This window comes from Phaeobacter gallaeciensis DSM 26640 (assembly GCF_000511385.1).
Classification (GTDB): Bacteria; Pseudomonadota; Alphaproteobacteria; order Rhodobacterales; family Rhodobacteraceae; genus Phaeobacter; species Phaeobacter gallaeciensis.
On sequence record NC_023141.1, the window covers coordinates 1 to 55,620 of the forward strand.

The 55,620-nt window shown below is 55.4% G+C and carries 60 protein-coding genes (1 of these 60 only partly in view); 37 read left to right on the top strand and 23 right to left on the bottom strand.

Going from position 1 to position 55,620, the window contains the following annotated elements:
- Positions 1 to 500: 500 nt before the first annotated feature.
- Together repC and GAL_RS20950 are read left to right on the top strand one after the other, a co-directional pair.
- Entirely contained in the window at positions 501 to 1,706 is a 1,206-nt protein-coding gene (repC, locus tag GAL_RS20945; RefSeq protein WP_024099595.1) for a replication initiation protein RepC, read from the top strand.
- A 148-nt stretch (positions 1,707 to 1,854) separates the two neighbouring features.
- Positions 1,855 to 2,739, top strand: coding sequence for a DUF3800 domain-containing protein (locus tag GAL_RS20950; RefSeq protein ID WP_024099596.1), 885 nt, complete (start codon positions 1,855 to 1,857; stop codon positions 2,737 to 2,739).
- A gap of 98 nt (positions 2,740 to 2,837) precedes the next feature.
- On the opposite strand, the gene GAL_RS20955 is transcribed toward GAL_RS20950, so the two are convergent.
- The 6 genes from GAL_RS20955 to GAL_RS20980 form a co-directional block, all read right to left on the bottom strand.
- Positions 2,838 to 3,203: a hypothetical protein gene (locus tag GAL_RS20955; RefSeq protein WP_024099597.1), complete on the bottom strand. Its 366-nt coding sequence runs from the start codon at positions 3,201 to 3,203 to the stop codon at positions 2,838 to 2,840.
- The gene (locus GAL_RS20960) at positions 3,200 to 3,469 is read right to left on the bottom strand and encodes a DUF6429 family protein (protein ID WP_024099598.1); all 270 of its coding nucleotides are present in this window, start codon (positions 3,467 to 3,469) and stop codon (positions 3,200 to 3,202) included. Before GAL_RS20960 ends, GAL_RS20955 begins: the two co-directional genes overlap by 4 nt.
- Before the next feature lie 3 nt (positions 3,470 to 3,472).
- Entirely contained in the window at positions 3,473 to 3,769 is a 297-nt protein-coding gene (locus GAL_RS20965) for a hypothetical protein (protein ID WP_024099599.1), read from the bottom strand.
- A gap of 29 nt (positions 3,770 to 3,798) precedes the next feature.
- Positions 3,799 to 4,299, bottom strand: a complete 501-nt coding sequence (locus tag GAL_RS20970) for a hypothetical protein (RefSeq protein ID WP_024099600.1) — start codon at positions 4,297 to 4,299, stop codon at positions 3,799 to 3,801.
- 61 nt (positions 4,300 to 4,360) lie between these two features.
- A complete protein-coding gene (locus tag GAL_RS20975) occupies positions 4,361 to 6,103 on the bottom strand; it encodes a DUF262 domain-containing protein (RefSeq protein WP_024099601.1) in 1,743 nt (580 codons plus the stop codon).
- A gap of 680 nt (positions 6,104 to 6,783) precedes the next feature.
- The gene (locus GAL_RS20980) at positions 6,784 to 7,158 is read right to left on the bottom strand and encodes a helix-turn-helix domain-containing protein (protein ID WP_024099602.1); all 375 of its coding nucleotides are present in this window, start codon (positions 7,156 to 7,158) and stop codon (positions 6,784 to 6,786) included.
- 682 nt (positions 7,159 to 7,840) lie between these two features.
- Between GAL_RS20980 and GAL_RS20985 the strand changes: the two genes are divergently transcribed.
- The 10 genes from GAL_RS20985 (at position 7,841) to GAL_RS21030 (ending at position 13,364) form a co-directional block, all read left to right on the top strand.
- On the top strand, positions 7,841 to 8,227 hold the full coding sequence (locus GAL_RS20985) for a DUF3768 domain-containing protein (RefSeq protein ID WP_024099603.1): 387 nt from the start codon (positions 7,841 to 7,843) through the stop codon (positions 8,225 to 8,227).
- Between the two features lie 306 nt (positions 8,228 to 8,533).
- A complete protein-coding gene (locus GAL_RS20990; protein WP_024099605.1) occupies positions 8,534 to 10,387 on the top strand; it encodes a ParB/RepB/Spo0J family partition protein in 1,854 nt (617 codons plus the stop codon).
- A gap of 54 nt (positions 10,388 to 10,441) precedes the next feature.
- The gene (locus GAL_RS20995) at positions 10,442 to 10,717 is read left to right on the top strand and encodes a hypothetical protein (RefSeq protein WP_024099606.1); all 276 of its coding nucleotides are present in this window, start codon (positions 10,442 to 10,444) and stop codon (positions 10,715 to 10,717) included.
- A complete protein-coding gene (locus GAL_RS21000; protein ID WP_024099607.1) occupies positions 10,705 to 11,031 on the top strand; it encodes a hypothetical protein in 327 nt (108 codons plus the stop codon). The genes GAL_RS20995 and GAL_RS21000 overlap by 13 nt, the downstream gene beginning before the upstream one ends.
- The gene (locus GAL_RS21005; RefSeq protein ID WP_024099608.1) at positions 11,028 to 11,447 is read left to right on the top strand and encodes a hypothetical protein; all 420 of its coding nucleotides are present in this window, start codon (positions 11,028 to 11,030) and stop codon (positions 11,445 to 11,447) included. Before GAL_RS21000 ends, GAL_RS21005 begins: the two co-directional genes overlap by 4 nt.
- Before the next feature lie 151 nt (positions 11,448 to 11,598).
- Positions 11,599 to 11,844: a type II toxin-antitoxin system VapB family antitoxin gene (locus GAL_RS21010; RefSeq protein ID WP_024099609.1), complete on the top strand. Its 246-nt coding sequence runs from the start codon at positions 11,599 to 11,601 to the stop codon at positions 11,842 to 11,844.
- On the top strand, positions 11,844 to 12,263 hold the full coding sequence (locus GAL_RS21015) for a type II toxin-antitoxin system VapC family toxin (RefSeq protein WP_024099610.1): 420 nt from the start codon (positions 11,844 to 11,846) through the stop codon (positions 12,261 to 12,263). Before GAL_RS21010 ends, GAL_RS21015 begins: the two co-directional genes overlap by 1 nt.
- A 36-nt stretch (positions 12,264 to 12,299) precedes the next feature.
- On the top strand, positions 12,300 to 12,725 hold the full coding sequence (locus tag GAL_RS22585) for a GIY-YIG nuclease family protein (RefSeq protein WP_123619016.1): 426 nt from the start codon (positions 12,300 to 12,302) through the stop codon (positions 12,723 to 12,725).
- 31 nt (positions 12,726 to 12,756) lie between these two features.
- Positions 12,757 to 13,092, top strand: coding sequence for a hypothetical protein (locus tag GAL_RS21025; protein ID WP_024099611.1), 336 nt, complete (start codon positions 12,757 to 12,759; stop codon positions 13,090 to 13,092).
- A gap of 23 nt (positions 13,093 to 13,115) precedes the next feature.
- Complete coding sequence (locus tag GAL_RS21030; RefSeq protein ID WP_040104470.1) at positions 13,116 to 13,364, top strand: hypothetical protein; 249 nt, start codon at positions 13,116 to 13,118, stop codon at positions 13,362 to 13,364.
- A 71-nt stretch (positions 13,365 to 13,435) separates the two neighbouring features.
- On the opposite strand, the gene GAL_RS22365 is transcribed toward GAL_RS21030, so the two are convergent.
- Positions 13,436 to 13,801, bottom strand: coding sequence for a thermonuclease family protein (locus GAL_RS22365; RefSeq protein WP_096740437.1), 366 nt, complete (start codon positions 13,799 to 13,801; stop codon positions 13,436 to 13,438).
- On the opposite strand from GAL_RS22365, the gene GAL_RS22030 reads away from it, so the two are divergent.
- Positions 13,800 to 14,327 carry a DUF192 domain-containing protein gene (locus tag GAL_RS22030; RefSeq protein WP_024099612.1) on the top strand — a complete coding sequence of 176 codons (528 nt, stop codon included), beginning with the start codon at positions 13,800 to 13,802 and terminating at the stop codon, positions 14,325 to 14,327. The two genes, GAL_RS22365 and GAL_RS22030, sit on opposite strands and share 2 nt — an antisense overlap.
- Before the next feature lie 111 nt (positions 14,328 to 14,438).
- Here GAL_RS22030 and GAL_RS22035 read toward each other — a convergent pair whose 3' ends face one another.
- From GAL_RS22035 to GAL_RS21100, 12 genes are all read right to left on the bottom strand, one after another.
- Complete coding sequence (locus GAL_RS22035; protein ID WP_024099613.1) at positions 14,439 to 15,563, bottom strand: hypothetical protein; 1,125 nt, start codon at positions 15,561 to 15,563, stop codon at positions 14,439 to 14,441.
- 23 nt (positions 15,564 to 15,586) lie between these two features.
- Entirely contained in the window at positions 15,587 to 17,575 is a 1,989-nt protein-coding gene (locus GAL_RS21050; RefSeq protein WP_024099614.1) for an ATP-binding protein, read from the bottom strand.
- Positions 17,572 to 22,500, bottom strand: coding sequence for a DEAD/DEAH box helicase (locus GAL_RS21055; protein WP_024099615.1), 4,929 nt, complete (start codon positions 22,498 to 22,500; stop codon positions 17,572 to 17,574). The genes GAL_RS21050 and GAL_RS21055 overlap by 4 nt, the downstream gene beginning before the upstream one ends.
- Positions 22,501 to 22,648: 148 nt before the next feature.
- A complete protein-coding gene (locus GAL_RS21060; protein ID WP_024099616.1) occupies positions 22,649 to 22,978 on the bottom strand; it encodes a helix-turn-helix domain-containing transcriptional regulator in 330 nt (109 codons plus the stop codon).
- A gap of 1 nt (position 22,979) precedes the next feature.
- A complete protein-coding gene (locus tag GAL_RS21065) occupies positions 22,980 to 23,309 on the bottom strand; it encodes a type II toxin-antitoxin system RelE/ParE family toxin (protein ID WP_024099617.1) in 330 nt (109 codons plus the stop codon).
- Between the two features lie 790 nt (positions 23,310 to 24,099).
- On the bottom strand, positions 24,100 to 24,804 hold the full coding sequence (locus GAL_RS21070) for a ThuA domain-containing protein (RefSeq protein WP_024099618.1): 705 nt from the start codon (positions 24,802 to 24,804) through the stop codon (positions 24,100 to 24,102).
- Positions 24,801 to 25,667, bottom strand: a complete 867-nt coding sequence (locus GAL_RS21075) for an NAD(P)-dependent oxidoreductase (protein WP_024099619.1) — start codon at positions 25,665 to 25,667, stop codon at positions 24,801 to 24,803. Before GAL_RS21075 ends, GAL_RS21070 begins: the two co-directional genes overlap by 4 nt.
- The gene (locus GAL_RS21080) at positions 25,667 to 27,196 is read right to left on the bottom strand and encodes a sugar ABC transporter ATP-binding protein (RefSeq protein ID WP_024099620.1); all 1,530 of its coding nucleotides are present in this window, start codon (positions 27,194 to 27,196) and stop codon (positions 25,667 to 25,669) included. The genes GAL_RS21075 and GAL_RS21080 overlap by 1 nt, the downstream gene beginning before the upstream one ends.
- On the bottom strand, positions 27,193 to 28,194 hold the full coding sequence (locus tag GAL_RS21085) for an ABC transporter permease (protein WP_024099621.1): 1,002 nt from the start codon (positions 28,192 to 28,194) through the stop codon (positions 27,193 to 27,195). Before GAL_RS21085 ends, GAL_RS21080 begins: the two co-directional genes overlap by 4 nt.
- Before the next feature lie 12 nt (positions 28,195 to 28,206).
- Complete coding sequence (locus tag GAL_RS21090) at positions 28,207 to 29,181, bottom strand: ABC transporter permease (RefSeq protein WP_024099622.1); 975 nt, start codon at positions 29,179 to 29,181, stop codon at positions 28,207 to 28,209.
- Between the two features lie 75 nt (positions 29,182 to 29,256).
- Entirely contained in the window at positions 29,257 to 30,048 is a 792-nt protein-coding gene (locus tag GAL_RS21095) for an SDR family oxidoreductase (protein WP_024099623.1), read from the bottom strand.
- A gap of 86 nt (positions 30,049 to 30,134) precedes the next feature.
- Positions 30,135 to 31,091, bottom strand: a complete 957-nt coding sequence (locus GAL_RS21100) for a sugar ABC transporter substrate-binding protein (protein ID WP_024099624.1) — start codon at positions 31,089 to 31,091, stop codon at positions 30,135 to 30,137.
- A gap of 368 nt (positions 31,092 to 31,459) precedes the next feature.
- Here GAL_RS21100 and GAL_RS21105 point away from each other — a divergent pair, with 368 nt between their 5' ends.
- The 15 genes from GAL_RS21105 to GAL_RS21175 all read left to right on the top strand — a co-directional run bounded on the left by GAL_RS21105 (position 31,460) and on the right by GAL_RS21175 (position 46,116).
- A complete protein-coding gene (locus GAL_RS21105) occupies positions 31,460 to 33,151 on the top strand; it encodes an extracellular solute-binding protein (RefSeq protein WP_244462826.1) in 1,692 nt (563 codons plus the stop codon).
- Between the two features lie 18 nt (positions 33,152 to 33,169).
- A complete protein-coding gene (locus tag GAL_RS21110; protein ID WP_024099626.1) occupies positions 33,170 to 33,979 on the top strand; it encodes an SDR family NAD(P)-dependent oxidoreductase in 810 nt (269 codons plus the stop codon).
- Positions 33,980 to 34,044: 65 nt separating this feature from the next.
- Positions 34,045 to 35,343 (top strand): M24 family metallopeptidase, encoded by a 1,299-nt coding sequence (locus GAL_RS21115; protein WP_024099627.1) that lies wholly within the window; start codon positions 34,045 to 34,047, stop codon positions 35,341 to 35,343.
- A gap of 73 nt (positions 35,344 to 35,416) precedes the next feature.
- Complete coding sequence (locus GAL_RS21120) at positions 35,417 to 36,412, top strand: thiamine pyrophosphate-dependent dehydrogenase E1 component subunit alpha (RefSeq protein ID WP_024099628.1); 996 nt, start codon at positions 35,417 to 35,419, stop codon at positions 36,410 to 36,412.
- Positions 36,413 to 36,422: 10 nt separating this feature from the next.
- Positions 36,423 to 37,418, top strand: a complete 996-nt coding sequence (locus GAL_RS21125) for an alpha-ketoacid dehydrogenase subunit beta (RefSeq protein WP_024099629.1) — start codon at positions 36,423 to 36,425, stop codon at positions 37,416 to 37,418.
- Complete coding sequence (locus GAL_RS21130) at positions 37,408 to 38,703, top strand: biotin/lipoyl-containing protein (protein WP_024099630.1); 1,296 nt, start codon at positions 37,408 to 37,410, stop codon at positions 38,701 to 38,703. Before GAL_RS21125 ends, GAL_RS21130 begins: the two co-directional genes overlap by 11 nt.
- A gap of 15 nt (positions 38,704 to 38,718) precedes the next feature.
- A complete protein-coding gene (locus GAL_RS21135) occupies positions 38,719 to 40,149 on the top strand; it encodes an NAD-dependent succinate-semialdehyde dehydrogenase (protein WP_024099631.1) in 1,431 nt (476 codons plus the stop codon).
- A 10-nt stretch (positions 40,150 to 40,159) separates the two neighbouring features.
- A complete protein-coding gene (locus GAL_RS21140; protein WP_024099632.1) occupies positions 40,160 to 41,038 on the top strand; it encodes a 2-oxo acid dehydrogenase subunit E2 in 879 nt (292 codons plus the stop codon).
- Between the two features lie 10 nt (positions 41,039 to 41,048).
- Positions 41,049 to 42,428 carry a dihydrolipoyl dehydrogenase gene (lpdA, locus tag GAL_RS21145; RefSeq protein ID WP_024099633.1) on the top strand — a complete coding sequence of 460 codons (1,380 nt, stop codon included), beginning with the start codon at positions 41,049 to 41,051 and terminating at the stop codon, positions 42,426 to 42,428.
- A 742-nt stretch (positions 42,429 to 43,170) separates the two neighbouring features.
- A complete protein-coding gene (locus tag GAL_RS21150) occupies positions 43,171 to 43,932 on the top strand; it encodes a hypothetical protein (protein ID WP_024099634.1) in 762 nt (253 codons plus the stop codon).
- Positions 43,932 to 44,345 (top strand): hypothetical protein, encoded by a 414-nt coding sequence (locus GAL_RS21155; protein WP_024099635.1) that lies wholly within the window; start codon positions 43,932 to 43,934, stop codon positions 44,343 to 44,345. The genes GAL_RS21150 and GAL_RS21155 overlap by 1 nt, the downstream gene beginning before the upstream one ends.
- On the top strand, positions 44,342 to 44,548 hold the full coding sequence (locus GAL_RS21160) for a hypothetical protein (RefSeq protein ID WP_024099636.1): 207 nt from the start codon (positions 44,342 to 44,344) through the stop codon (positions 44,546 to 44,548). Before GAL_RS21155 ends, GAL_RS21160 begins: the two co-directional genes overlap by 4 nt.
- Positions 44,545 to 44,751 carry a hypothetical protein gene (locus GAL_RS21165; RefSeq protein ID WP_024099637.1) on the top strand — a complete coding sequence of 69 codons (207 nt, stop codon included), beginning with the start codon at positions 44,545 to 44,547 and terminating at the stop codon, positions 44,749 to 44,751. The genes GAL_RS21160 and GAL_RS21165 overlap by 4 nt, the downstream gene beginning before the upstream one ends.
- Positions 44,748 to 45,557, top strand: a complete 810-nt coding sequence (locus GAL_RS21170) for an N-6 DNA methylase (RefSeq protein ID WP_024099638.1) — start codon at positions 44,748 to 44,750, stop codon at positions 45,555 to 45,557. The genes GAL_RS21165 and GAL_RS21170 overlap by 4 nt, the downstream gene beginning before the upstream one ends.
- Positions 45,558 to 45,936: 379 nt before the next feature.
- Entirely contained in the window at positions 45,937 to 46,116 is a 180-nt protein-coding gene (locus GAL_RS21175; RefSeq protein ID WP_024099639.1) for a hypothetical protein, read from the top strand.
- Between the two features lie 311 nt (positions 46,117 to 46,427).
- Here GAL_RS21175 and GAL_RS21180 read toward each other — a convergent pair whose 3' ends face one another.
- Positions 46,428 to 46,787: a hypothetical protein gene (locus GAL_RS21180; RefSeq protein WP_123619015.1), complete on the bottom strand. Its 360-nt coding sequence runs from the start codon at positions 46,785 to 46,787 to the stop codon at positions 46,428 to 46,430.
- 211 nt (positions 46,788 to 46,998) lie between these two features.
- On the opposite strand from GAL_RS21180, the gene GAL_RS22590 reads away from it, so the two are divergent.
- Positions 46,999 to 47,160: a hypothetical protein gene (locus tag GAL_RS22590; protein WP_024099642.1), complete on the top strand. Its 162-nt coding sequence runs from the start codon at positions 46,999 to 47,001 to the stop codon at positions 47,158 to 47,160.
- A gap of 44 nt (positions 47,161 to 47,204) precedes the next feature.
- On the opposite strand, the gene GAL_RS21185 is transcribed toward GAL_RS22590, so the two are convergent.
- On the bottom strand, positions 47,205 to 47,414 hold the full coding sequence (locus tag GAL_RS21185) for a hypothetical protein (protein ID WP_024099643.1): 210 nt from the start codon (positions 47,412 to 47,414) through the stop codon (positions 47,205 to 47,207).
- Between the two features lie 880 nt (positions 47,415 to 48,294).
- Here GAL_RS21185 and GAL_RS21190 point away from each other — a divergent pair.
- The 7 genes from GAL_RS21190 to GAL_RS21230 all read left to right on the top strand — a co-directional run bounded on the left by GAL_RS21190 (position 48,295) and on the right by GAL_RS21230 (position 53,181).
- Positions 48,295 to 48,489 carry a hypothetical protein gene (locus tag GAL_RS21190; protein ID WP_024099644.1) on the top strand — a complete coding sequence of 65 codons (195 nt, stop codon included), beginning with the start codon at positions 48,295 to 48,297 and terminating at the stop codon, positions 48,487 to 48,489.
- 394 nt (positions 48,490 to 48,883) lie between these two features.
- Positions 48,884 to 49,306 (top strand): hypothetical protein, encoded by a 423-nt coding sequence (locus GAL_RS22595; RefSeq protein ID WP_024099645.1) that lies wholly within the window; start codon positions 48,884 to 48,886, stop codon positions 49,304 to 49,306.
- A complete protein-coding gene (locus tag GAL_RS21200; protein ID WP_024099646.1) occupies positions 49,303 to 49,638 on the top strand; it encodes a hypothetical protein in 336 nt (111 codons plus the stop codon). Before GAL_RS22595 ends, GAL_RS21200 begins: the two co-directional genes overlap by 4 nt.
- Positions 49,635 to 49,922, top strand: coding sequence for a hypothetical protein (locus GAL_RS21205; RefSeq protein ID WP_024099647.1), 288 nt, complete (start codon positions 49,635 to 49,637; stop codon positions 49,920 to 49,922). Before GAL_RS21200 ends, GAL_RS21205 begins: the two co-directional genes overlap by 4 nt.
- A gap of 610 nt (positions 49,923 to 50,532) precedes the next feature.
- Positions 50,533 to 51,414, top strand: coding sequence for an ArdC family protein (locus GAL_RS21215; protein ID WP_024099648.1), 882 nt, complete (start codon positions 50,533 to 50,535; stop codon positions 51,412 to 51,414).
- 86 nt (positions 51,415 to 51,500) lie between these two features.
- The gene (locus GAL_RS22040) at positions 51,501 to 52,001 is read left to right on the top strand and encodes a DUF6927 domain-containing protein (protein WP_244462827.1); all 501 of its coding nucleotides are present in this window, start codon (positions 51,501 to 51,503) and stop codon (positions 51,999 to 52,001) included.
- 751 nt (positions 52,002 to 52,752) lie between these two features.
- Positions 52,753 to 53,181 (top strand): hypothetical protein, encoded by a 429-nt coding sequence (locus GAL_RS21230; RefSeq protein ID WP_145957946.1) that lies wholly within the window; start codon positions 52,753 to 52,755, stop codon positions 53,179 to 53,181.
- 23 nt (positions 53,182 to 53,204) lie between these two features.
- On the opposite strand, the gene GAL_RS21235 is transcribed toward GAL_RS21230, so the two are convergent.
- A complete protein-coding gene (locus GAL_RS21235; RefSeq protein ID WP_024099653.1) occupies positions 53,205 to 53,870 on the bottom strand; it encodes a hypothetical protein in 666 nt (221 codons plus the stop codon).
- A complete protein-coding gene (locus tag GAL_RS21240; RefSeq protein ID WP_024099654.1) occupies positions 53,867 to 54,631 on the bottom strand; it encodes a ParA family protein in 765 nt (254 codons plus the stop codon). Before GAL_RS21240 ends, GAL_RS21235 begins: the two co-directional genes overlap by 4 nt.
- A 641-nt stretch (positions 54,632 to 55,272) precedes the next feature.
- On the opposite strand from GAL_RS21240, the gene GAL_RS21245 reads away from it, so the two are divergent.
- Positions 55,273 to 55,620, top strand: partial view of a helix-turn-helix domain-containing protein gene (locus GAL_RS21245; protein WP_024099655.1) — the 5' portion only. The gene runs 198 nt beyond the window's last position; the window shows 348 of its 546 coding nt (coding positions 1-348); its start codon is at positions 55,273 to 55,275; the stop codon falls past the right edge of the window.

Below are 55,620 nucleotides of genomic sequence, written 5' to 3' on the forward strand. Positions count from 1 at the left end.
GAGCAGTTCCCAGAAATAGAAACCCCCGCAAGGCGGCAACCTAACGGGGGGTTTTCTGATAAAGCCTAGCGACGGCAATCGCGAAGAAGCTCTCTAACTCAGCTCCGGTTTTATCACCCCAGACATGGATACGGCAAGCAAAAAACGCATTTGTGCGACCGCTCAAATTGTGCCTTGGCCTAACTCTTGGGTAAACCACAAGAATTAGCCCCAGACGCAATACTTGGCATCACTACGGCCCCGACACGCGAGGTCTTGTGTGCTACGGTGAAGAGAATCGAAAGGAGGATACGGAACCCCAATAAACGAAACCCCCGCAAGGCGGCGACCTTACGAGGGGGGCTTAAGACCAGGAAGCGCCAACTTCCCAGACAGTCACAATTCGTTCGACTACGGTTTTATCACCCCCCCTACATGTCAGGCAAGCAAAAAACGCATTTATGCGAACAGAGAAGATTTGCCTGCAAGGCCGCCTCGCTTCAACACATCGAGGACAGCAGATGAACCAAACATATTTTCCAGTTCTTCCCCAAGGGTGGGAGCGCAGCCAGGTCGAACAACTCTTGATCGAGATCGCCCCGGCCATAGGCTTGCGCGCAAGACGCCTGAGCGCCCTTCTCTACATGATGGGTTATACCAAACCTTCGGCATGGACTTCTTCAGAGGCCGAGCCGGTTTACTTTGCGCCGCAAACTGACACAGCTCTTGCCCTGGGCAAAACCGAACGGGCGCTTCGCAACGACGAACACGCCCTCGAAGCGGTCCACGGTCTCATTGAGAAGCGTGTAAAGGCGAATGGCTCGCGGTCATTCTACGGCAAGTGCGGTATCGTGTTTTCCCGGCTGATTGATCTTGTGCCGGATCTGATCGAGCTTCGGGACCGCATTCGTGCCGATCGCGCCCGTGTCCGCGAGCTGGTACAGCTTCGCAGTTCCCACCTGCGCTCCATCAAACGTCGGATCGAAGCCGCTTCCCCCCAGCTGGCCCAAACAACGGATTTCTGGGCCGCAACCCAAGCATTTGAGCAATGGCCCCACAGTTCAAAGCTTCGCGCAATGCCGCTCGATGCGCTGGAAGCGCATGTTCTGGACTGTGAAGCCCTTTGTGGACGGTTCGATGAGTTGCTTCAAATGTGTCCTGATTCTTCCTGTCGAGCGGAAGAAAACTTCCGCTCCTTTATACAAGAGGACACTTATGAATCAAAATCTGTAAACTGTAATGCAAGCAACCCTACACGGACCTCGGCTAACGCCTCGGACACTGATTTTATAAGTGACGGGCCTGACGGCCCATCACATTGCAATGAAAATAAGGATGAGGCGGCAGACGTAGCTTTCAAGCTTAGATTTCAGCAATCGTTGAACCCGAAGCGCTTTTTTGACCTTGCTGGACCCGACATGCAAATCCACATCGAAGCCCGATGTGCTGACCCAACCAGTATTTCCATGCACCACATTGTTGACGCAGCTGAAATGCTCAAACCACATCTCGGGATCAACCATGATGCGTGGGTTCAAGCTTGCCGCGCCATGGGCCCCGAGGGCGCGGCCATCTGTGTTCTTGTGATCGACGCCAACCGTGATCATCCGACCAGTCCTGTCAAAAACCCCGGCGGCGCATTGCGTGCCTGGACAAGACGCTATGAAACTGGCGATTTGAATCTCGTCGGGAGCCTCATTGGCCTCGCGCGCCGCCGCGGTTTGTGATGCTCGCACCGCACCATCACTTTCCGCGTCACCGTTTCCCACCCGATTCCGGGTCTAAAATCGCGCCTCTCGTTGATCTCGTGAAGGATTGCACGCATGTTGGCCCACGAGAACGACAAGAAAAGCACCTTGTTCCGTCAGGGTTCGCGTGGACTTTCGCAAAATTGGAGACCTGACGTTGAGTTGGACGCTATTTATTGATGAATCTGGTCAGGACATGCGCCAGTCACCCTACGAAGTATTGGCCGGTGTGGCAGTTGAAGATCGAAATCTATGGCGCCTGATTCAGCGTCTTTCCGATCTTCAGGATGAGATTTTTGGGATGCGGCTTTTTGCTGTCTACCAGAATGAGGCCAAAGCTCAAAAGCTGCTGAAAACAAAAGTCTTCAAACACGCCGCGCAGATGGACCCGATCGAACCGGCCCGCCGCCGCGAACTTGCGCGCGAGATCCTTGAGGATGGCACGAACGTGTCACGCGAGCGTCTGACCGCTCTTGCTCAAGCTAAAATTGCCTACTGCGAAGCAGCTCTCGCAACCTGCCTTGAATTTGACGTCGAAGCTTTCGCCTCGATCGTTCCCAAATCCGCACCGCGGCCGCGCGGTACTCTTTTGCGCAAGGATTACGCCTACCTGTTTGAACGGTTTTTCTACTTTCTTAACAGCAAGCCAGACGACCCGATGGGCTATATTGTGTTTGATGAACTGGACAAGAGCGCCAGCCACATCCTTTTGACCCAGGTTGCCGAGTATTTCCTGAAAACCAGCAAAGGTCGAACGCGCTCCCGCTTGATCATCCCGGAGCCATTTTTCGTCCACAGCGATCTTACGACAATGGTTCAGGTGGTTGACCTTGTGGCCTATATAATCAGCTGGGGTGTTCGGCTGCGCTATATGGACGAGCCGGCCCGAGAAGAACTGTCCGATCTTGCCGGTGCCGTTATGCGGCTGCGCTTCATACAACGTCTTCCATCTGGGCACGCCAATTACGGCTTCAAAGTGATCCCGGATCTCCGCCCGCAGGTCGAGAAATGAAAAAAGGCAATGCGGTCACCCGCAAAGCCTCCACCGAACAATATAGGTTCAGAAGCTCCGTTTGTCCAGATGGTTGTTACTTTCCGTTGCCCATCTGACTACAACCCGTCCTCTTCCATCCGCTCCAGAACAGCATCGCTGAACAGCTCCTTCAAAGGCTCGATGCGTCTTTGAATATCTTCGCCAAGTTCGATCAGATCAAAAGCCGCGCTGTCAACGATCTCCGCCTGCTGGTGAATGTCCTCGCCAGATCCGTTCATTGGAATATGGGTGTTTCCCCGAATTATTCTGGTCGCCATGCTATGCAAACCCATCAGCTCGGAATGGAGCTGGCCCAGCTCGCCGCGTAGTTTCTCAACCTTTTCGACACATTCCAGCACGGCCATCGTGTCAAACTCATCCTGCAACGCGGCTAAGGAATCATCCTCGACATAGCCAAATTCTGTTTTCACGAGCTTGTTCATTGCTGCCCCCTTCCCTTTTGACCATCGGACCCATCGTCGCCTGGCTTGCAAAACAACTCTTTGAACAGTCGCTCGGAGCGTTCAAGCCCTTCTGCTGTCAGCACAACCGATTTGGCCTTGTTGCGCGGGTCCAGGATCAGACCTTTCTCATAGAGACTGTTCATGGCGTCCCATTCATGCCCCTTCCAGGCCCGACGCTCATGGTGAAGGGTCAGCCAGAGCAAGCCCAATACGGCGTCGTCAACCTTGTCCTGATCTATATCCATCAGTCACCGTCTTTTAAGCGCCTGCGGCCATTGATCCGAGGTTGGTTTTGCATCGAACAATATCACACGTCCATCTCCTGCATCCGGATCGCTCACCAGCACGAACGGAATAGCCTCGTGGGCGACTTCAAACAGGCACCGGTATTTCTGCTTTCCGCTGATCGGATCTTTCACCTGGTCATATCGGCAGTTGTATTTTGTCCCGTCTTCAATCCACCCCTCAACCCCAGCTGGGGTCACCAGCGCCAAAGGGTTTCCATCGAGCAGAATTGTTTCACCTACGTTGTAGATCTCTTTCATCGGTTCTTCTCCTTGTTGACCCAGTAGCGTCATGTCGAAAGTGGAAGGTCGGTCCACCTAACCTTCAAATATCTTCCTGACCGCTTTGGGAGATCTTTCCTTTCAATCATGCGGGCAGAGACTTGGAATTGTTCGTTGATCTTGACAACGAGCAGCTTGTTAAAGTTGCCCGCTGTGTCAACGACTACTACGTCTTTGCTTTTGAACGGTGTGATTGTCTTTATCTCGACATGATCATTTCCGAGCCTGCCGTCTGATCCTTGGGCGTAGGTTTTGTTCAGTCTGATGCCATACGTGATTGCCCCAAAAAGTTCGCCGATATCGCCGTACACGGAAAGATGCAGGCCAGTTTCGCAATGATAACTCTCGGCAAGTGCGATCAGGTCTTCAAAGTAGGGGATCATAGAGCGTATGGCATTTGGGTATTTGGCACCCCATTCTTTATAGCGAAGTTGCTCGTCGATCTCCGTCCACGTGACCCATTCGCCATCGTCGTAGAAGGCGCGATCATCCCAATCTATTTCTTCCAAAACGTCCGATCCCGATTATCTGTGTTCTCTCAATACTGAGAGCGAATGCGTTGACCAATTATCACTTCAACTGAGCTTCTAACCGTTTGAACAGGTTTTCATACCGCGCTTTTGCAAAGGTGAGGAAACCGCCGAGGTCCTCTGGAACATCCCCAAGGTCATGAAGGTCGCCATAGTTAACTCTGGCTTTTTCATTACCAAAATTATCCCGCAACCAATCGCTCGGCAAAGCCGCGTTTTTCTCCTTGTTGAGCTGGCCCTCCAATAGTTGAAGGTTTGCAATGGTGTTCGCCCACTCACGCATCTCCGTTTGCGTCTCTTCCGAGAACCCAGCTTTACCGAGTTTGCTTGATGTAAATCTGGAAATTGGAAACACATGATCAACATGGAATTGGTTGTTCAAATCGACATGGGGGAACAACATCGAGAGTAGCAGAAAAGTCCGCTTGTCGCCGTAGCCCATGTCCAACAGCTCGTAGAGTTCGTCTTCACTGAACGAAAGCTGTTTCCCCCGCTTCGACATGACGCCAGCGAGTTCGTTGGCCGGGAACACCCCTTCATCCGCTTTCCGCAACACGTCACGCAACGCTGTAAGAAGCGTATCCAGGCCGCTGCCCCAAATCCCCGAAGGTTTAAGTAGAGACCGAAACAGCCAATCTCGGATTGCTGCACGTTGATCTTTGTACTTGCCTTTTATCTCAAAGCCATCAGGGCTTGAGTTCTTGAACATATAGTAAGCTATCGGCAGTAACGAGCTTTCTGCGCGTAGATTTGCACCAGATAGACCTAAGCTTGACGCCAATTGAACGGTTCTTGTTAAAGCTGACCGGATCGCAGGCCAGTTGTCTTGCAATAGAGCCATGTTCTTTTTCGAGAAGTTATCCACTTTGAACCCGACACTAGCGATGTCAGATAGCATCAGCCCGGCCTTAAGTACAAAATCGTGACTGAAATTGAACCCGGAGCCAATGTCATTAAGAGTGTCTACCAATGAGTGTATTTCCTCGCGGGCGTCCAGCTCTGTCCATTGTGCAACAGCAATGGAAAGAAGCAGGTCGGAGTAGCTTAGAATCGTCCCGCCAGAATTGAGGCGAATGAAAATATTGAGAACACGGTTGAGCTCTTGCGATCCCTCTTCATAGTAGGCGACGGTCGGGTTAGACCGGATAACCTCGAACAGCCTGTTGAGCGTCTTTCGTGCTGCTTTGCGTTGCTCTTTATCGAAATCGTACTCTTCTTCAACTAGATCCGGGATTGCGGCCATGCTGGAAAAATCGAGAATTTTCCCGACACGGAACCAGCATTTGTCGCCATCATCGTTGGCCGTTTTTGGTTCCAAGAACTTGAACTCGTAGAAAATTCCGTTTTCCGTTTCTGTGCCATCATGCAGTAGGTTGATGTAGAGATAACGAATTGGATAGGCTTCGGGGTTCTTCTTATGCTTGCCTTTCAGCTTGAGTCGCATTGACCCTCGCAACCCAATATTCAATGCGGTCAATCGTTGTTGACCGTCCAGAACTGCGGTTACGCCCAATCCCTTTTGTACCTCGATTTTTGGGCTATGGATGCCTTTGAACTCATTGTAGTCGCGGACGAAATCGTAAAACTGAAATTCAGTCGCGGTTTCGGGCAAGACTTTCCAAAACAAGAAGGCACCGAACGGATACCCCTGCATCAAGCTGTCAAAGAGTCGTTCGATCTGCTCTGGACGCCAAACAAATTCCCGCTGGATAGCTGGGAGTACGTAGCTGTTCTTCGCAATTTCGCCGACCGCTTTTTCAATTGTTCCGCCTGGGTGATACATTACTTTATGCCTTTGATTTTATTCTCACTTGATTACTAAAGCTCTTTAGCACAGGCTTTTCCACCTGCGCCATTCAGTGCTGTTCTTGCACATTGGAACTCAAGTGGTGCCACAAGCAATAAGGAAATAGCTTTACGCAAGTAAAGCGCGGTGCGCTACCAAACTTCTCTGTCGTTCTACATATCGGCCTGTGAAAAAGCCGACGCCATCAGGCACCGGCTCAAGGTTATCACCTTTCACGGCCATCGGGTTCCCACCCTGTACCGCCTCTCCATAATATGGTTGTTAGCTAGTTTTGCAAGCACCAGCGCGCTAGTGTCATCATCTTTCCCTAAATATCCTCGGGGGAGCCGCCGCGTTGCGGCGGCGGGGGCTGATGCCCCTCTCTTGGTCGATCGTGTTCGTGATAGGCGCGTTCAACATGCCAAGTACAGGTTTTTCCGCCGCACCCGCGACAGGTGAAAAAATCCACTATGTCTCTTACATGTGTATGCGCTCTGAATTTGGCATACAGCCGGTGCGGCGGAACTCGCCAAACTCGGTCGCAGATATAGCATTTTGTGACAAGTGCATCCGTTGCGGCGAGGTCGTTGAGCCTGAGCGCCCAGGCCGGAGCAAGGGTGATTTTCTCGAATGGCATGAGCGCGAACATAAAGCGAACATGCGCGTTTCAGCAACAGTCAGTTCTTTTTCCCTTTTGCCATCGCACGAGCCAGGCCGAAAATCTGTTCGCGTAAGCTTTCGGGCGTTTGATAGTACATCCGTATCAGCTCTACCGCTTCCCGATCTTGCAGAAAATTAGCATGAATGATGGGGGTTCGGTCGTCGGCCAAGTTGACCTGAAGCCCTTCAAAAAAATGGGTAATGGGAACACCAAATTCGTCGGCAAGCTCGAATAGCTTTGACGCGCTCACTCGGTTGCCCGCCGTTTCGTATTTTTGAAGTTGCTGGAAACTGATCTTGAGACTGTCCGCTACTTCTTTTTGGGTTTTTCCAGCGCTCCATCGCGCATGACGGATGCGGCGTCCTACATGAACATCAACGGGATGCTTCAACAGTTTTTTCCTCTTTACTCAGCGTATCTCGCCCAAGGCGAGCCTAATTTTGACTGTTCAACTTTTGGCATAAACTAGCTGTTGCTGCAATAGATGGTTGTTGACGACTTTGGCGCGAATGGCACCAAACCGCGCTCTAGGCTTCAGCCGGCAGGCGGCTTTCGCCCCGAACCACCCTGCCCTGTCTCCCTGCGGCCTGGTGTGCCGGCTACTGTCTCACATGAGCCAGCACCCGACATGGCCAGCATGGTCGCCCAGGACAGCGCGGATCGGCCCATACGGGTAGCGATCGACTGTCGCAGTAATTCTTTCGAGATCCGCGCGAGGCGCGCAGATCGCATATCCCTAAGGTCTGACCCGATTCCGCTTGCGCTCTATCGGATCAGGCAGTTTTCCATTTAGTTTTTGTCCGCCCAACAGACCTGCCCTGGCCGGTCAATTGGCAAGCGCCCGCTACGCGGTCGTCGCGTGTCAGGGCCGTGTCCTCACCTTCGGTTGCGGGCCGCACCACCCCTGCCCCGCGACCATTGACAGTCCCGGTCAGGCCCGTGGGTCGGGCTGCGCCCTCTCCCACTCTGTTCCGCCGGAAACATGCGTTTCCGGTCACAGATTGGCCGAGGCGTAGCCCATCGGCGGAAAGAAGGCACCAAGCCCGAAACGTCGCACCACAAAGGACAAATCTATGACTTCTATCAAGATCGACAAAATGACTGTTGAACAGTTTGGCGAAGCGCTGCGTCGTGAGGCGATTGCCAAGCAAAACGATGCTTTTCGCAAGATGATCCTGCTGGACGAGAGTGTAGGACGTTGGGTCGTGACCCGTGCCGTTTATGCAGAAGGCCCCGCTTTTGTTGCGGCCTGCATTCTGGCCGTGCGCAAGTTCGAGGACTTCACCGAAGAAATGGACCCCTATGGCGAGCGTTCAATGGGGCGGCTTGAGATTGAGGGTGAAACGGTCTGGTTCAAGATCGACCTTTATGACGTGGACTATGAAGGCGGTTCGGATGATCCGTCAGAAGTCACCAAGACACGCCGCGTTCTGACCATCCTTTTCCCAAGCGATTACTGAGTTCGGTTGGCGGGGTTCTCTCCCGATCCCGCGCCGAGGCTGGCCTGCCCCGCAGGTCCACGGGAGGGGCGGCAAGCGCCCTTCCCATCCATCACCACAAGCAGAAAGGAAGGTGAAACACATGAGCAATGAAACGAAGAAGCGCCGCATTGCCGAGGCTTGGGCGCTTCTCAGGAAGGGCGATCAGTTTGGTATCGGACGCCGCTTCCTGATCCAGCACGGGGCTTTGTAAGCTCACTCGCCTCAGCCCGTCAGGGCTGGGGCATCCATAACACAAAATCTCACCACGAAACAAGGATGAACCAAATGACGAAACAATCCAAAATTATCGCAACCGAGGCCCGCATTCCGCTGGCTATGCTGACACTTTCCCCGTTGAACCCGCGCCAGCATGTTCCCGAGCATGAAGTGGCCGAACTGGCACAAAGCATCTGGGCCGCTGGTCTGATCCAACCAATCGCGGGTCTTGGCGATGATGTGGGCGGAGCCGACATTGTTGCAGGCGGTCGCCGCTTGCGGGCCTTGCAGTATCTCGCAGAGCAGCACCCGAACATGGCAGATACGCGCCCCGAACTGGCGAACCCAATGGTTATGCTGGCACCGGACGTAGAAACCGCCGAACAATGGGCTTACGCCGAGAACGTGGCACGGCGCGATCTGTCACCCGCCGATGAAATCCGTGCCTATGGCAAGATGGAAGCCGCAGGATCGACGCCAGCCGCTATCGCTCGCTCTTTCGCAGTCACGGAAAAGCACGTCTATCGCCGCCTTGCGCTGGCGAACCTGCCAAGTCAGGTAATCGACGCACTGGCCGAGGGAGAAATCAATCTCAGCATGGCCGCATGTTTCACGATCAGCGATGATGAAAAGCACAGCCTTGAAGTCTTGGAGCGGGTTCGCGGCGAGAACTGGAATGACTACCGGTTGAAGAACATGCTCAAGCCCGACAGCGTGGAAGGCACCGACCGCCGCGCGATCTTTGTTGGCGAGGATGCCTATAAGGACGCTGGCGGCAAAATGGGCGGTGATCTGTTTGCCGAAGTCACCCTGTTCGACAACCCCGATATTCTGGAAACCCTGTTTCTCGAAAAGCTGGAAGCCGAGGCCAAGCGCATCCGTGAGGATGAAGGCTGGAATTGGGTCGAAGTCACCGAGCGCGATTACGTGTGCAGCTACAACATGGGGCTGGAAAAATATGGTCGTGTTTATGCCGAAGAAGGAGCGTTGAACGAGGAAGAAACAGAGCGTTACTACGAGTTGGCCGAACTGGCCGAAGGCGAGGTTCTGGACGAAGAAGGCCAAGCCGAACTGGAAACCTTGCAGGCGATCCTTGACGGGGAGTTCACCGAAGAACAGAAGGTGTTCGCAGGGGCATATGTCTATGTTGGCCGTGATGGTCAGGTGCAGGTATCAGGCGGGTTCATCAAGCCAGAAGCCAAGAAGGCAGCAATTGAGGCGGGTGTGTTGCGCGGATCGGCACATAGCACTGGCGGCAGTGATGTGAAGAAGTCGCCTATCTCTCAAAAGCTGGCCGACGATCTTTCTCGCATCGCCCAAGGGGCGCAGCAACACGCGATCTTGCGCGATCCTGACTTGCTGATCGACCTTCTGGCCTACCAGTTGAGCCACAATCTTTTCTGGAAAACGCCCTACGGGATTTCCCTGAATACTGTACCGAACTGGCCGACCACCGAAGGCAATGGCTATGAACTGGACGAACGCCTGTCCAGCACCCCGCCGCGCGATATGTATGATGCCAAAGACCTTGGTGCATCTTTCCGCGCATTCCGCAAGAAAGGTGCTGACCACATCAAAGGCGAACTGACCCGTTTTCTGGCCGCGCAGTATCAGGGTGGTGACGCCAAGCTGGCGGCGATGGTGGCGAAGGAAACCAAGCCCAATATCCGCGAGGTCTGGACGCCGACCGCTGAAAACTTCTTTGGTCGCGTGGGTGGTCCTTACATGGTCGAGATTTGGCGCGATCTTCTGGACCTGTCCGAAGATCACCCGACCGCAACGACTTTTGCCAAGCTGAAAAAGGGCGAGAAGGCCGAGAAGTTGGAGAAGCTGTTTTCGGATGCCGACATGCGCAAGGCGCACAACGTCACCGACGAGCAGGCGGCAAAGATCGACGCATGGTTGCCCGAGGGCATGGGCTGAAACCAGAGGCAGGGCGCTTGCGCCCTGCCCCATCCACCGATGGAGGATTGATCTATGACCAGCTTCAAATGGATACCCACCGCGCCCGGCCCCGATGGCCGACCCCGTGAATATCAGATCGAGGGTCATATCGGGAAAATCGGGGTGAAGCGTTACACCGGAAACCGCCCGTTGCGTCCTTACTATCTGGCTGGGCCGAATGTGCCGGAGGAATTTGGTGGCTATTACCGGCTTCTGGCAGATGCGAAAAAAGATGCTGAGGCTATCTTGCGCGACATTTTGAACGAGACCGGAACCGTTGATGAGGATGAGCAACCATGCCTTTTGTGAACCCGACGAACGAAGGCCGTGTGCTGAAAATGGTCGAGACGTTGCAGCTAATTTTGAAGTCAGCACAGTCCAATAGTGCCGAGGATACGGATATTCAAGACATGCTGCGACCATTGACCGACGAGTTGGCCGGTCTAGGTGCCGCCGCCGCGCCGACCGTGGCGCAGGACGTTCGCCAGGAACAACGAGGATCATGGACCGGCAAGGCTCCGCAATGGGCCAGTGTTCACGACATGGCCGAGCAAGCCGATCTGAAAGACCTGACGGTCGCCATGGCCGTTTATCTGAACCGGATTGACGAGGCACTGTCATGAGGTTCAAACGTCAGATGCGCCACCCGTTCACAGATACCGAGCGCAAACGCGCCGCCTTGCGCCGGAAGCAGCGCAAAGAGCGTGAGGCGTTGCCGCTGTTGGCCCCGCTGGTAGCCGCTGCACAACCCGGCGAAGACGATGTTATGCGCGCCCGCGCCGAGGCTTGGGCAAAACAGGAGGCAAAAGATCGGGCTGACCGCGCACGGGCATGGCGCAAGGCGCGGCGCAGACTTGCTGATCTGCCGCGCCGTGAGCGGACCATCCTACGAAAAGCGTGGAATGGTGCGCCATATCCGGCCACCCCTGTCTACCTGCTCGAATTTCTGCACAGATACCTTGTCGGTGTCTTTTCGCTCGATGATCTGCCCTTTGATCCGTCGATTCCGACCGATGCGCATGGTCGCCGTATTACCTGAAGGACGAAACGCCCCGTCCACCTGATAGAAATTCCTTGTGGTGAGGATCAACTGGCCCCGCTTCGGCGGGGCTTCTTTTTGCTGAATATTCATTATTGCATTGCTTGAATATTCGTTTTGGGATATACATATGAGTGACAGGAGAACCGCTATGCCCCTCTATATTCGAGACGATCAAGTTGATGATCTTGCCGTTCGCTTCATGAAGCTGACCGGCGCAAAATCCAAAACGGATGCAGTTCGTAAGGCACTTATGGCCCAGCTTGAAGCCGTTTCCAATCAGAAACCGCTTTTAGAGCGCCTTGAGCCGATCCTGAAACGCGCCGACGATCTGGGTCCGGCTGATCCTGATTTCGACATGAAGAAATTCACTGACGAAATGTGGGAAGACGCCTAATGTTCATTGACGCATCTGCGATTTTCGCAGTCCTCAATCGCGAGGCTGGCTATGAAGACCTGGCCCGCCGCATCGACGATGTGACAGACCAGCTCTACACGTCGCCTTTGTCTCGCTTTGAAGCTTCGGTCAGTCTGGCGCGGCAGCGCTCAGGCAAAGACAAGAAGCCTTCCCCCGAGTTGGTTCAGGAATGCGCCTCGCTGGTTTCAGATTTTGTGAAAGAGGTTAAGGCGAAGGATATTCATATCACCAGCAGCATTGGCGACGGTGCCATCTGCGCCGCCGCTGAATATGGCAAGACCGTCGGTCATGCCGCCGATTTGAACTTCGGAGATTGCTTCACCTACGCTTGCGCGAAGGCGTACAGGTTGAAGCTGATTTACAAAGGCAATGACTTTTCCGAAACGGATTTGGCGTAGCGCCGTTTCAAGGATTTCCAACAAAGGTGTAGATCATTGAGTGAACACAATGGTGAGCAGGTAATTGAAGCAGAGCTAAACCTGCGCCCTCAGGACCGCTTCAGTAATCCAAATAACTATGCAATCGCACCTGAACATGACACAAGCTATTGTTCGTTCAAAATCGACGCGCCTAAGCGTTCTGGGGTCTATTGGATTAGTTTGGACGGCATCGTTGTTTATGTCGGTCGCGCCAAATGTCTCCACAATCGGCTCAGTATTCAATATGGCACTGTGTCGCCTCGCCACCCATTCAAGGGTGGACAACTGCAAAAATGTCGAACGAATGCCAAGATCAATGCAGCGCTCCATGCCGGGTCTTCTGTCGCCTTTAGGTGGGAAGCTTGTGAAGATTACGTAGAGCGCGAAAAGCGCATACTTGAAGATCCTATCCGTCGTCCGCCATGGAACCTAAGATCATGAAGAATGGAAATTACAACAAAGGTGCAAGGGAATGAGCGGATATGACCTTCGAACAGTGAAAGCGATGCAAGACGCAGGGCTTGTCGCAGAGGTTCGGTTCGGTGGGGGCTTCTGTTCTCAAACGAGAGTTCAGCTCACACCGGATCAGGTTATCGGGTATCTTGATCAGGGATTGGATTACGTGCTTCGCCTTCAAGGTATTGAGCCGGATGAATTTGAGGAATGGCAGCAAGCGGATGGACGGGCGCTGTGCATGGAAACGCTCAAGAATGGTAAGCTATGTGGCAACCAAGTAGCGTCACAATGTTCCCTCGATGACTGGAAACGGCTTCACAGAAATGAATACTGTCGCACCCATGGTGGGTGAGACTTCCACGAAAGGTGTTCCTGATGAATGACACCGTTCTCCATCGTGTTTATCTCTGTGCTTATGGTGGCTGGGAAGCGCCGCGCTGGATGCGCCGATGTTTGGCGCGTTCAAACCTTCACCGGGCTTGGCTTTGTGGTTTTCACGGCTGGTTTGAAGAGGCGGGCGTGAAATATGGCCCAGCCAACCCCTATCCACCAGCTGATCAAGAAGCAGAAGATTTGGAAGATTGGTCGGAGACCTTAACCCGATACGGTTTGCCGCCGGGTTGATGGCTGTTTTTGCCCATTTTGGGAGGGCCAATGCCCCCCCCGAAATGGGTTCGTGCTATTCGCACGGAACTTCAGCACCAGCTCTGTCGTCTACCGCCCTGGTAAGGACGCGCCAGACCTTCAGCAATCAATCGACTGCCGAGATCTTCGCCTTGTATCAGAAGTCGTGCCAACCCGCGTCCGTATTTGTCTCGCCCTGGCAACACGATCAGATCTACAATCCCAGCATCTTCCACGAGTTGTCTTGCGCGGCGTGTCGCTTCGTTTCCCAAAGCCAGCTCATAGCTGCATTTTGCGTGGCGCGTTTCCGGCGTGTCAAACCCGACCAGCCGAAACCGCTGGTCTGAAATCGCTATCGTGTCGCCATCAATCATGTAGATTTTTCGAGCTGAGAGAACTTCCCCGACAGCTGCCGTTGATTGTATCATCAGCAGCATGGCAGCCAAAAAGAAAACACTCGATTTTACCCAAGGCAAACCGCGCCAAACCTGGCTGGGATATGTGCTTGCTGGCGCTGTTTTTTCCATAGCCCTACTGTCCATCTTCGCAGCCCTGTCCGCTTCCTCGGCGCGGTCACTCTGCCGTTATATCTCTGTCTCGATGCTATCGCCTGAGTTGGTGTTGACTGCCGAGCTGGCGGCAACATCGAGGGCAAAGCTTGCGGGGATGCAAAATCGCTCTACCTTCGCCCCGGCTGATGCCATGCTGTTCACATATGACGATCCTAAGCTTGTGTCTTTCTGGATGAAAGACACGCCTATTCCCCTCGACATTATTTTTCTTGATGCAGCGGGTGTGGTCTCTCAGATCGAGCCTTCGGCGCCGCCGGAATCGATAGTGCCGATTGAAAGCGCGCGGCCCATTATGGCCGCTCTCGAAGTTCCTTCCGGCACCGCTTCCAGCAGGGGGATCGAGATCGGTTCAAGGATGGTATTTGATCCAGAGCGTTGTATTGACCCGTAGCCGATCACATTCATTTAGCAATTATGTCCGCGAGTTTTGCAATCGCTGAGCGATTGATATCATTGGATCAAGAAAGGCGTGCATAAGTCTTGATTTATGCACGCTCTGCCATCAAAGCGGAAAACCAAGAACCAATGCGAGCCAAGTAAACGCCTTATAAATAAGGGTTCCGATTCCGCCAACAATGGCACCTGCAAGGGCTTTGCTACCCAGAGATTTAACTTGGTCCTTCGTCATACGGAAAAAGTCGGAAACTTCTTCTCCCACCTTTTGTAAAGCACTCGTCGCTTCGGCCACTGCCTCAACATCGGGAGTATCTGATGAAACTTCGGTTTGAATGGCATTAATGTTGACGCTGATGGAAACCCCGATGTGCTGTGGAAGGGCCATTTCCGGCGGCGGTTGGTTGTGCCCCATACCACCATGAGCTGGGGTCTCAGTGGCTCGTGCAACTAACGGTGCAAAGTCTTGAATAAGCGAGAGCAATTCTTGCCGCGCTTCCAGTTCTTCAGGGGTGCCCAACTGAAGCCTGGGTGTTTCCCTGATTTGTTGGCGCACTTCGCCGAGGGAAGGGAGCTGGTCGGCTTGTTCAACATGTTCCGCCATCGCCTCTTCCGCACGGCGGCGCATATTTGGGTGGGCATCACTCGGAGCCCATTCGTAGATACCATCTTGATCTTGAACGATTTCCACAGCTTTCTCGATAGCTTCTTCGGAGGCGATGCCCGAGAATTGATCAGACAACTCTTCTGAAGCATCATACGGCCCACCCCAGATATATTCGTAGTTATAGGGGCTATTCTTGTCTGCCGCATATGGCGTTTGGTTCTGAGGATCTTCGAACATGCGATTGAACCAGGAAACCATTTGTTCAATTTGTTCACTTTCCGTCAAGTCGGCCCACTCTTCTTTTGAGGCGACTTCGGAGGGATCAAAAAGATCTTCCAGATCACGGTCATCGTCGTGGTCGAGGCTGTATTCGAAATCCTGAATTATGCGCGCCTGTCCTACCTCTGTCGTATTATAGTTTTGAATACCCAATGGGTACTCCCAGAGATTCCATGCCAAAGCACCCAAGACATTATGCTCAATGGTAGCCTGGTAATGGTACTCCAGCCCCATTGGCCGATCTTGAGCATCAACCACCGCCCAATCCAACTCGTCATGCTCGATACTAAATCGCTGCCCAGACAAATTGTCTTCAAGTATTGCCGTACCAGTACATTCAACAATCATTGCTTTTTCTTATTCATGCTGCACTATGCGTCCGCATCGTCTCCCTCGACGATTACACCCTCCAAGAGCTCGCGATGTCGCTCCTGAAGATATGCTAGTGCCTGTCCATCATCGACGCGGTGTTCGAGCGCTTCTTTGATAAACTGAAGGCGAGCCATGTTTTCTTCAATGATCTCCGACCACGTTTTCACACCTATTGACACACGCTTGCGCTTTGAAATTAGTCGCCTTTGGGGGTCTGGACCTCCCTCAATACGAGCCGCCACCTCTTCGTTATACTCGTCCGAGACTAACCAGAAATGCCACTGCAAACCGTCAATGCCGTTGAAGCGGGCATCCTTTTCAACTGCAAGCGCATAGCCTTCGATCTGCATCATATCCTTAGCGCTCAAGACAACCTTCGGAGCCTTTAGTTCGATAATCAGGTGTTCGATGTCGTTCGCCCGATGCCGTCTTTGCGAGCGCGACAACATCAGGTCAACGATCCCTCGACTCTTGCCCACAATTTTAACAGGGTCGTCGATTATAATTTCGGGGTCTAACTTTTCCTTATGGACTCGAAGAACATTCGTTAGCTCCTTGTCACTCGCCCACAAGTGATATTCCTCACCGAAAACCCATGTGTTCCGCTCCAATATCTTGTGGAGCTGGGATCGCTCCTTCAGCTTCTTTCGCGCCTCATATTCGAACAGAATGAACCGCAGCGCATCGATGAATTTCAAACGATCGGCAACCAGCTTAGCTGCGCTGATAACGCCGGAAAGATCAGTTTCGTCCAGAAGCTCTGCCAGCTCCTTTTGCTTCTTCTTAGGAAGTTTCAACACTTCATCGAGGATACGCTGCAATTCGTTCGGACTCTTCTCTATGGCGTTTCGTAATAGGCGTAGGTGCAAAGCTGTCTGTTTTTGCGTGGCCTCGCCGAAATCTGGTGAAGCGTCTTGCACGGTCACCGCAACGATATCGAAGATACTGCGCTTTGCCTCTTCCAAATGCGTTTCTGGCTCACCTTCAAAGGGATAAAGCTTCTTTTCCTTCCAATCTTCGACTACGACCCGCGCGCGCGCCGCCGCTCGTTCCCGAAACAGCTGTTTGATCTGTTGTTTGGCCTCATCAATCGCGGCCTGAAGGCTCTGATGCATTTCGGCAAGATCAAGTTGGCCATTCTGGTGAAGCTCTTCAATCGCCTTGGATTTCAGGTACGCGGAGAAGTGGAAATCCCCAACATGGAAGCGCGAATCCACTTGGGAGAGCGGGAACCCCTGGGCGTTGCACAGATACAGGGCGCGCCTGGTCGATCGACGCCATTCAATGACCTCAAGAAAAACCGGATGTTCAACGCCGTCTTCATCGGTGATCGGGGACAGGTCAATCTTCCACTCTTGCCGGATGGCAATAGCGGGATCAATCTTTTCTCCGCTGTAGATTATCGACACATCCCGATAGTCTTTGAGATAGATGGCGAATATTTCGGCTAAATCTTGGACGGCATTTTCTGGCTTCAGTGAACTGAATTGCCGCTTCAGCTCCGAAACCGTAACGATAACACCAGTGTTCGCACCTCGCAGCGGCTTTTCTTCCGACACTCGCACGCGAGAAATCTCGCTTTCCAGGATCGTGATGTCATATTGCTGGGGCTTCTTCTCGTCGTCCTCGTAGACTACCTTCCAATCAACGGTTGCCCCCAACGCAAACGCCTTGAAACGTCCTCGCCCTTCCTGACCATGCAACATACGCTTACGGGACTTGGTGTGCATACTGCGCCGCTTCCATGATCCACCAAGATTGCGGAAAAGATCAGGAGCGTCAGATCGGGGTATGCCAAGCCCATTGTCGTTGACGTGGATTTTCCCAAGCCCGCCTAAGCCATCATCTTCTAGCTCGATATTGATCTCTGTCGCATCAGCATCGAGAGCGTTCCAGATCAGCTCCGAAAGCGCCTGTATAGGTGGTGCTTTTGCCTGCCGTTCAATGAAATCGTCTTTGACTTCGACACTGTATTCCTGAACGGTCATGTGTCGATCTCCAACTTCGGTAGGCCGCGCACGATCTTCATCGTCTCAAGGCTCACGGTGATCACCCTCTGGAATAGCTCAAGAGGATAGGCGGGGTTTTTCATAGTCTCAACTGCGTAACTGTTGGCATCGTTGACGATATCACTGCCCTTCTTGGTTTTGGGGTTGTAGTTGTCTTTCAATACCCCCTGCCGCTCCCTGACCCATTCCAAAGCGGGTTTGCCGTTTACGACATACTCATAAGCTTCCAACGGAATATCCTGCATGGTGATGTTGGCGTTGTAGACCACCGACGATTTGTCGAGGTTTGGACGTTTGCCCGCGTATTGCATCTTGGTCACACGAAAGAACGCCTCTGCATCATCATAGACCCAAGTCCGTCGATCACCCTGCTTGAAGGTGACGGGATAAGGCTCAACGTTTTCATAACCCACATGCAGCTCTGCAAGGTCACGGCCAGCTTGTGCGAATGCTCGAAAGTCTCCAGCCTTCTTTACACAAGGGATACGGGGCAGTTCTTTGGTTAGGTTATCCCCGTACAGGTTCCGATAATCTTCAGAGTGCAAGAGGCCATATGTGTAGTAAAAAATATCTTCCTTGGTGACCGCTTCACTTGGATATGCGGCCTGAAAATGACTAAGGCCTTCATTGGTGATGCCATCGCGCCGAGCTATTGGTGTATTGTCAGCAAACAAGTCATCCGACTCCGCGTCAGCCTCGTCATAGATATGAAGGGGAAAACATTGCGTGCCGCCTTTCATCGCAGAAACACAGAGCTCGACGATGCTGTCAGTCATGATGGCCGTGAACCCCGCTGCATGACCAGGAGCGGAAACACAAATTGCGCGATTTTCGGTGTCACCGTCTGGAAAGACGACCGACATCTTGTAGATCATCTCATTAAGTCTACGACTGAAGAACAGCCACTCTTTTGAGAATGGGCGGTAGATGGCAGGTACAAACTTACCCTCATCGAGATCGAGTTTTTTCCCACGTTCAAAATCCTTTAGCAGCGCACGTGTCCAATTCGTTTGCTTTGGGTCGGTGAGTAAATCTGGGACAGGCTGTGAAGCCTCTTGTGCCGCACGACGCCTTTCAAGTTCACCGTTATAGGTATCAATGAGGGAAGATACATTGCGCTCTAGCCCAGACCGAGATCGGTTAAAGCACCACGTATCGCGTTGGGTTTTAACTCCAGAAGAATAGACATCAAACAATGTCTCCGCTGTCTTATCCTTCTTATCCCCGATCTTGATGAACTGATCAAAAGACCCTTCGCGCTGATTGATCCAATCCCCGTGTTCGTCGGGCTCTATCTCAGTCCATCCATCGACGTGGGCAATTCCATCGATTGAGCCAAAATCACGAATAATCGATAGCTTTTCCTTCTCTTCCAAATAGTCCCCAATATCCCGATAGTGGATGCGGCCGCGATGCGCAGACTCGGGGTTGCGGACAAGTACTGAAATAGTGATCGGCGTACGCGTACCTGCCCCAAAAACGTTGCCTTTTTCCCTGCGACGACGTTCGCCAGTTAAGGATGCATCCCCGCGAAGATTGAAAACATAAAGATCGGTGAATTCTGTCGCGAAGGATTTACGAACACCTGCGGCTGTATTCCCGCTCAACCAGCCACCATTGGTTATGAAAGCCACAACCCCACCATCATCGCCGATCCGGTCGCTTGCCCAACGAAAAGCGCGCAAATAGCTGTTATAAAGCCCGTTCTTATTCTGCGCTTCGGTCAATGCCGCATAGGTGTCTCGAATGCGGCCATCCAGTCCAGGGTACTCAACATTTGCATTGTCATCGTTGGCGCTCTCTTGCCCCTTTGAGTAAGGCGGATTGCCAAGTATGACGCGAATATCTGTCGCCTTTTGGCGCTTTCGGCGTTCTGAATTGTCTGGCATGTAGTGCGAAATCAGATCGTCGCTTTCATACATTCTGAAGGTATCAGTAAGGCAAATTCCTTCGAATGGAACATAATCCCCACCCTGTTGACCGTGGAACACTGCCTCGATGTTGATCGCAGCGATATAGTAAGCCAAAAGCACAATTTCATTGGCGTGGATTTCCTTACGGAACTTGTGCTCCATCTCTTCTGGTGCGATTAAGCCTGATTGCAAAAGCCGCGTGATGAACGTACCGGTGCCAGTGAAGGGATCGATAATGTGGACGCCTTCAGAACCCAATGTCTGATCGAACTCCCTCTGCAAAACAGCATTCACAGAATGAATAACAAAATCCACGATCTCAACGGGCGTGTAGACAATCCCAAATTTATCAGTCGTACGAGGGAATGCCCTTTTGAAGAATTTTTCATAAAGCTCTTTGACCAAATTTTGCTTCGCAGAAGGGTCGGAAATCCCTTCAGCACGTAGCTTTACGCTCGCATAAAACTTTTCGAGGTCTTTGGATTCCTTATCCAGGTTGGCCTCGTTGAGCACATCCAGTACGCGCTGCATGGCACGCGAAACGGGGTTTTCACTGGTGAACTGGTGGCCTTCGAAGAGCACCTGGAAGACGGGGCGCGTGATGATGTGCTGCGCCAGCATCTCGATCGCGTCGGCCTCAGTGATCGTCTCGTTCAGATCGTCGCGTAGCTCTTCGAGGAAATCGTCAAAGGCTTTGCGCGCGGGTGTGTCAGGGTCTTTCAAGATGCCCGTCAGGCGCGTGATGTGGTTCTTGGCAATATCGGCAATGTTGGTTGCCCAATCTTCCCAATAGTCCCGCGTCCCGCATTTCTTGACGATCTTGGCCATAATAGCGCGGGAAAATTCATCGACTGAGAAGGCCATTTCCGTCTGTTCGGGGCCGGTCGCAACAGGGTCACGCCCTGGCGTGCCGATATTCGATCGGGCGGCGACAGCCTTGGTTGGCAGGTCTTCGACCACGGCTGTCACAGCCTTCAGCTCGTCACTGTCGATCTCTGGTGTGCCGGTGATGCCGATGATCTCGATCTGGCCGCTCACGTCTTGGCCAAGGGATGCCTTGTTGATCGTCGCATCAAAGCGATCGTCATGGGCACGAAGGGCATTCAGGATTTGCCAAACAACACGGAACTTCTCGTTGTCAGCAAGCGCCTGCTCGGGCGGTACGCCTGCGGGCACGCCCACGGGCAGGATCACATAGCCCATTTTCTTGGTGTCAGTCTTGCGCATGACGCGGCCAACCGATTGCACCACGTCGATCTGGCTCTTGCGCGGGTGCAAGAACATGATCGCATCAAGAGCGGGCACGTCCACGCCTTCAGAGAGGCAACGGGCATTGGTGAGAATACGGCATGTGTGATCGCTTGCGTCGGCCTTTAGCCAATCAAGGAGCCTGCCGCGCTCCTTGGCGTTGAATGTGCCGTCTACATGCTCGATCTCGCAACGGAGCTGGTCATCGTCTTCCTCGATATCATCGAGGATCGGATCATCGCCAAGGAATTCATCGACCACGGCCGAGAATTCATCGCGGATCAGCTTAGAGCTGCGAATATCTTTGCAGAATGCCAGGGCGCGACGCATCGGGTGTGGATCGGCGGCAACATCTGCTTTCATATCGGTCTTGGTCAGCGCTTTGTAACACCCGACGATCTTGGTGGCGTCATCGAGGACAAGCTCGCTTGCGCTATCAGCAAGGCGCTTTTGAACGCCGGTGCTGATGAGCCCCTCGTCCATAGCCAGGACGATCACCTTGTAGTCGGTGAGCAAGTTGTTCTGCACCGCCCAGGAGAAACCACGATAAAAGAGGGTTTTGCCAAAGAGGTCTTCATCGTCCATCGAGGCGAGCACAGCGTCGGCCTCGTCGGCCTTGGCTTTGACGTTATCGCCAAATATGCGCGGCGTAGCGGTCATGTAGAGCCGCTTATTACCCTGGATCACGTCATTGTCGTGAACCTTCACGAAGTTGGATTCATCCTCGCCTGCGAGGGTTGCGCCGGTCGTGCGGTGTGCCTCATCACAGATGATCAGATCGAATTCAGGAAAGTCGTGCTGCTTTTGGGCATCGGCAATCACCTGAATGGATTGATAGGTCGCAAACACCACGGTCATCTTATCAGTCGCCTGATGATTGACGCCTTCCGCAATCTTTGCCGCGTCAGTGCTGGCCGGAAAGGCCAGATCAAGAATGTCGATCTCGGCGATGTCGTTGTTGCTGGCGCGGCGTTTTCCGACCTGCGTATCGGAGCAAACAGCAAAGGATCGTAGCGGTGTCGCGGTGTCGCCTGTCCACTCGCGCACGGTTTGCGCCATGAGCGCAAGGGAAGGCACAAGAAACAAGACAAGCTTGCCCTGCCCTGCAAGGTCTTCGGCAATCTTCAAACTGGTGAACGTCTTGCCTGTACCGCAAGCCATGATCATCTTGCCGCGATCGGCCTCGGTCAAACCCGCGCGCACGTCACGCAAGGCTTCCTTCTGGTGCGTCCTGAGCGTTTTCTTACCCGCAAGGACGACCTCACCATCGTCGGAAAAGGTCTCCCAAAGGATAGGGCTTTCTTGAAGATCGTTGAGTCCGATGCGAATTGTCGGGATCGCCTGCCCACGGATCATCGTTTCGGCGTTTTCGCTCCATGTGCGCTCGGTGGTGTCAATGATCACACGGCGTTTGAAGGGCTCTTTTCCTGAAGCGGATATAAAACTGTCGATATCCTCTTTGCGGATGCGATAGGCGGCATCATAGAATTTGCACTGAATGGCGGCGTAGCCGTCTTCGTCCTTGAGCTTGGCTACAAGGTCGATGCCTGTGTCTCGGCCGTCCCAGCCTTGCTCAATTGCCCATGCGGCATAGGGCTTCACATCTTCATATTGTTCGACCTGCACGGGATCGTTGGTCAGGTAGGCAATGGAAAGGCGCTCAAAATACGTGCCCTTGTCGCGTTCGGTGCGCGCGGCTTCTCGATATGAATTCAAAAGGTCTTGGAGAGAATTAGTCGTCATTTAAGGCTGTCCGTCCCGTCGATTATCTGCGCGTGAAAGCGCTTTATTTCTTTTCGCACAGCTTCCAGTTGCCAGGAAGGAATTTCCCTAAACAATCCAGAGGCTTTTAATACTGCATGCTTGCATCCAATGCGCCTTGAATGATTGGTTAGGCGTGGAGCCCGTTGTTCGGTGTCAACGAAAAAGATACGCCCTCGCGCTGCTTCAGGCGGGCAACCATAGCCAGCAGATTATCGGCGCGCGGGTTTCCCTTGGCGCTGAGCATGCGCATCAGGCTCTTGGGGTCTTTGTCCATATCCTCGGCAAGGGTCTCGAACCCTACGGTGGCATTCACGTAATCGCGCAGCAGCACTTTGCCCGTTTCGAGATCGTCGCTGAGCATCGCTTCGATCGCTTCACGGAACAGGCCAACACGAAACTCAGGATCACGCTCGGCACGCGCCTTGATGGTTTCTTTGAAATCTTTGGTCAGTGGCATGTCAGTCTCCTTTCTGTTTTCGGCTCTTGTAGTCACCCCAAGATACCTTCGCTTTCTCGATGTCCTTGGACTGGCGCTTCTTCGTGCCGCCGCAGAGCAATATCACCAGCTTGTCACCGTCCTGGCCGAAATAGACGCGATAGCCTGGGCCAAAAATGATGCGCCGCTCAGATACCCCCTGCCCTACAGGCTTCACATCGCCCAGATTGCCGGTCTCGATCCGCGCAAGCGCGGTTCTGACCTTCAGGGCAGCGGCAGTGTCGAGTTTGTTGAACCAATCCTCGAACGGCACTTTTCCCTCTTCAGTGACATAGAGAACAAGTTCGATCATAGAAAGCTTCGGTTACACATATGTTACCATTTGTCAAACTCAAATTTCAAGGAAAGGGCGCTATCACCTGTATTTTCCCTATATTCCTTTGGCGCAAAAATGCTCTTTTCGGATTGGCGCGCTGTCCTACTGTCGCACAAGAGCCAGCACCTCACACGGCCAGCATGGTCGCCCAGGACAGCGCGGATCGGCCCATACGGGTAACGATCGACTGTCGCAGTCAGTCTTTCGAGATCCGCGCGAGGCGCGCAGAACGCATATCCCAAAGGTCTGATCCGATTCCGCTTGCGCTCTATCGGATTAGGCAGTTTTCCATTTGGTTTTTGTCCGCCCAACAGACCTGCCCTGGCCGGTCAATTGGCAAGCGCCCGCTACGCGGTCGTCGCGGGGCAGGGCCGTGTCCTCACCTTCGGTTGCGGGCCGCACCACCCCTGCCCCACGACCATTGACAGTCCCGGTGTGGAACGTCACCAATCTTTGACTCAACACGGCTATTTTTATGAATCCTTTCAATGGGCCGCGTCATGCAATACTGACCCAAACGTCAAGCATTTCCGACCCAAAACCAAAGCGGCCCTTCGTTGAAGCTGCGGCGAAGGTGCCAAAAGAGCCCAATCTGTAAGTTCTTTTCTCTCGCTGCAAGCGCACGCAGCGCGGATATTGCTGCAACAGCAAAATTACATTGCCGCGGTGCAGGGACAAGACCGGCCATTAATGTGACCTACAGCGATAACGAAGTGCTCAAGCTTCAGGCCGCGCGGCAAAGTGTAAGTTCGCTGTGAATTGGCCCTTATGTCTTGCTCGCAGCCCAAATCGCTCCGCGGCGGATCATCTCGGTCACTTCTGGAACCTTGAGATCATCCAGTTCATGCCCGATCGAGCAGTAGAACACACGCCCCTTGTCCCAGCGACGCGTCCAGGTCACGGGGATCACGGTCCCCTCAATCCACCAGAGGTGGTCACCTGAAAACGTCGTCGTGGCGAGCACGTTGTTCGACGGGTCCGTGAGCATGTAATATTGCTCAGATGTAATGCGGAAACTGCGGATGCCGTTGACAAGTGGGTGATCCGGCTGGCAGATCGTCACGTCATAATCAATGTAGTCTTCTTTGGGCTGGAGGTTGTCGGGCCAGCCGGGGGGGTGGGCGACGAATTGGCCGCCGATCAGGAAGTGATAGGTCGGACGGTCGCGAAATGCATCGCCCATATGGCCGTGCCAGCCGGCAAGTCCACAGCCATCGCCGATGAGCTTGAGCAGGCCATCCTCTTGTGGCTTGGTCATATTGCCAAACTCTTCTTTGTGCCCAGAGCGTGCGGACGACCAGATCGGGGTGATCAGATCGACGTCCGCCATTTCCTCGGGATGTTCCAGTGGCTCCAGCGTGTCATGGATGACAACCTCAAACCCGTTCTCCTGAAGCAGATCGCGATACCAATCCGCGAAATCCATAGGAGCATGGCCTTCCCACCCTCCCACAAAAAGTACAGCTTTCATGTATTATATCCTCTCATAAAGTTCAGGATCGAGGCCATATCGCGGGCGGAATAACCTTCTGATTCCGCCCTTTCTAGGATGTCCAAGGTGCTTCGCCCCTGCGGCATGTCGGTTCCGAGTTTACGGGCCAGATCGACAGTGACTTCCATATCCTTGCGCGCAAGAGCCACGGTGAAGGTCACGTCATGCGCGGCCTCATCAAGATAAATCGGGCGGCGGTATTTCAGCATCGGCGCGCAGGCGGCAGAGGCCTCAATCACATCAAAGGCCGCGCCCGGTTCGATGCCTGCCGCCTCGGCCAGAGTCATCGCCTCGGCCAAGGTTTGATTGATACCGTGGATTAGTGCATTGACCGACAGCTTCATCACAGCGCCGCGTCCGGTTTCACCGAGGTAAATTGTCTGCCTGCCCATGGCGTCAAAAAGCGCGGACAGTGTTGCGGCCACGTCCGGCGTGCAGCCTGCCATAATCAAAAGCTGCGCATCGGCGGCGGCCTGTGTTGCGCCAGAGACCGGCGCGTCGATGACACGGGCACCCGCTGGAGCCTGTTGCGCCAACCATGCGATGTGGTCCGGGCTCATCGTGCCCATTTCAATGAAGGTGTCCGTCGATCCGGCAAAAAGGCCATCTTCGCCGGCGTGTACTGCCTTTGACGACGGATCGTCGGCCAGCATCGTGACGACGACATCCGCCGCGTCCGACAGCGTACGCGGGCTATCGGCCACGGCGCAGTTCAATTCGCTGGCCAAGGCTTCGGCCTTGTTGCGGGTGCGGTTCCACAGCGTTACGTCATGCCCCGACCGCGCCAGATTGCGCGCCATATGAGCGCCCATCCGGCCCAGCCCCGCGAACCCGACCCGCATCAGGCTACCTTTTCGGTATTCAATCCGGAAATGGCTGCGATGAGGTTTTCTTCCGTCACTTCTTCAGAAGTGAAAGTCCGCATAATCCGACCCGAATACATTGCAACAATGCGGTCGGCCACGTGAAGAACCTCTGGCATTTCCGAACTGATCACGATCACCGCATAACCCTGTGCCGCCAGGTCACGAAGCAGGTTGTGAATCTCGGCTTTCGATCCAACGTCGATCCCGCGTGTTGGTTCATCGACAATAAGCACATTGGGGCGCATCGACAGCCATTTCCCGATGACGATCTTTTGTTGGTTGCCACCCGAGAGGTTACCTACGAGCTGTTTCCAACCCGGTGTCCTAATGTCGAGCTTGTCGCGATATTGGTCAAAGATCGCGATCTCGGCCCCGTCGGCGACGAAGGGGCCGGCCTTGAGATCATCAACCTGAGGCAAGGTCATGTTGTCGCGGCAGTTCATGCCCAGCACCAATCCCTGGCCTTTGCGGTCTTCAGGCACAAGTGAGATACCCCGCTCAATAGCGTCATGGGGCGATGTGATCGCCACCTCGGCACCATCCAAAAAGATGGAGCCGGATGTTGGGTTTCGTAAGCCAAACAGGGTTTCGGCGATTTCAGTGCGACCCGCGCCAACAAGGCCATAAAAGCCTACAACTTCTCCACGCCGCACTTCGAAATTGACATCTTCAAAAAGATTGCCACAGCTCAGTCCGCGCACTTCGAGCGCGACCTCGCCAAGCTCGTGATGGGCTTCGTTGCGGCTCAGGTCGAGCTTGCGGCCGATCATCATCTGCGTCACGTTTTCTTCGTTTGTGTCGGCGGTGTTGACGGTGCCCTGATATTGGCCGTCGCGTAGAACGCTGATGCGGTCAGTGATTTTGAAGATCTCTTCCATTCGGTGCGAAATGTAGGCGACGCCCACGCCTTGCTCCTGCAGGTCAGAAATAACCTCGAACAGAACCACTTTCTCTGCATCGGTGAGCGAGGCTGTCGGCTCGTCAAAGATCACAGCTTTGGCATCCACCGTCAGCGCCCGGGCGATTTCGACCATCTGCTGGTTGGCAATCGAAAGATCACCGACGCGGGTTTTGGCGTTGAAACCCACCTTCAGCTTTTCAAGGATCGCGTTCGTCTTTGCCTCAAGTTCGGCCCAGTCGACCAGCCCGAAACGCTTGCGCGGCAACTCTCCCAAGTAGATATTCTCGGCGACGCTCAACTCGTCTGCAAGGCTCAGTTCCTGATGGATGAACACGATGCCCTTTGCCTTGGCGTCCAGCGGGCCGGACATGACGACAGGTTGCTCTGCCACGATGATCTGACCTTCGTCAGGTTGGTGAATGCCGCCAAGCACCTTCATCAGCGTCGATTTTCCGGCGCCATTCTCGCCCATCAAGGCATGGACTTCGCCAGGCAGAATGGTCAGCGAGACGCCATCAAGGGCACGCACGCCGGGAAAAGTCTTTACGATTCCTTCCAATCGCAGAACCGGGGCGGGGGTCGCCCGATCAATAGTCTCGGTCATACCTTCAACTCCTCTTTGCCTTTCACGTTCAACTGACGATCAAGAAACAGCACGGCGATCAGGATCAGACCGATCACAAGGTTCACGGTGGATGTGTCAGCGCCTATATGGGCAAGGCCCTTGCGCAAGAGCTGGATCGCGATCACGCCCCCGAATGTCGAGACGATCGAGCCTGCCCCGCCAGTCAGCTTGGTGCCACCCAGAACGACGGCAGTGATCACCCACAACTCGTAAAGCTGGCCGTCATTGGGGTTCACCGATCCGGATTCCGAATAGAACACGACGGCAGATAGCGCCGCCAGAAATCCGATAATCATGAAGTTGATCATCATGTGAGGGCCGACGCGGATCCCCGCATTGACCGCCGCCTCGCGGTTGTTGCCGATGGCATAAGCGTTGCGGCCATGCACCGTGCGGTTCATCAGGAACCAGATCGCCACGGTGACGACCAGTAGGAACCAGGTCGCCGTGTGGAGGCCAAGGAATTGTGCCTCTGCAAAATCAACCAATGTCCAGTTGAGATGGCTTGTCGGCTGCTCGCCGTTGTACATGAAGACTAGCCCGCGATAGCCCAACATGGACCCAAGCGTCACGATAAAGGCATCTACCCCGGTCTTCCACACGATCAATCCATTGATCGCGCCGAGAACGAGACCAGTCAGGAGCGCGAGGCCCCAGGCCACGGGAATGACCCAGTTTCCAAGGCCCGCGAACATCGTCCAAGTCATCGAATCCAGCAGGATAATGGCGCAAATCGCGTAGATCGCCCCGACCGAGAGATCGATGTTGCCGTTGACCATGACAATGGTCATCCCCATGGCGATGATCCCGATCGGTGCCGATTGTTTAAGCAACAGCAGCATGTTGTCGGCGTCCATGAAGGCCTTGTCACTGACCGAGAAGAACTCGCCGGCGACCGAGAAGAAGATCAGCTCAAGGACGATGAAGCCCCAGATGGCGCCACCCGCCAGGTATTTCGAGAGTTTTCCAGCTTGCATGTTCTTCCCCCCTTACGCGATCGGCGACATGAGCTTGCCGCGCTTGGCTGCAATATCGAGCCAGACTGCAAGGATGATGATGATCCAGGTCACAACGTACTGAACCGAGAAGTCGAGCCCGACCAGCAAAAGGCCATTCTGAATAAATCCAAGGATCAGAACGCCGATCACTGTCTTGAAGATCGTCCCCGATCCACCCAGCAGCGACGCACCGCCAAGAATGACAGCGGCCAACACTTCAAGTTCCAGACCCTGCCCGACGGTGTTTTGTGATCCCATAGATCGGCTCGCCTGAATCAGGCCTGCAGTCGCCACGCAAAGCGAAGACATAATATAGCAGAGAAAAACGACGCGTGCGCGCCGGATCCCTGAAAAGGTCGCCGCCGTACCGTTGCCGCCCACCGCGTACACCTTTCGCCCGAAAGGCGTCTTGGCCAAGATGATCCCCAGCAAAGCCGCCAGCCCGATGAATATCAGAATAGGCGTCTGAATTCCGAGGATGTTGCCCTGCCCGAAGATGGCAAACCAGGTCCCTTCCTTGTCAGCGATATCCATGTTCTTGCCGCCTGAATAGGTCAGCGTCAGCCCGTGGATGGCCGACAGCATACCCAATGTCACAATCAGGGAATTGAGCTTGAGATAGCCGACAAGGATCCCGATGAGCGCCCCTAGGCAGAGCGTCATCGCGAACATTGCAGGGATCGCAAGGGTCGGACCCAGCTTGTCGTGAAGATCAAGAACAACGATGGTCGAGAATGACATCATTGACCCGACAGAGAGGTCCAGATTGCCGCTGATCACGACGAAGGTGACTCCCAAGGCCATCACCCCCAGAATTGCCGAGGACCTGACAACGTTCTCGAAATTGTCGAGAGTCAGGAATTTCGGGTTGGCAATTGTGAATCCGATTATGAAAAGTGCGAAGGCGATCAGGATGCCCTGCTTCGCCAGCAGCTTTCCGATATCCTGCTTCGTTAACTCCGCCATAGTTCCCTCCCTAAAGCCGCACATGGCTGTCTTTCTCTTGTCCTATCCGTCGGCGGCCCACCACCGTACCGTGGGTCAAACTAACGTCATGCCCCCATCGATCATAACGATCTGGCCAGTCATGTAGTCACTATCCGGCGCAGCTAAATAGGTGGTCGTCCCGGTGATATCCTTTGGCTTGGCCACCCGGCCCTTCAGGATCTCGGCTGAAAACTCTTCCATCGCCTGTCCTGGCCGCTCAGCTGCTCCTATGTCCATCAGGTCCTGATCGACCTGCTCCCACATTTCGGTGTCAACAACACCGGGCGCAAAACCGGTTACGGTGATGTTATGTTTCGCCAGATCCCGTGCGCCAGATTGCGTCAGCGCAACAACGCCAAACTTTGAAGCGCAATAGGGGGCTACGTTGTCAAAGCCTTGCCGCGACGCGATCGAGGCGGTGTTGATGATCTTTCCGAATGTACCCTGACGGATAAACTGTTTTGCAGCTTCCTGCATCCCGATGAGACAGCCAAGACCATTCACATCATTGATAAAGCGCCAGTTTTCTTCGGTCACATCGAGGAAATTCATCGGCTTGTTGACGCCGGCATTGTTGAACTTCACATCCAACTTTCCAAACATCGCGACTGTATGTTCAATCATGTCGCGGACAGCTTCGCGATCTGTCACATCAACTTGGACATGCGTCACCCGGCTTTCGCTGTGAGCTGACCGGTTCAGGTCCGCGATCTCCGCAACCTTCTTGCCATTTATGTCTGCGAAACAAACGCTGGCGCCCTCGTCCAACAGCGCCTCTCCAATAGCGCGTCCAATACCTTGTGCAGCACCGGTCACAATGCACGACCGACCAGAGACTCGACCCATCGGTCTTCTCCCGTTCTTGTATAAATTGTCGGAAACCGACCAGAGGTAGGAAGGGGGGCCGAAGCCCCCCGCCCGAAAGTCTGGTCTTAGAAGACGGGCTTGGTGAAGTCACCCATGTTGTCCTGAGTGATCTTCGGCGTGTCGAAGTAGTTCAGGAACGGCAGTTCTTCACCGTTGAGCAGGTCAATCGCGGACTTCAGCGCGGCTTCAGCGTCATCAACAGGTGACTGGTAGATCGAACCCCAGTAGGTGCCTGCGGCCATTGCTTCATAGCCAACAGCGAAGTTGGTGGCGCCGACAAAAGTAATGCCCTCGCGACCAGCAGCCACCGCAGCGTTCATTGCGCCAACACCCATGTTGTCATCGCCGGAATAGACGCCGTCGATGTCGTCATACTTGACGAGGAAGGCTTCCATGACCTGCTGCGACTTTTCGCGGTTCCAGTCGCCTGGCTGCTCGTCGATCTGCTCAACGTTGGGGCAGACTTCGGGCAGACGGTCGTTGAAGCCCTTCGCGCGCTCAATGGCGGTCGTGTAGCCCGGCTGGCCAGTGATGTGAACGACCTTGGCTTCGTTCTCGATACCCAATGCCTTGAAGCGATCACACATGATTTCGGCAGAGCGTGAGCCTTGTGTGATGTTGTCAGGGCCAGAGAACGTCGCGACGAACGGGAAACCGGCTTCGGCGATGTTCGAATTGGTCACGACAACCGGAATGTCAGCCTGATGAGCCTTGCGGACGGCAGGGATCACCGCTTCGCCGTTTGTTGGCCAGATGATGATCGCGTCAACTTCCTGTTGGATCAGGTCTTCCATCTGAGCGATCTGGCGGGCAACGTCACCACCTGCGTCCAGGACGACGACTTCGACGTCTGCGTTGGCTTCTGCGGCTGCGATAAAGGCTTTTTCGTACGTGGTCTGGTAGCTGTCGACCCCCACGTTGTTTTGCGTGATGCCGATCGTCATGGTTTCGGCTGCGGCCATTCCGGCGACGGTCATTGCCGCCGTTGCTGTCGTGGCCGCAAGAATTCTACGAAGTTTCATTTTGGCTTCCTCCCAAGGAACTTGTCTAAGTTCAATTCATTCGACTCCCGCCTCCTGCTGGGAATCATTGTCCGGTGGACTGAAGATACCCTGTGAGTTTGCCGGAAATGCCGCGCCACGAAATATATCCACTTTGATAATTTTACTATTCGATTTGGATATTTCTGAGATACTTCTTGGCTACCCACTTTCGCATCTTACGGAGGCAATCACCGATGGGCAAATCCGATTCGTCCAAAAAGGATATTTCAGTCGGCAAGCGCACAGCACAGTCGTCACAGTCAGCGAGAAAGAAAAAGCTTATTCCTATGAATGCGATGAGCAGAGGTTATTCAGCCCGGTTCACCCCTCCGAGGGCCAAGACCGAGATGCTTCAGATCATCACCTTTCTTGAGGAGCTGGGCGACGAGTTGGAGGATACGGTGGAGCTTTCTGCACCGAATCCGAACCTGCGAATGACCTTTCTCTTGCTGCGCGGGCACCTCGAGGGGCGTGTAGTCACTGCCACCGCTCTGATCGGTGCTAGCCGTGTGCCATACGCCACTGCGAACCGTCGCCTGAAGGAAATGCTCGAGGCGGGCCTGATCGAACAGCGCCCTCGCACCAAGACCGGAAAGAGCTTTTCTTTGCACCCGAGCGAAGCGCTGATGGAGCAATGGAAACAGCTTTCGAGCCGCGTTGCCCGACTGGCTGTTGGCCATTTCGGCGTTAGACATAAGCCGGGCGGCGATACCAGAGATTACTACTTTGGCGAATCCTATATGAGCGCCAAGTCAATCCCACCGCTTCAGGTTCTGTCTGAACCCCTGAAGCTGGCGGGCGGTTTGCGGGTGCTGGTTCATGGTGACCCAACCTTCATGGTTATGGATAATCTCAAGCGACAGTTTGAACAGTCAATCGGCGCACAGATTCATCAACGCGCATTTTCCATCGACCGCCTACACGAGGAAGCCGTTCGTAATGCTGAACGCAAGGCAAGTAGGTATGACATTATCGCGGTGGACCTCCCCTGGGTTGGCGAATTTGCAGAGCGCCAAATTCTGATGCCTCTGGACGACGCGATGGATGTTGCGCGTCTCGACCCTGCCGATTTTCACACCGCTGGCTGGCAGGCTGCGCATTGGGGCGGTAGGCCCTATGGCGTGCCAGCGCAGACAACGCCGGAGCTTCTGTTCTACCGCAAGGATCTGTTTGCGGCAGCCGGGTTGGAGCCGCCAGCGACGACCGACGCGCTTTTGGCTGCGGCAAAGGCTTTGCACGATCCCCAAAGCGGCCAACACGGAATTGCCTGGAATGCTGCGCGTGGGACAGCTCTTGGACATACTGTTCTGATGACGCTTGCCGACTTCGGCCAGCCGGTCTTCGATCTGCCACCTATCGCAGGCGGCTTTGCCACGGACCATCTGGCGGACGGACACTATAAAGTCACGATCGACACCGATGAAGGCCTGCGCGCCGCTGAATTTTTGCTGGAACTTCTAAAGTACTCACCACCCGATATCTTGTCGATGTCTTGGTATGAACGCGTGCGACCCTACGCGGCGGGCCGTATCGCAATGGCTTATGGCTATACGCTGCTCGCCCCGTATTTCGAACTGGACGAGGACTCACCCGCTAACGGACAGACGGGCTATCTGCCTCATCCCGCAGGACCCGGTGCCAGCCCGATTGCGCCTGTTGGCGGCTATATCATGGGCATTCCTGCCAATCTGCCGCCCGACCGTGTGCCCGCGGCCGTGGAGGCGCTGCGCGTCTTTACCTCTCCCGAGGCACAGAAACTCTACGTGCAAAACGGCAGCCGGACCAATCCTCGCTACTCGGTAGGCGCTGACCCGGATGTGCGCCGGCTGTCGGCGGTCTTCGAAGCAGTCGATGCAATGTCGTGGCGCGACGAGCTGCAATTCTGGCCGCGTCCACCTGTGCCTGAGATCGCCGAAATCATCCAGATCTGCGGTGAGGAATTCCACGACATGCTGCGCGGTTTGATCACACCGTCAGACACATTGCGTCGTGCCCAGGAGCGCGCGGACGCAGTCATCAAAAAACACAGGTCTACGTGACATTAGGAGGAGACAACCATGGACCCCAACCGCCTCAAAGGTAAAAACATTCTTATCACCGGTGCCGCCCGCGGCATGGGCCAGGCCAACGCCGAAAGCTTTGCCGCCCAAGGCGCGAATGTCTGTCTGGGCGATCTAGACGGCGACGAGGCGCAGAAGGTTGCCGATGCGATCAATGCAGCGGGTAACGGCAAGGCGATCGCCGTCAGAATGGATGTCACCAAGCGCGAAGACAACGCTGCCGCCGTGGCAGCCACGGTAGAGGCCTTCGGGTCGATCAACGTGGGTCTGTTTAATGCCGGTCTGAACAAACCTCGGTTCTTCATGGATATAGATGAGGACAACTGGGACATGATCATGAACGTCAACACCAAGGCGATGTGGCTGGGCATGCAGGAAGTGGCCCGCCAGATGATCGCCCAAGGCCCAATGGACGATCACCCCTACAAGCTGATCAATGTCGGCTCTATTGCGTCGAAAAAACCGCTGGTTGATGTGACGGTCTACTGCACCTCCAAATACGGCTGCCTGGCGCTGACGGAGTGTGGCGCTCTGGGGCTGGCAGAGCACAATATCACAGTTAATGGCTATGCGCCGGGCGTGGTGGTCACACCGCTGTGGGAACAGCTGGATAAGGATCTGGTCGAGATCGGCTTTAAGGAGCGCGAAGGCCAAGCCTATGAAGACATCGTCGACAGCGCCCTTGTGATCAAGCGCGTGTCCTACCCGAAAGATATCGTGGGCACCGCGTCTTTCCTCGCCTCTGACGACAGCGATTACATGACCGGTCAGATGATCTCAATCGATGGCGGTTGGGCCACGACGTAACACGCTGAAACAACAATTTTCACCATTGAAACGGGTGCCAACACACGCACCCGAAGGAGAACAACATGTCTCGTGCATTGACACCGAACGTCCTCATGCCGCAAGACCTTGAACCCAACTGGCGTTGGGAGGGCAAAATTCCTGCCTGGGGGCACAATTCCGTCGACTTTGAGCGCCGGATCGACCACGATCGCCTCCGCCGCTATCGCCTGAGCCGCACACGCCAAGCGCTTAAGAACAGCGACGCAGGTTCGCTGCTGCTCTTTGACGTCAACAACATCCGCTACACCACGGCCACCAAGATCGGCGAGTGGGAACGTGACAAGATGTGCCGCTTTGCCCTGATCACGGGCGATGACGCGCCGCACGTCTGGGATTTTGGTTCGGCTGCGGTGCACCACCGCAAATATTCGGACTGGCTGGTGCCGGAAAACTGCCACGCCGGCGTTGTCGGTATGCGCGGCACGATCCCGCCCAGCTTTGGCCTGATGAAGAAATACGCCCAGGATATCGCGGGTCTGATCGAAGATGCGGGCATGAAGGGAATGCCAGTTGGCGTGGACTATGCCGAAACAGCGATGTTCGAAGCGCTGAAAGAAGCTGGCCTAAATGTGGTGGATGGACAGCAGATCATGCTGAGCGCGCGCGAGATTAAGAACTGGGACGAAATTCAGCTGCTCACGCAGGCCGCCTCTATGGTCGATGGTGTTTATCATATGATTTACGAAGAGCTGAAACCCGGCGTGCGTGAGAACGAGATCGTCGCGATGTCGAACAAGCTGCTCTATGAGTGGGGCTCGGACGATGTGGAAGCGATCAACGCGATTTCCGGTGAGCGCTGCAACCCGCATCCGCACAACTTTACCGACCGTCAGTTCCGCCCCGGCGACCAGGCATTTTTTGATATTCTTCAGTCGTACCAGGGCTATCGCACCTGCTACTACCGGACGTTCAATATCGGCATGTCGACCCCGTCGCAACAGGACGCTTATGTCAAGGCGCGCGAATGGATTGATGCCTCGATTGCGGCGATCAAGCCGGGCGTAACCACTGATCAGGTTGCCAAGCTTTGGCCCAAAGCCGAAGAATTCGGGTTCCCGGATGAGTTGTCGGCCTTTGGCCTGCAATTCGGCCATGGCCTGGGCCTTGCGCTGCACGAGCGCCCGATCATCAGCCGCGCAGTCTCGCTCGACAATCCGATGGAAATCCAGACCGGCATGGTCTTTGCGCTGGAAACCTACTGTCCGGCATCGGATGGCTATTCCGCCGCACGTATCGAAGAAGAAGTTGTCGTGACCGACACCGGTTGTGAAGTGATTTCGCTCTTCCCGGCGCAGGAACTGCCCATCGCCAACCGCTACTGACCGGCGACAATGCTCCGCCTTGCGTTTTCTCCCGGCGCAAGGCGGAGACGAGCCCATCGCCCACGAGGACATCATGGTCAAAACAAAGACAAACACAGAAGACTACTTGCGAATGTACCGCCAGATGGTCCGCATCCGCACCTTCGAGGACAACGCCAACCAGCTGTATCTCTCCGCCAAAATGCCGGGTCTGACCCATATGTATTCGGGCGAAGAAGCTGTTGCCGTGGGTATTTGCGAAGCGCTGAAAGTGACGGACAAGATAACGTCGACACACCGCGGCCACGGCCATTGCGTCGCCAAGGGCGCCGAGTTCAAAGAGATGTTTTGCGAACTTCTAGGCAAGGAAGAAGGGTACTGCCGCGGCAAGGGCGGCTCAATGCATATTGCCGACCAGTCCAACGGCAACCTGGGGGCCAACGCCATCGTTGGCGGGTCGATGGGTATCGCGACTGGCTCGGCCTTTACAGCCAAGCTTTTGGGCAAGGACGACGTCACCGTCTGCTTCTTTGGCGACGGGGCCACGGCGCAGGGGCTGATGTACGAGGTCATGAACATGGCCGCGCTTTGGAAGTTGCCAGTCATCTACGCCTGCGAAAACAACGGCTATTCCGAATACACCAAGACCGAGGAAATCGCCGCGGGTTCAATCACAGCCCGCGCAGAGGCCTTTGGCATCGAGGCGCATCAGGTCGATGGGCAGGATGTGCTGGCCGTTAACGAATTGACACAGGACCTTGTTGCACGCGCCCGTAGGGGCGAAGGGCCGTTCTTTATGGAACTTATGACGTACCGCTATCACGGTCACCATGTGGGCGACATCAACCGCGAATACTACCGATCCAAGGAAGAAGAGCAGGATTGGAAGGAAAACCGCGATCCGATCATCAAATTCCGCAGCTGGCTCGTCGAGCAGGGCATTGCGACTGAGGATGAGATCGAAGCGATGAATGCGGATGTCAAGAAAGACGCAGAAGTGGCTGTCGCCTACGCCGAAGCCGCGCCTTACCCCGACGAGACCGAAGTCGACATGCACGTCTTTACTGACATCAAACACGCGCTGGCCTGAGGAGAAAGACATGCGAGAGATTACTCTGTCCCAAGCGGTTAACGAAGCCCTGGCCGAAGAAATGCGCCGCGATGAAACCGTGTTTATCATCGGCGAAGATGTCGCCGAGGCCGGAACGCCCTTCAAGGTCCTCAGCGGTCTTGTCGAGGAATTCGGCACCGAGCGCGTCGTCGATACGCCTATTGCCGAACCCGGTTTCATGGGCCTCGCTGTTGGTGCCGCAATGACGGGCACACGCCCCGTTGTGGACCTGATGTTCGGTGATTTCATCTACCTGATCATGGATCAGCTCTGCAATCAGGCAGCCAAGACGCACTACATGTCTGGCGGCAAAATGAGCGCACCTTTGGTTCTACGCACCAACATGGGTGCAACTCGCCGCTCAGCCGCGCAGCACTCGCAATCGCTGCACGCGCTTGTCGCCCATATCCCAGGTCTCAAGGTTGCAATGCCGTCCTCTGCCTACGAAGCCAAGGGCCTGATGAAAACTGCAATCCGTGACAACAACCCGGTCGTGATCTTCGAAGACAAGCTGATGTATAACGACAAGGCCCCCGTTCCCGAGGAGGAATTCCTGATCCCCTTCGGAGAGGCCAACATCAAGCGAGAGGGCCGCGACATCACACTGATCGCGACGTCCTCGATGGTGCAGGTGTGCGAAGCGGCAGCCGAAATCCTTGCCAAAGAAGGCATCGACGCCGAGGTTATCGACCCGCGCACGATTGTGCCGTTGGACGAAGAGACCCTTATCGCATCGGCCAAGAAAACCTCCCGCGTGATCGTGGTGGACGAAGGGCACCAAAGCTATGGCATCACGGGCGAAATCGCGGGCCGGATCAACGAAAAGGCGTTCTATCATCTCGACGCACCGGTGGTGCGGATGGGCGCGATGGATGTGCCCGTGCCGTTCTCGCCCGCGCTCGAAGACATCACGGTGCCGACGCCCGAAGCCGTAGCAGAAAACGCGCGCAAGCTCATGTCGGGGGAGATGATTCATGCCGCATGAGGTCATCATGCCCGCATTGGGCATGGCGCAAGTCACAGGCAAGATTGTCAGTTGGCTCAAGTCGTCTGGTGATCCTGTGAAAACCGGTGACGCGCTGTTCGAGGTGGAAACCGATAAAGCGACAATGGAGGTTGAATCCCCCGCCGACGGCTACCTGACAGACGTGCAGGCCGAGGCAGGGACCGATGTCCCCGTGGGCAATGTCATCGCTCTTGTGTCCGACACCGCTGAAGGCAGCGGCAAGGTTGTGCAACCCCCTGCCAAAGCAAACGGCGGCGATGACGCACCGCTGCCAGACGGCAAGGCTGTCATAATGCCCGCACTTGGCATGGCACAGGACACTGGCGTGATTGTCGCTTGGCACAAGGGACTGGGCGACGCCGTGGCCGCCGACGATATCCTGTTCGAAGTGGAGACGGACAAGGCCACCATGGAGGTTGAGGCAGGCGCCGATGGCTTCGTGGCAGCATTGCTTGCCGAGGAAACCGAAGCCGCACCTGTCGGCGATACGATTGCGATCATATCTGCCGAAAAACCTGCCAATCCCGTGCAGCGCAGCGTTGCGGATGGTGGCGCAACAAAACCGGCTGCATCTCCGCATCCGGCCCCCACAGCAAAGGACGAACCCAATCCTGCGCCAGGGAAGGCGCCCAAAGCGCAGGTTGCCACATCCCCTGATGGTCGTATCCTCGCCTCCCCCAAGGCGCGGCGGTTGGCGCTGGAACAGGGGCTGGACCTGAACACACTGGTGATGGCCGGACACCCCCAACCCTTTCATGTTGCGGATCTGGAAGTCCTCAGGGCGCTGCCCGCAGAGACTGTCGGTCACACAGCCACATCTTCGCGTCGCCTGACCGCTGACCTGCCTAACGATGGCTTTGGTGCGTTTGCCACATGGGCTGCCGAAAACACCGACCTGAAAGACGCAAATGCCCTACTCGCTGGCCTTGCCATCGCAAGCCTTGGTCGCGATACAGCGACGATTGTCGTCGAAAGCTTTGGGCATTGCCGCGTCTACACGGCTCCTGCTGGCCCGCTCAGCACCATCACCAAGGCCGAAGACGACAACGCGCCCGATCTCATCCTGCGCGATCTGCGCATGAGCCGCGTCAGCACCGTCGATCTCGGGGCGGAAGACGCGCCGGTCCTCACGCTGACACGCGTAATTGGAGGGCTTTCCATCACCCTCGAGTGCGCTGGCCATCACCTTTCGGCCAGTGACGCCGTCAGCCTTCTATCAGAATTCGCAGGTCGCATGGAGCAACCGCTCCGCCACCTGCTTTAAGTCTTGGAGACACCCATGGAATTCACCGATCTCTACATCAACGGCACCTGGACCAAAGGCACCTCGGGCGAGCGTTTCGACGTCATCAACCCCGCCACCGAAGCGGTCCTTGCCTCTGTCGCCTCTGCCGATATTGCCGATGCAGACGCAGCACTGGATGCCGCCGAAGCCGCGATGAAAGACTGGGCGGCACGCACGCCGCGCCAGCGCTCTGAAGTCCTGCGCAAAGCGTGGGAGCTGATGACGGCACGGCTTGATGAATTTGCCCATCTAATCACGCTGGAAAACGGCAAGGCCCGCGCTGATGCACTCGGAGAGGCCACCTATGCCGCCGAGTTCTTTCGCTGGTTCGCAGAAGAAGCCGTGCGTGCCGATGGAATGATCACGCATGCGCCAGCCTCTGGTGCGCGCATTGTCGTGCAACACAAACCTGCCGGGCTTGCCGTGCTTGTAACACCATGGAACTACCCCGCCGCAATGGGCACACGCAAGATTGCCCCGGCCCTGGCGGCCGGATGTGGTGTGATCATCAAACCCGCTTCTGAAACGCCACTGACGATGCTGGCCTTGATGCCCTTGTTGGAAGAGGCTGGCGTGCCTGCCGGGCTTGTCAATGTTCTGCCATCACGGCGCACGGGCGCTTTGGTCGATCACATCATGCACGATCCCCGCATTCGGGTTGTCAGTTTCACCGGTTCAACTGGTGTTGGCCGAAAGCTGCTGAAGGGCGCTGCCGACCAGGTGTTGAAACCAGCGATGGAACTGGGCGGCAACGCGCCCGTGGTTGTCTTTGAAGATGCCGATATGGACAATGCCATCGAAGGCACGATGCTGGCGAAAATGCGCAACCTCGGCGAAGCCTGCACCGCTGCCAACCGCATCTATGTGCACGAAAACATCGTCGATGAATTCACAAAGCGACTTAGCGCACGGATGTCGGCCCTCAAGGTCGGCGACGGCACCGACCCGAGCGTCGATGTCGGACCGCTGGTCAACGCCGATACGCGCGACAAAGTCGCGGAATTCGTCGCCGACGCCGTGGCTAAGGGTGCAAAAATAGAATGCGGCGGCACCCCGCCCGATGGCAAAGGCTTCTACTATCCGCCGACTGTTCTCTCGAACGTGTCCGAAGATGCAGACTGCGTACGCGACGAAATCTTCGGCCCTGTCGCCGCGATCCAGACCTTCACCGATCAGGACGAGGTCATCAACCGGGCCAATGACACCGAATACGGCCTTGTCGCTTACGTCTTCTCCGAAGACTTCAAGCGTGCGCTACAGGTCTGTGAACAGCTCGAATACGGTATGGTCGGCTTGAACCGTGGCCTCGTGTCTGACCCCGCCGCGCCCTTTGGAGGCGTCAAACAATCCGGCCTTGGCCGTGAAGGCGGGCATGAAGGCATGCTTGAGTTCATGGAAACGCAATACATTTCGGCCAGCTGGTAAGGGGGCGGACATGAGCGACGTCATCGCAGCACCATCGGTCCGAGCGCTGGCCCTGCAAAAGGGAATAGACCTCGAAAAGCTGGCCAGGGATCTGGACCGCACCTCTATCGCACGAGAGGATCTCGAAGGGAAAATACCTGCCTCCGGGCCGGCCGGAGACACATCGTATTGGGATGTGGATCATAGCCAATTCGGCCCCGTGACCGAAGATTCGATGAGCCGCTTTGCACAGGTGGCTGCCGCCAACCTTGGCGCGGCCAATGCCCTGATCCCGCAGGTTACGCACCATGATCGCGCCGATGTCTCCTCCATCGAGGCGCTGCGCAAAGAGTTAAAACCCGAAGCACAGGCGCGTGGCGTTAAGCTGACCGCGCTGGCGTTTCAGGCAAAGGCGCTGGCGCGCGCCTTGCGTGAATTCCCACGGTTCAATTCCTCGCTATCGCCGGACGGCAAAACCTTGACGCTCAAGGAGTACGTTCACATCGGCATAGCCGTAGACACGGCCCATGGCCTGATGGTTCCGGTTGTCCGCGATGTGGACCGCAAAGGACTTTGGCAGATCGCAACAGAGATTTCTGACCTCGCCACGCGGGCGCAGAACCGCAAGGTTGGACCGGATGAAATGGGCGGCGCGTCGATGACGATCACCAATCTGGGCGGTATCGGCGGCATTGGCTTCACGCCTATCGTCAACCCACCTGAAGTGGCAATTCTTGGCATCACGCGTACAGAAATTGTCACGGTTTGGGAGGGCGACACACCCCGCCCCGTGCCGATGGTCCCGCTTGATCTGAGTTATGACCACCGCGTGATCAATGGTGCCGATGCGGCACGCTTCATGAGCTACCTTGCCGGGCTGATCGCCGATCCGCGCCGGATCATGGTCTGAGGGGGCCGATATGTCTGACAACCACGCCGACCTCATTGTTTTGGGTGCGGGCCCAGGCGGCTATGCCTGTGCCTTTCGCGCCGCCGATCTGGGCCGCAACGTCGTCATGGTCGATCCACGCGACACACTCGGCGGCGTTTGCCTGAACGTCGGCTGTATTCCGTCCAAGGCTCTCTTGCACGCCGCAGAGGTGATCCGCGAAGCCCGCCAGGGCGATGACTGGGGCATTTCGACCGGCAACGCCTCTGTCGATCTGGACAAGTTGCGCGCGAAGAAAGACAGCATCGTTGAACAATTGACCACTGGCCTCGTCGGCCTTGCCAAGCGACGCAAGGTCAAGACCATTCGAGGCTCGGCGCAGTTCACAAGCGACAAGAGCCTTGAGATTGAAGGCGAGTCATGGACCTTCGATCAAGCCGTGATTGCTGTGGGCTCAGCGCCAGTACGCTTGCCCGGCTGGCCCGAGGATGATCGTATCTGGGATTCCACCGATGCACTAGAACTGCGTGAGGTTCCCAAGACGCTCGCCATCGTGGGCGGCGGGATCATCGGGTTGGAAATGGCGACGGTCTATGTGGCGCTTGGCAGCAAGGTGACTGTCATCGAGTTCATGGATCAGATCGCCCCCGGCGCGGAGGACGACGCCGTCACGATCCTGCGTGCCGCGCTCGAGGCAGAAGGTGTCGCGATCCACACAGGCACCAAAGTGACCGAGGTGAAGGCCTCAAAAACCGCCCTAACGCTCACCTGTGAAGGCGGGTTTGAGAGCACCATCAAGGCGGAAGCGGCAATTCAGGCGGTGGGCCGTCGCTCAAACGGGAGCCTCGTCGATCCGGCTGCTGCGGGAGTCGAGGTTGACGACCGTGGCATCATCCCAGTGGATGCGTCCTGCCGCACCAACGTTGCGACCATCTTCGCCATCGGTGATGTCACCGGAAACCCGATGCTCGCACACCGCGCGACCCATCAAGGCCATGTGGCGGCCGAAGTCGCCTCGGGCCATGCCGCCGCTCTGGATACCGATCTCATACCGTCGGTCGCTTACACGGCACCTGAATTGGCCTGGGCCGGCCTGACACAGGCCAAAGCCACGGAACGCGGCATCCCGCACAAAGTTGCGAGTTTTCCTTGGGCCGCGAGCGGGCGCAACCTGTCATCGGGCGGTGGGGACGGTTTGACCAAACTGGTCTATTGCCCCGACACCCATCGCCTGCTGGGCGCGACCATTGTAGGGCGAAATGCCGGAGAGCTTTTGGCAGAATGCGTGCTGGCAATGGAAATGGGTGCAACACTCGAAGATGTGTCACTCGCGGTCCATGCACACCCAACACTTTCCGAAACCGTTGGTTTTGCCGCAGAACGCGCCCTGGGCACACTAACCGATTTGTAGCTGTGCATGAGCCCGCTATCGACTTCAGCGGGCAAGCAGCGCTCGCCACCGGAGCAAGCCACGGCATCGCCAGTGCCCCCGAACGGCTGGTTTGGTGAAATTTGCTGCGCTGCAAAACGCACGCTGCTGCATCTGCGAGCAAATGCTGCGTTAGCAATAGCCGCGCCTGCACAAGTCCGGTTTGTCCCGCATCCTGTGATTTCAATCTCTAAAATCGAATGACCGCAATGGTGGCGGGGCTGATGGCCCCGCCGCTTTTGTTTGTTGGGCCAGCGGGATTTGGGCAAGCCAAACGCCCCTGGCCGTCAGGGGGAAGACGCTGCCTTCCCCCTCGGGCAACCCGATTAGACAAAACCGTGTCCTCGCGCCTTGCGCTGCGGGCCGCACCACTTTTGTCGAATAGCATTGCCTCGCCCCCATCCGCGTTCGCCACGTGGCAGATCAGCAGGAACAGGCGGCTGCGCCGTCTGAACCTGCAAATCAGCCCTGATTTTCCAGAAAGGGAAGTCAGATCAACGCAACAGGCCACACGGGCAAAAACAGGGATTGGGTCACGTTATGACACTTGGGTCAGGTTCGTATGACATTCAACACCCGGTCAGGCCCGTGGGTCGGGCTTACGCCCTCACCACTCTGTTTCCGTCCGAAATATGCATTTCGGCCAGATCAGAGAGCCGAGGCGTAGCCCATCGGCGGAAAGAAGGCACCAAGCCCGAAACGTCGCACCACAAAGGACAAATCTATGACCAGCACACTTGAGCTTATGGCCCATCCGCGTCTCTCGTTTGAACGCCAACAAGACGGACGCACGGAAGTTCGTTTTGATATGCGCGGCTTTGGCAGCGACATTGTTTGCACGTATTGGCCTACCGAGGCCGCGAACCCGAACCGTGACCCGTGGGTTTACAATCTGGAACGGATCAACGGGGAGGGTGGAACGTATACCCACCAAACGGAGACCGGATGCAAAATTGCGATCATCCGGCATTTGATTGACGCAGGTTTGATTGGCGCGACCGAAGACAATGCTCATCTTGACGAAAGAAACCAAGTCATTGCGGACGGGTTGAAAGAGACCCGCGAGGCATTCACTGGCAAGCCGCGCGTTGGTGATTTTGTGATCATGCCAAACGGCAGCTTTGAGCGTTGTTGCAACAGCACCGCCCACGGTATGCAAACCACAGAGGGCGGCAGTTTTTCCCTTAGCCGCTCTGGCGAAGGCAGCTTTTCGGGTGGTCTTAATCGTCCCCAGCTTTGGGAATACTTCAAGGAGACTGGCGAAACCAAGCTGGGCCGGTTCTGGTTTTTCTCTCACAACATTGTTGGTGCAGGCCGTGCGGTAGATGTGTTTTTGCCATGCCGTGTTTTTAAACTTGAGCCTTTCGAAATGACCGAGACCGAGGCCCGAGCGCACCCAAAAGCGCAGGCCAGCGCCGAGTTTTGGGGCGAGAACCACAGCGATCATCTGACAGTTGTTCATAAGCTGATGAAGGGGGCCGCGTGATGCAAGAAGAGATCACAGCCACCGCCCAGCTTGTCTATTCCTGTTCCGCAAACGACAGCTTGACCGCTCAGGGTGATAGCATTCACGACGATCTATTGCGGCTTCTGGATGCTGACAGCACCACAGGCGTTGAGTGCTGCGGCGTCACCATTCAACACCTTTCCCCCGAAGCCCTGACCTATGGCAATGCCGAGGCGCGGCAAGGGGCGATCCGCCAAAGCGACCGGATCAAAGCCGCGTTGCAAGACCTCTATATCGACACAGAGGAAGCGCGAGAGCTTTTGATCTACGCGCTTTGCGATCTGCGCCACTTTGCCGATCAGCACGGGCTTGCCTTTGGGCGTCACGACAAGGACGCCCACCAGTATTACCGCGAGGAACGGCAGGCCGAACCGGAGGCGTTGGGACAATGAGCCAGACAGCCACAATCCCCCGCCCCGATCCTGACGTGACAATCCATTGCGGCGCTTGCAGTGGCGAGAACGTCCGAAAGGACGCCTACGCCGAATGGAACGCAGAGCTTCAGCAATGGGAGCTTAGCGCGATTTTCGACCACACCGTTTGCGACGATTGCGGCAGCGAAAATTCAGCCATCGAAAAGGTGATTGAACAATGACCATCGAAGGAATCAAAGCCGCCGTTGATGCAGGTAAAGCCGTTCGGTGGTCCCACGATGGATACCACGTTACCCGCGACAGCTTGGGGCAATACCTGATCACTTTTCAACCCAATGGGAACACCATTGGGTTGACCAACCGCGCAGGCGACAAGCTGAACGGCCAACCCGAAGATTTTTACATCGCTGAGGTGGCAGCATGACACCAGCAGCAAAAGAGTTTGTGCGGTTGATCAACGATATTGACCGCTCAAAATACCGCACCGAGGTTTTTTCTGATTTCTGCGAAATGGGCTATTGCGCACTGGCAAAGAAAGCCAGCCCGTTCACCGAGAAACAGGACGCCCTAGAGGCACAATATATGGAAGTGGTCGGGCGATACCGCGACAAGGACGATGTGCGCAAAATGCCCGAACTCATGGGCATTGCCCTTGGCGAGATTGGCAAGGGTGGTTGCGATTTTCTGGGTATGGTAGCCGGTGAGATTGGCGCACTGGACAGCAGGCTAGGGCAGTTTTTCACGCCTTACGAGGTTTCGCGCCTCATGGCTGAAATTAACCTGTCTAACGTTGACCAGGTGATTGATGAACAAGGGTTCATCACCTTGCAAGAACCAGCAGCAGGCGCAGGCGGTATGCTTATGGCGGTGGCTGATGTGATCGAGGGTAAGGGCCACAATCTGAAAACAAGTGTCTGGATCGAGGCGGTAGAGCTTTCGCGATCGACCTATCACATGTGCTATCTGCAATGTGCAGCCCGTGGCCTTGCTGGCAAGATCATTTGCGGTAACAGCATTTCGCTTGAGGTTTTCACTGGCGCCTATACCGCCGCCGCGCCGGTTTTTCTCAATGCCAACGGCGATCCTTTCGCCAAGCAGAAAGAGCGGGCCGCACAGTGGGAAGCCGCTGAAAAAGAACGGGCGCAACGCATCGAGGCCGAGCGCGCAGAACGTCTTGAAAATCTCGGCACTGGCCCAGCCATCGCAGGCGATCAGCTCACCCTCTTTTGAGGGTGGCAACCTGCCTTTTTAGTCCCTGCCCCAGACGACCTGCGGCCATCCGCGCCAAGGACGTGCGCTATTCGCGCAGAAGCCGCATTGCGCGGCGTCGTCACCAGACTCGATGCACCAAGATCATCCCGTGCAGATCGTGTCCGGCTGTTAACCTGGTCCACGCTTTGCGCCGCCCAGGGCCGAACATCCCCACCCCACACGGTCTTTGCATTATCCCACACCCGTAAAGGACTTCACCGCGCCAAAGAGGGCGCAGCTCGCACGCGGCCTTGCAGGCCGTCCTTGACGTGGCGTGTCCAAATGCCTGCGACCGCATGGGGCAGTGATTTCATTGCTTTTTGACGGTTTTCAACCTAAATTGAGAAAGGAACTCACCATGAGCGAGCAAATGAGCAACGAACAGTTTCAACAACTGATGACCCGCCTCGATCACATTGAGGGTAACATGGTCAAGAAGTCAGACGTTTTCCAATCGGTTCTGACCGTTCAGGGCTTCATGTTTGCCATCGTTGTTGGCGTCGTCGTCGTTTTGAACTCCCTGATCGGCTTCGGCTGACACGGTTAGCGGCCCTTCGGGGCCGCTTTTCCCGTTTCTCACCGTGCTTAGTTGGGGAACCCGAACACAGCGATCATCCCAATCATCACGGCTAAAGCTACCACGGCTAACCCGAAACCCTTGCCCCAATCTCCTAATGATGCCCCAGCAAGAATGGGGTCTTCCCCGTGGCACTTCGGGCAAACTTTGGCGCGCATCGCTACTGGCTCATAGCCGCAATGTCCGCACTTTCCTGTTTTACTCATCTTTTCTCATCATCTTTCCGAAAAATATCCTCGGGGCGCGCCCATCGGGCGCGGGGGCGGAAGCCCCTAGAAATGCGGATCGTTCTCCGCCAGCCACCGCTCCATTTTCTGCGCCCATATTCTGAAATGATAGAGCGTTTCTCGTGAGGTCCAGATTACTCCAATGCCGCTAACAACAAGGATAAGGTAAAACCGATGGTCCGAAAGCCACTCCCCGTTGTTCATTGCATAGGCTACCAAGCCGATCACGAAGAAGATACCAATCAATAAGGAATGAAGGACAGCTTTAAATCGGTGTTTGTAGGCTGTTGTTAGCAGCTCATCGCGTCCACTCGCGACAATGGGATCTACGACACGTCTTTCCCAGCTTTCTACAGCATCCTTTCTTGCCACCAGTTTGGCGCGATAGTTCAGCAGTTTACGCAACAGGTTCTTCATTGCTCACAGATACCACGCTGCCTCGTCCTTTTAAATGCGTGTCCGTCATGCCTTGCCCTGTCTCCATGAACATCATCGGCCAATTTACACGGCGCGGGAACCTGTAAACACCAAGCCTTCGGGCGCGTGCCGCGCGTGTTGACTGGTCCCCTCTCCCGCCGTGTCTTTCTACCTCGTTTATTCATTAAGGAGACAGATCATGAAATACATTCGTAAAACAGCAACCCGCCTTCGTCGCATCGCAGCTCGCAGATTGAAAACAATTCGGAAGCAGCTTCAGCGCATCGACCTGAGCCTGGCTATCGAAGTCAACTTGGTTTTTCTGAAAATCACGTTCGAGATAAAAAGCCGGGACAAGTAGCCCGGCTGCGCGGCGGCCGGTATCGGCCGCCCGCCGCGTACTGCCTATTCGGTTACGTCGCTGTCGTCGCCTGCTTTCGCGGGGAAGGCCACCAGCTCGGTCGCACCAACAGGGAAGTCGAGCTTGATCGAGAGGAAAGTTTCGTCGCTGTCGCGGCGTTGATTTTCGAAAACAGCCCCGACTCGCCGGAAGCTCGTTTTCTCAGTGCCGTTGTCGTCGTATTTGACAGGGACGTTTAGGGTGTATCGTGTCATAGTGGTCTCCTTCGTTTCACTTCTTTCCTTTGACGATTGAAGAGCTTGTGCGCCGTGAACGCTTCAGATCCTCGGTTTCGTGTCGTCAGGAAGAACCGTAGTGAAAGAATGCTTACAGTTCCAGTAGCTATTTAACACCCCTTATAGATAGTTTACGACTTTTGAGCATCATTTTCGATAAGGGTTTCGGAACGGTTTCGAAAGGGTTGGGTAACGGTTTGAAAAGGGTTGTGGGCCATCCCGAGCTTGCAGCTCGTGACCGCGCTCTAAGCTTCAGCCGGCATACCGGCTTTCGCTCCGAACCCCCCTGCCCTGTCTCCCTGCGGCCAAAGCGCCGGCTACTGTCTCTATCGAGTCAGCATCCGGCGCGGCTCGCATGGTCGCCCAGGTCGGGGCGGATCGGCCCTTGCGGGTAACGATCGACTTGTCCTGGCGGCGAAGCCGCCCCGCCGCGCTTTCCATCCCTTCGGGATTGTCTCTCGCGTTGCCCGGGCCTGCGCCTTTCTGATTTTCCTGATTGGCTTATCTGGGATGCGGATCTCCACACGGAACAAGTTGGGCGGCATCAGCAAACCTGTACTGAGACAGCCGTTATTGTCGGTGGGTCATTGGAGCCTCTTCAGCTGATCCAAACGCTTTTGCCTTTCTTGGTTTGATTGATCACAGCCGAGCTTGGGCGCCCTTTCCGATCCCTCATATGTGTTTCTATCTGATAAAACATCGCGCGCAGCCGGGGAGAGCCGCGGTTCAAGAACCGCTTCAACAGGTATTTTCCCCTGCCCTACGGGCATTCCTCGCGCGACAAAATACCTGCTGACACTCCCCTCATAGCTGCACGCCAGAGAATGTTTATCGAAACACAAGATGAAGGATCTACAAAATGGCACAAGCTCTGAAACTGCGCGTTAAAACCGGCGAAAAAGACGGCAAAAACTTCTGGAACACCTGCGGGGTTCTCTTCCTGAACACCGACGACAACGGCAACGTCACTTCGGTCACAGTGAAGCACGACATGTTCCCCGGTGTGGAAATGGCTGCGTTCCCTGCCAAACCGAAGGAGGAAGATCAGGAATAAGGCGCTAACGCACCTGGGCGGTCGAGAGACCGCCCTTTCCCGTGTTCGGGAAGCCGCGCGCGGCAGGGCGGGTCGTGCAGGGCTAAGTGCCCTGCCCTACTCCGCCTCATAACGATGCCTGGACAGGCATCGAGCCTTGGGGTTCGGGCAAGCCGAACGCCGCTTCGGCTGTTTGGCGGCAGGGATGCCGCCGCCAGCAAGCAAAATAGACATTCCCGTGTTGGCGGCTGCGCCGCCTGCCCGCGCCAGTCATGTCGATTTGGCCCGCTGGCTCCTAATCCTTTCTTTCATCGCATTCGAGGTTTCAGGAGCAGGCGCATTCGCGCTGTCCAAAAACCCCGATGCCCATTTTTGGCACCAGACCGAAACGGGCGCACCACAAAGGAGCATTCTCATGGGAACCACCATTTTCACCACCGACAAACCGCGTGAGGCTGTTATCGCAGACCAGCTTGCGCCGCTGGAAATCGTCGCCACGTCTTTTGGCGATACCTCAGCCGTTGCCGCTGTCCGCATTCCCTTGGCCGACGAGAACACCGAAGATTTTCGCCGCGTCTATGACTTGGCCGACACGGATCAAACCGTGACCGTTGCCATCGTGATCAAACACGAAGGCAGCTTGAACGGAACTGGCACCCGCAACGTGTCGTGGAAGGAAATGCCCGAAGATATGAACCCGTATTATTCAGGCGGCGCTACCAAATCCCTCTTGGACAAGCTGACCCCGCTTTTGCCCTTCCCTGCCAGCGCGAACACCGGCGCGCTTCCTTTGCATTGGGCGCACGATTGGCGCACCGCAGCACGAGCGGCGCAATGAGTTTTCCAGATCACTACCAGATCACCGAGCGCACCCGTTTCCGGGTGCGCTACGAGATCCACCCTGGCCGCGAGTTTGCGGCGACTGGCGTTTATTGGTTGCGAGGGTTTGAGACCGTCGAAGATTGCCAGCGCGCCTACGTCGCGGCGCGTCAGGCGTCCGGTCTTGGCGCGTCTCAGTTTGGGGAGGGAAACCTATTCGACCAAGCGGGCCAGCACCTTGCTCGTATCAGCTACAATGGGCGGCTTTGGTCCCCTGTACCTTGGCATCGCGGACTTGCCCCACTTGCTGAAGCCCCTGAAATCACCCCGCAGGGGGATCACGCCCAATGAGTGCCAACACCTTTTACAACATCATCATGACCGGCGTTTACCCGCCGGTCTATCTTGCCGATTTTCTGGACAGACCAAAGGCGGAACGCGCCGTTGCGGCTTTAAATGCTCAGTTCGGGGATGCTTCTATCGGACGGTCTTTTGAAATCACCACTGGCCTTGGCGACCATGTATCTGGCTGGCAGGATATGACCCGCGAAACGTGGCATCACATGCTGGACACCATCACCAAGGCTGTGCGGGAGCAAGTCGAAATGGATCTGTTCATAGGGGCCGCGATGTAGTCAGAGTTTTTCCTTATCATCTTTCCTTAAATATCCTTGGGGGAGCGCCAAAGGCGCGGGGGCAGACAGCCCCCTGCCCTTGTCGGCGCTGCCATAACGACGAGTCGTTGTGTTCTGTTGGCCCCTGCCCCGGCCTGTTGGCCGTGTCACCGCGCCCTAGGCTTCAGCCGGTTATCCGGCTTGCGCCCAGAACGTCACGCTCCTGTGCGAGCTGATCCAATAGTCCTGGTCGCGTCTCACCGAGCCGCGCCCCGTCCTTTGTCTCATGCCCGCCCAGGACCGCGCCGATCTGCCCATTCGGGTGACGGTCGCATGGGGCAGCGGATCGTTAGCGATCCGGTTTTTTTGGTGTCTTGGGGTTCGGCAGAGCCGAACGCCGCGGCGACACGTTTGCGGCAGGGATGCCGCCGTGATCAATGAAAATAGACAGGGCCGTGTTGGCGGCTGTGCCGCCTGCCCGCACCAACCCCGTCGATTTTCCCTGATCACTCCCAATCCTTTCTTTCATCGCATTCGAGGTTTCAGGAGCAGGCGCATTCGCGCTGTCCAAAAACCCCGATGCCCATTTTTGGCACCAGACCGAAACGGGCGCACCACAAGGAGGCCAGACATGGCAAAAGCACGGTTCGACATTAAGCAGCACGTTACTGACACCATCATTAAGCAGATCGAGGCAGGCACCCCGCCTTGGCGCAAACCGTGGACGGGTGACATGGCAGGCGCATCTTTTCCGTTGCGGCACAATGGCGAGAAGTATCAGGGCGTCAATGTGTTGATGCTTTGGGCGACGGCCATGATGCACGGCTATCAGTCCGCGCGCTGGATGACATTCAAGCAAGCTCTGGAATTGGGCGGCTGCGTCAAAAAGGGCGCGAAGTCCACGAAATCGGTCTACTATGGAACCTATGAAAAGGAGGTCGATGGCGAGGCAGAGACCGTGCGCGTGGTCAAGTATTTCAGCGTTTTCAACGTGGATCAGATCGAAGGCTTGCCCGAGGAATACTATATCCGCCCCGAACCGCCCCGCGATCTTGGCACCGAAGCGAACCCGGAGCTTGATTCATTCTTTGACGCTATCGGCGCTGAGATTGTCACCAGCGATAAGCCGCAAGCTTACTATGACCCGAAGAACGATCAGGTTCATATGCCACCTGTTGCCACGTTCTACGATGCAGCCGGATACTACGGCACCTTGAGCCATGAAATCGGGCATTATGTCTTGGCCGATCACCGCATTGGCACCCAGAAGAAGTTTGCGAACCGTGCCGAGTATTCAATGGGCGAACTTGAAGCCGAGATTTTCAGCGCATTTCTTGCCGTTCATCTTGGGTTTGAGCCGCATTTTGATCAGACCGCAGCTTATGTTGAAGGCTGGCTGAAAGCACTCAAGGACGACAAGAACGCTATTTTCAAGGCGGCAGCACAGGCCCAGAAAGCTTTTGACTACGTGCTGGGCAAGCAGAGCGTGGCCGCAGTGTCGGAGGCAGCGTAATGGGCTGGACCTGTCTTCACACCCCGCCCCACGACGAGAAGGCCGAAATTGAGCGTCTTGTGACATACGAGAATGAGGATCGGGCCATGCGGCCCATCCTCACCACCCGCAAGGGATCAGTTTGGTATGTCGCCGTTGAAGTGACCTGTAAAACAGAGGAAACCGAAACCTATGGATACACCCGCGATAGCTTGGGCCGGTATGTTTTTGCAGCCGTGATCCTGACCCGTCGCGGTGGTGGCGAATGGTGCTACAAGGACATGGAGGAAAGCATGGGTCCATGTGAGGCAATGGCCCCCAAGAAGTTGCTTGACCTGTTGAGCGAAACTGACCGTGAATATGCCGTGTCGTGGCGAGAGCGTTGCCGGAAAAATGCGGCATTGGTGAGCCGGAAGGTCAATCACGGTGACGTTGTTCGTTTTGAGCAGCCTTTGACCTTTGGTGACGGAATCGAGCGCCAGACGTTCAAGGTTATCAAAGAGCGTTTTGCGGGATACCGCCGTGCAACCACATGCTTTGAATGTGTGGACACAGGCACGACATGCCGCATCAGTCGATTCATGCAACGCAACTGGTCGAAAGTTTAGCCAGCCTAAAAAGATCGAAAGAAAGGACCGTCAGCGCGGCCCTTTCTTATGTGCTGGCATTGAAAATTGGGGCGAGACCGAGCTTCGCCCTGCCTCGCCCCAATCTAACCTTTGGTCAGATTTGAAATTGGGTTTGAAACCTCCCTGACGGGCGATTTCAAACCGTGGGCAGCGCTAAGAGCGCTGCCCTGCCCGTTCGAGATAGATGATCTCGTTTTTGATCTTGCTGAATGGTACTGTCCAGGCAACGCAGAGCTTCCCGTCTTGTCCACGGTATCTCTGCCCCACTTCCAACAGCTCATCATTGATCCGCATGGAGATCTTCAACCTGTCAGGCCATTTCTGTCTGCCAACCTTTGCCGCGTTCATGGCTTCCCTTTCTGTCACGGCGCTATCAACACGCGACTAACTGTCCGCATTGGCGGGGCCTCGCGCCTTTGTCCTGAAAAACCCCACGGTTTTTCGGGGGCAAAGGAGGGAGGGCAACGCCCGACCGACGACTTTGGGCGGAGGGGTCAAGGGGGCAATCTGTCTATGGTGCGGCCCGCAGCGCATAGCGCGAGGACACGGTTAGACAGATTGACGCCAGCTTTGCTGGCGCTTGCCCCTTTACGCCTTTGACGAAAGGTGGCGGCGGACCAACCAAACGAATGTCGCGCGCCTTGGCGCGTGCCCGCGCATTCTTTCACAAGCATGTTGTCACATTGCTTGGATTCTGCCATGAGTTGTGCATGTCAATAGAAGGTTATTGGTGATGAAAACTAGTTTACAGCTTTCGCTTGCAATGAGCCTCATTGCAGCTGCAACGCCTGCGCTCGCAGGCTCACAATGGGCACAATCCATTTCGCGTGGAATGACCGTGTTTTCCTATGCAGAAGACAGTTATTCAATCACGCTGGCTTGCGATCCTGATCGAGTGTTTGGCGACAAATCGAACGCCACTCTTTCAGTTCAGTTCGCAAAGCACCCTGCCCCGGCGCAGGTGGTGCTGCTGGCGCAATCTGGTGAACAGGCAGCATTCACAGTTGAGAATGGTGTCGTGTCTGAGTTCAAAGCTGACGAGGAACAGTGGGCAAAGATGGTGGCGATCATTGGCGAAGGCGGTGATTATGCTTTCGTAACCAGTCAGGATTCATTGCAATTGTCAGGTATGGAGCCAATCCCTGACATGTCTTGCTGATCGGAATGACCCGCTTTTGCGGGTCATTCCTTTGTAAGCTGCGCGAGCATTTCCGCGCCAAGAAATGCGCTCATGATCTTGTTTTCGGACAAAAGTCCCAACGGATCATCAAAGAGAGTTTGAGCATCACTGATCATTGTTACGTCAAGCGCAAGATACTTCCGTTCAGGCCGCGTTCCACTATCAGCCGATTGATCGAGCAAAAGCTTCGCGTCTGACAGCAGCTCATCGAGCTTGCCTGCTTTCCAGCGATTGCGCAGGGCTTCGGTGCTTCTTTTCAGATACGCTGCAATCACATATTCCCTGTCTTTACTTATCGTCTCCGCAAGCTTCCCTGCCCTGCTATCCATCAAGGTATTGATTGGCACATGCAGGGTCATCTTGCGAGTGATGGGTTGCGTGGCGCTCGCGGTGTTAGCTTTTTCCGGGTTTGTTTCTGGCTTTGGCGCGGTTGTGGTGGCCGGTTGGGGTTTGGGCTCTTTTGCTTCGGGTTTTGTGCGCTTTGGCTGTTTGCGCGTTTTGGCGGGTTCCGCTGGCTTTTCTTTGGCCTCTGCGTGATTGCCCGCCACACTGCGCATTCGTTCCTGATGCTCTCGACTTGATTGGACGAGTTTTTCGACTGATTTGTTTTCCGGGCGCTGCGAGGCAGGGCTAGGAGCTACTTTCAGGGGGATACGGCGTCGGGTCATTCCTTCGTCCCCTCAATGATTTCATCATAAAGGCTGACGGCGATTTGTGTCAGATCTTCGAAATTGTTCGCCATAAGAGTGCCAGCACGCGCTTGTCGGTGCGCGTTCTCAGCGACCGGCAATGGGCCGTGATAAAGCAGATGTTCGAGAATACGACTGTTTGGGATCATTGTGTCCAGGTGCGGCGTTTGCAGAATGTTGTCCAGCACTTCCTTATCTCGCTTTGGGAGCGATCCGGATTTACCAACACCCGCAGCAGCTTGAATGATTTTTGTGGGGACATTGGCAATGACCGAGCGGACCTGCGGAAATCTTTCGTTTTTAGCTAATGTTGCTTGAAGCTCCGCCATCCATTCAAAAGCCGATAGGACAAGCCGCCACTCAGCTTGCGCTGGTCGAGCCGGGATCAGAACCATATCAGCCGCAATAGCATAGTCCTCAGTGCTTTCATAACTGCCGGGGCGCGTGTCGAAGATAACGAGATCGGTGCCGCTTTCTTCGAGCTGTTCAAGGCGCTCATATAGTGCTTCGACATTTTCAGGCGGTTCGTCAATTTGCAAATGCTCTGGCCAATCAGGCTTTTCGACATGACCCCAATCCGCGTCCATGTAGGCAGGCTGCCAGCTCAAAAGCTGCTTGTTCACGTCACCGTCGAACATTTGAACCTTCTGTCCCTTGGCAAGCGCTGCGCTCGCGATTGTCATGGCAAGCGTGGTTTTGCCTGACCCGCCTTTGGTTTGAATGAGAGTGATAACTTTCATGATCTTTTCCTGCTCTATGTCGGCGCACCGTTGCACCGCTATTCCATTGCACTTTAGCGCCTAGTTGCTATCGCCCCGTTGCACCGAGGCTTTTTGGCACCGTAGCGCCGTCCCGTTGTTACGTCAATACACCACTCCGCCGTTGCTTCATGGCACCGTGCCGCCGTTACGCCTTGGCGGCTTAGCGTTGCAGCGCCTTAGCGCTCATATGTTACAGCACCGTCACACCTTGGCACCTGAGCTGCATCGCGCTTTGGCGTCGGTATGCCCTGTCACCTTTACCCCGCAGCACCGCAGCACCGCAGCACCTAAGCGCCGGATAATCGCCATTTTAGCCTGTGGGGAGCATGATCGCCCCTATCTTCCGTGTGTGTGCGTGTGAAGGCGGATCGCCCACGCGCTGCGCGCCTGGGGCGATCTAAACGGCAATTCGGTCGCTTTGCGATCTCATTACTTTCGCCACCTGTTGAAGAAACGCGATTTGCATCGGTTTCCGGTGGCGTAAACGGAGACCTTTTAGGCTGTTCGATTTTCGCAAGTGGTACTTCTCCGAAGGAGCGAAAACCGGCCTAAAAGGTCGGTTGGCTGGAACGGTATATTGTGGTAAGAGTTTATCACACTTTTTGACGGAGCCAAAATCTGTGCCTAAACAACAACGCATCACCAATAAGGAACGCCTGAAAATTCAGGCACTTATTGCTGAGGGTGAAAGCGATGCTTCCATTGCGCGAAAGCTCGGTCGGCATCGTTCGACGGTGACGAAAATCCGGCTGAGCAAGCAAAAAAGAAGCGTGACGACCGGTGGTCAGAACGTCCGAGGGCGCGTTTCAGACGAGGAACACGCGGCATTCAAAGCCAAAACAGAGGCGCTTGGTATCACCATGTCGGACGGTGTTAGGCGTCTTGTCCGTCATTCCTTGGGTGTTTTGGATCTTCAGTCGGAGGAAATTGAGGCGCTTGCGGGTTTGAGAAAAGAGCTAAATGCCATC

Excerpts from the sequence above, each read along its gene's own strand:
- repC (WP_024099595.1), top strand. The coding sequence starts at position 501 with ATGAACCAAACATATTTTCCAGTTCTTCCCCAAGGGTGGGAGCGCAGC.
- GAL_RS20955 (WP_024099597.1), bottom strand. The coding sequence starts at position 3,203 with ATGAACAAGCTCGTGAAAACAGAATTTGGCTATGTCGAGGATGATTCC.
- GAL_RS20960 (WP_024099598.1), bottom strand. The coding sequence starts at position 3,469 with ATGGATATAGATCAGGACAAGGTTGACGACGCCGTATTGGGCTTGCTC.
- GAL_RS20965 (WP_024099599.1), bottom strand. The coding sequence starts at position 3,769 with ATGAAAGAGATCTACAACGTAGGTGAAACAATTCTGCTCGATGGAAAC.
- GAL_RS20975 (WP_024099601.1), bottom strand. The coding sequence starts at position 6,103 with ATGTATCACCCAGGCGGAACAATTGAAAAAGCGGTCGGCGAAATTGCG.
- GAL_RS20985 (WP_024099603.1), top strand. The coding sequence starts at position 7,841 with ATGACTTCTATCAAGATCGACAAAATGACTGTTGAACAGTTTGGCGAA.
- GAL_RS20990 (WP_024099605.1), top strand. The coding sequence starts at position 8,534 with ATGACGAAACAATCCAAAATTATCGCAACCGAGGCCCGCATTCCGCTG.
- GAL_RS20995 (WP_024099606.1), top strand. The coding sequence starts at position 10,442 with ATGACCAGCTTCAAATGGATACCCACCGCGCCCGGCCCCGATGGCCGA.
- GAL_RS21000 (WP_024099607.1), top strand. The coding sequence starts at position 10,705 with ATGCCTTTTGTGAACCCGACGAACGAAGGCCGTGTGCTGAAAATGGTC.
- GAL_RS21005 (WP_024099608.1), top strand. The coding sequence starts at position 11,028 with ATGAGGTTCAAACGTCAGATGCGCCACCCGTTCACAGATACCGAGCGC.
- GAL_RS21010 (WP_024099609.1), top strand. The coding sequence starts at position 11,599 with ATGCCCCTCTATATTCGAGACGATCAAGTTGATGATCTTGCCGTTCGC.
- GAL_RS21015 (WP_024099610.1), top strand. The coding sequence starts at position 11,844 with ATGTTCATTGACGCATCTGCGATTTTCGCAGTCCTCAATCGCGAGGCT.
- GAL_RS21025 (WP_024099611.1), top strand. The coding sequence starts at position 12,757 with ATGAGCGGATATGACCTTCGAACAGTGAAAGCGATGCAAGACGCAGGG.
- GAL_RS21030 (WP_040104470.1), top strand. The coding sequence starts at position 13,116 with ATGAATGACACCGTTCTCCATCGTGTTTATCTCTGTGCTTATGGTGGC.
- GAL_RS22030 (WP_024099612.1), top strand. The coding sequence starts at position 13,800 with ATGGCAGCCAAAAAGAAAACACTCGATTTTACCCAAGGCAAACCGCGC.
- GAL_RS22365 (WP_096740437.1), bottom strand. The coding sequence starts at position 13,801 with ATGCTGCTGATGATACAATCAACGGCAGCTGTCGGGGAAGTTCTCTCA.
- GAL_RS22035 (WP_024099613.1), bottom strand. The coding sequence starts at position 15,563 with ATGATTGTTGAATGTACTGGTACGGCAATACTTGAAGACAATTTGTCT.
- GAL_RS21050 (WP_024099614.1), bottom strand. The coding sequence starts at position 17,575 with ATGACCGTTCAGGAATACAGTGTCGAAGTCAAAGACGATTTCATTGAA.
- GAL_RS21055 (WP_024099615.1), bottom strand. The coding sequence starts at position 22,500 with ATGACGACTAATTCTCTCCAAGACCTTTTGAATTCATATCGAGAAGCC.
- GAL_RS21060 (WP_024099616.1), bottom strand. The coding sequence starts at position 22,978 with ATGCCACTGACCAAAGATTTCAAAGAAACCATCAAGGCGCGTGCCGAG.
- GAL_RS21065 (WP_024099617.1), bottom strand. The coding sequence starts at position 23,309 with ATGATCGAACTTGTTCTCTATGTCACTGAAGAGGGAAAAGTGCCGTTC.
- GAL_RS21070 (WP_024099618.1), bottom strand. The coding sequence starts at position 24,804 with ATGAAAGCTGTACTTTTTGTGGGAGGGTGGGAAGGCCATGCTCCTATG.
- GAL_RS21075 (WP_024099619.1), bottom strand. The coding sequence starts at position 25,667 with ATGCGGGTCGGGTTCGCGGGGCTGGGCCGGATGGGCGCTCATATGGCG.
- GAL_RS21080 (WP_024099620.1), bottom strand. The coding sequence starts at position 27,196 with ATGACCGAGACTATTGATCGGGCGACCCCCGCCCCGGTTCTGCGATTG.
- GAL_RS21085 (WP_024099621.1), bottom strand. The coding sequence starts at position 28,194 with ATGCAAGCTGGAAAACTCTCGAAATACCTGGCGGGTGGCGCCATCTGG.
- GAL_RS21090 (WP_024099622.1), bottom strand. The coding sequence starts at position 29,181 with ATGGCGGAGTTAACGAAGCAGGATATCGGAAAGCTGCTGGCGAAGCAG.
- GAL_RS21095 (WP_024099623.1), bottom strand. The coding sequence starts at position 30,048 with ATGGGTCGAGTCTCTGGTCGGTCGTGCATTGTGACCGGTGCTGCACAA.
- GAL_RS21100 (WP_024099624.1), bottom strand. The coding sequence starts at position 31,091 with ATGAAACTTCGTAGAATTCTTGCGGCCACGACAGCAACGGCGGCAATG.
- GAL_RS21105 (WP_244462826.1), top strand. The coding sequence starts at position 31,460 with ATGCTTCAGATCATCACCTTTCTTGAGGAGCTGGGCGACGAGTTGGAG.
- GAL_RS21110 (WP_024099626.1), top strand. The coding sequence starts at position 33,170 with ATGGACCCCAACCGCCTCAAAGGTAAAAACATTCTTATCACCGGTGCC.
- GAL_RS21115 (WP_024099627.1), top strand. The coding sequence starts at position 34,045 with ATGTCTCGTGCATTGACACCGAACGTCCTCATGCCGCAAGACCTTGAA.
- GAL_RS21120 (WP_024099628.1), top strand. The coding sequence starts at position 35,417 with ATGGTCAAAACAAAGACAAACACAGAAGACTACTTGCGAATGTACCGC.
- GAL_RS21125 (WP_024099629.1), top strand. The coding sequence starts at position 36,423 with ATGCGAGAGATTACTCTGTCCCAAGCGGTTAACGAAGCCCTGGCCGAA.
- GAL_RS21130 (WP_024099630.1), top strand. The coding sequence starts at position 37,408 with ATGCCGCATGAGGTCATCATGCCCGCATTGGGCATGGCGCAAGTCACA.
- GAL_RS21135 (WP_024099631.1), top strand. The coding sequence starts at position 38,719 with ATGGAATTCACCGATCTCTACATCAACGGCACCTGGACCAAAGGCACC.
- GAL_RS21140 (WP_024099632.1), top strand. The coding sequence starts at position 40,160 with ATGAGCGACGTCATCGCAGCACCATCGGTCCGAGCGCTGGCCCTGCAA.
- lpdA (WP_024099633.1), top strand. The coding sequence starts at position 41,049 with ATGTCTGACAACCACGCCGACCTCATTGTTTTGGGTGCGGGCCCAGGC.
- GAL_RS21150 (WP_024099634.1), top strand. The coding sequence starts at position 43,171 with ATGACCAGCACACTTGAGCTTATGGCCCATCCGCGTCTCTCGTTTGAA.
- GAL_RS21155 (WP_024099635.1), top strand. The coding sequence starts at position 43,932 with ATGCAAGAAGAGATCACAGCCACCGCCCAGCTTGTCTATTCCTGTTCC.
- GAL_RS21160 (WP_024099636.1), top strand. The coding sequence starts at position 44,342 with ATGAGCCAGACAGCCACAATCCCCCGCCCCGATCCTGACGTGACAATC.
- GAL_RS21165 (WP_024099637.1), top strand. The coding sequence starts at position 44,545 with ATGACCATCGAAGGAATCAAAGCCGCCGTTGATGCAGGTAAAGCCGTT.
- GAL_RS21170 (WP_024099638.1), top strand. The coding sequence starts at position 44,748 with ATGACACCAGCAGCAAAAGAGTTTGTGCGGTTGATCAACGATATTGAC.
- GAL_RS21175 (WP_024099639.1), top strand. The coding sequence starts at position 45,937 with ATGAGCGAGCAAATGAGCAACGAACAGTTTCAACAACTGATGACCCGC.
- GAL_RS22590 (WP_024099642.1), top strand. The coding sequence starts at position 46,999 with ATGAAATACATTCGTAAAACAGCAACCCGCCTTCGTCGCATCGCAGCT.
- GAL_RS21185 (WP_024099643.1), bottom strand. The coding sequence starts at position 47,414 with ATGACACGATACACCCTAAACGTCCCTGTCAAATACGACGACAACGGC.
- GAL_RS21190 (WP_024099644.1), top strand. The coding sequence starts at position 48,295 with ATGGCACAAGCTCTGAAACTGCGCGTTAAAACCGGCGAAAAAGACGGC.
- GAL_RS22595 (WP_024099645.1), top strand. The coding sequence starts at position 48,884 with ATGGGAACCACCATTTTCACCACCGACAAACCGCGTGAGGCTGTTATC.
- GAL_RS21200 (WP_024099646.1), top strand. The coding sequence starts at position 49,303 with ATGAGTTTTCCAGATCACTACCAGATCACCGAGCGCACCCGTTTCCGG.
- GAL_RS21205 (WP_024099647.1), top strand. The coding sequence starts at position 49,635 with ATGAGTGCCAACACCTTTTACAACATCATCATGACCGGCGTTTACCCG.
- GAL_RS21215 (WP_024099648.1), top strand. The coding sequence starts at position 50,533 with ATGGCAAAAGCACGGTTCGACATTAAGCAGCACGTTACTGACACCATC.
- GAL_RS22040 (WP_244462827.1), top strand. The coding sequence starts at position 51,501 with ATGCGGCCCATCCTCACCACCCGCAAGGGATCAGTTTGGTATGTCGCC.
- GAL_RS21235 (WP_024099653.1), bottom strand. The coding sequence starts at position 53,870 with ATGACCCGACGCCGTATCCCCCTGAAAGTAGCTCCTAGCCCTGCCTCG.
- GAL_RS21240 (WP_024099654.1), bottom strand. The coding sequence starts at position 54,631 with ATGAAAGTTATCACTCTCATTCAAACCAAAGGCGGGTCAGGCAAAACC.